39 protein-coding genes and 1 rRNA gene are annotated in these 44,303 nt (G+C 71.1%); 23 read left to right on the forward strand and 17 right to left on the reverse strand.

Translation table 11 applies throughout. The features are described from left to right. A partial coding sequence (locus tag ACFQ7Q_RS24600) for an acyl-CoA dehydrogenase family protein (RefSeq protein WP_132919430.1) occupies positions 1 to 95 on the forward strand: 95 nt, incomplete at its 5' end. A gap of 72 nt (positions 96 to 167) precedes the next feature. Here ACFQ7Q_RS24600 and ACFQ7Q_RS24605 read toward each other — a convergent pair. Beyond that, complete coding sequence (locus tag ACFQ7Q_RS24605; protein ID WP_383558784.1) at positions 168 to 1,433, reverse strand: LCP family protein; 1,266 nt, start codon at positions 1,431 to 1,433, stop codon at positions 168 to 170. Positions 1,434 to 1,551: 118 nt separating this feature from the next. On the opposite strand from ACFQ7Q_RS24605, the gene ACFQ7Q_RS24610 reads away from it, so the two are divergent. Next, complete coding sequence (locus tag ACFQ7Q_RS24610) at positions 1,552 to 2,109, forward strand: acyl-CoA thioesterase (RefSeq protein WP_383558785.1); 558 nt, start codon at positions 1,552 to 1,554, stop codon at positions 2,107 to 2,109. Between the two features lie 55 nt (positions 2,110 to 2,164). Here ACFQ7Q_RS24610 and ACFQ7Q_RS24615 read toward each other — a convergent pair whose 3' ends face one another. Continuing rightward, positions 2,165 to 3,538: an LCP family protein gene (locus tag ACFQ7Q_RS24615; protein ID WP_383558787.1), complete on the reverse strand. Its 1,374-nt coding sequence runs from the start codon at positions 3,536 to 3,538 to the stop codon at positions 2,165 to 2,167. Positions 3,539 to 3,778: 240 nt separating this feature from the next. Here ACFQ7Q_RS24615 and ACFQ7Q_RS24620 point away from each other — a divergent pair, with 240 nt between their 5' ends. Beyond that, the gene (locus ACFQ7Q_RS24620) at positions 3,779 to 4,798 is read left to right on the forward strand and encodes a glycosyltransferase family 2 protein (RefSeq protein WP_383558829.1); all 1,020 of its coding nucleotides are present in this window, start codon (positions 3,779 to 3,781) and stop codon (positions 4,796 to 4,798) included. A gap of 63 nt (positions 4,799 to 4,861) precedes the next feature. Here ACFQ7Q_RS24620 and ACFQ7Q_RS24625 read toward each other — a convergent pair whose 3' ends face one another. From ACFQ7Q_RS24625 to ACFQ7Q_RS24645, 5 genes are all read right to left on the reverse strand, one after another. Next, positions 4,862 to 5,308 carry a hypothetical protein gene (locus ACFQ7Q_RS24625; RefSeq protein WP_383558788.1) on the reverse strand — a complete coding sequence of 149 codons (447 nt, stop codon included), beginning with the start codon at positions 5,306 to 5,308 and terminating at the stop codon, positions 4,862 to 4,864. Between the two features lie 62 nt (positions 5,309 to 5,370). Continuing rightward, complete coding sequence (locus ACFQ7Q_RS24630) at positions 5,371 to 6,342, reverse strand: hypothetical protein (RefSeq protein WP_383558790.1); 972 nt, start codon at positions 6,340 to 6,342, stop codon at positions 5,371 to 5,373. After that, entirely contained in the window at positions 6,339 to 6,752 is a 414-nt protein-coding gene (locus ACFQ7Q_RS24635) for a peptidase inhibitor family I36 protein (RefSeq protein ID WP_383558791.1), read from the reverse strand. The genes ACFQ7Q_RS24630 and ACFQ7Q_RS24635 overlap by 4 nt, the downstream gene beginning before the upstream one ends. 21 nt (positions 6,753 to 6,773) lie before the next feature. Then, the gene (locus ACFQ7Q_RS24640) at positions 6,774 to 7,196 is read right to left on the reverse strand and encodes a peptidase inhibitor family I36 protein (RefSeq protein ID WP_383558792.1); all 423 of its coding nucleotides are present in this window, start codon (positions 7,194 to 7,196) and stop codon (positions 6,774 to 6,776) included. Between the two features lie 17 nt (positions 7,197 to 7,213). Further along, entirely contained in the window at positions 7,214 to 7,615 is a 402-nt protein-coding gene (locus ACFQ7Q_RS24645; RefSeq protein ID WP_383558793.1) for a peptidase inhibitor family I36 protein, read from the reverse strand. A gap of 248 nt (positions 7,616 to 7,863) precedes the next feature. Here ACFQ7Q_RS24645 and ACFQ7Q_RS24650 point away from each other — a divergent pair, with 248 nt between their 5' ends. The 3 genes from ACFQ7Q_RS24650 to ACFQ7Q_RS24660 are packed head-to-tail and all read left to right on the forward strand — an operon-like array spanning position 7,864 to position 11,227. Continuing rightward, entirely contained in the window at positions 7,864 to 9,243 is a 1,380-nt protein-coding gene (locus ACFQ7Q_RS24650; protein WP_383558795.1) for a peptidoglycan-binding protein, read from the forward strand. Next, the gene (locus tag ACFQ7Q_RS24655; protein ID WP_383558797.1) at positions 9,240 to 9,971 is read left to right on the forward strand and encodes an ABC transporter ATP-binding protein; all 732 of its coding nucleotides are present in this window, start codon (positions 9,240 to 9,242) and stop codon (positions 9,969 to 9,971) included. The genes ACFQ7Q_RS24650 and ACFQ7Q_RS24655 overlap by 4 nt, the downstream gene beginning before the upstream one ends. Further along, positions 9,968 to 11,227, forward strand: a complete 1,260-nt coding sequence (locus ACFQ7Q_RS24660; RefSeq protein ID WP_383558799.1) for an ABC transporter permease — start codon at positions 9,968 to 9,970, stop codon at positions 11,225 to 11,227. Before ACFQ7Q_RS24655 ends, ACFQ7Q_RS24660 begins: the two co-directional genes overlap by 4 nt. Before the next feature lie 74 nt (positions 11,228 to 11,301). Here the strand turns inward: ACFQ7Q_RS24660 and ACFQ7Q_RS24665 are convergent, their stop codons facing one another. Further along, positions 11,302 to 11,730, reverse strand: coding sequence for a hypothetical protein (locus ACFQ7Q_RS24665; protein ID WP_383558800.1), 429 nt, complete (start codon positions 11,728 to 11,730; stop codon positions 11,302 to 11,304). 303 nt (positions 11,731 to 12,033) lie between these two features. Between ACFQ7Q_RS24665 and ACFQ7Q_RS24670 the strand changes: the two genes are divergently transcribed. Further along, positions 12,034 to 12,489, forward strand: coding sequence for a hypothetical protein (locus tag ACFQ7Q_RS24670; RefSeq protein WP_383558801.1), 456 nt, complete (start codon positions 12,034 to 12,036; stop codon positions 12,487 to 12,489). Between the two features lie 69 nt (positions 12,490 to 12,558). Here ACFQ7Q_RS24670 and ACFQ7Q_RS24675 read toward each other — a convergent pair whose 3' ends face one another. The 4 genes from ACFQ7Q_RS24675 to ACFQ7Q_RS24690 all read right to left on the reverse strand — a co-directional run bounded on the left by ACFQ7Q_RS24675 (position 12,559) and on the right by ACFQ7Q_RS24690 (position 18,579). Further along, positions 12,559 to 14,304: an LCP family protein gene (locus tag ACFQ7Q_RS24675; protein WP_383558803.1), complete on the reverse strand. Its 1,746-nt coding sequence runs from the start codon at positions 14,302 to 14,304 to the stop codon at positions 12,559 to 12,561. Positions 14,305 to 14,355: 51 nt separating this feature from the next. Beyond that, a complete protein-coding gene (locus ACFQ7Q_RS24680; RefSeq protein WP_383558804.1) occupies positions 14,356 to 16,152 on the reverse strand; it encodes an LCP family protein in 1,797 nt (598 codons plus the stop codon). A gap of 249 nt (positions 16,153 to 16,401) precedes the next feature. Then, on the reverse strand, positions 16,402 to 17,643 hold the full coding sequence (locus ACFQ7Q_RS24685; protein WP_383558805.1) for an LCP family protein: 1,242 nt from the start codon (positions 17,641 to 17,643) through the stop codon (positions 16,402 to 16,404). A 183-nt stretch (positions 17,644 to 17,826) separates the two neighbouring features. Further along, positions 17,827 to 18,579: a TIGR03089 family protein gene (locus tag ACFQ7Q_RS24690; RefSeq protein ID WP_383558807.1), complete on the reverse strand. Its 753-nt coding sequence runs from the start codon at positions 18,577 to 18,579 to the stop codon at positions 17,827 to 17,829. Positions 18,580 to 18,716: 137 nt separating this feature from the next. Here ACFQ7Q_RS24690 and ACFQ7Q_RS24695 point away from each other — a divergent pair, with 137 nt between their 5' ends. The 3 genes from ACFQ7Q_RS24695 (at position 18,717) to ACFQ7Q_RS24705 (ending at position 22,572) form a co-directional block, all read left to right on the forward strand. Then, positions 18,717 to 20,120 (forward strand): peptidoglycan recognition protein, encoded by a 1,404-nt coding sequence (locus ACFQ7Q_RS24695; protein WP_383558808.1) that lies wholly within the window; start codon positions 18,717 to 18,719, stop codon positions 20,118 to 20,120. Positions 20,121 to 20,254: 134 nt separating this feature from the next. Then, on the forward strand, positions 20,255 to 21,337 hold the full coding sequence (locus ACFQ7Q_RS24700) for a sugar phosphate nucleotidyltransferase (RefSeq protein ID WP_383558809.1): 1,083 nt from the start codon (positions 20,255 to 20,257) through the stop codon (positions 21,335 to 21,337). 242 nt (positions 21,338 to 21,579) lie between these two features. Next, complete coding sequence (locus ACFQ7Q_RS24705) at positions 21,580 to 22,572, forward strand: DNA-3-methyladenine glycosylase family protein (protein WP_383558810.1); 993 nt, start codon at positions 21,580 to 21,582, stop codon at positions 22,570 to 22,572. A 27-nt stretch (positions 22,573 to 22,599) separates the two neighbouring features. Here ACFQ7Q_RS24705 and ACFQ7Q_RS24710 read toward each other — a convergent pair whose 3' ends face one another. The 3 genes from ACFQ7Q_RS24710 to ACFQ7Q_RS24720 all read right to left on the reverse strand — a co-directional run bounded on the left by ACFQ7Q_RS24710 (position 22,600) and on the right by ACFQ7Q_RS24720 (position 25,582). Further along, entirely contained in the window at positions 22,600 to 24,054 is a 1,455-nt protein-coding gene (locus ACFQ7Q_RS24710) for a coenzyme F420-0:L-glutamate ligase (RefSeq protein WP_383558811.1), read from the reverse strand. Continuing rightward, positions 24,051 to 25,007 carry a 2-phospho-L-lactate transferase gene (cofD, locus tag ACFQ7Q_RS24715; RefSeq protein ID WP_383558813.1) on the reverse strand — a complete coding sequence of 319 codons (957 nt, stop codon included), beginning with the start codon at positions 25,005 to 25,007 and terminating at the stop codon, positions 24,051 to 24,053. Before cofD ends, ACFQ7Q_RS24710 begins: the two co-directional genes overlap by 4 nt. 65 nt (positions 25,008 to 25,072) lie before the next feature. Then, entirely contained in the window at positions 25,073 to 25,582 is a 510-nt protein-coding gene (locus tag ACFQ7Q_RS24720) for a cysteine dioxygenase family protein (protein WP_329119888.1), read from the reverse strand. A 655-nt stretch (positions 25,583 to 26,237) separates the two neighbouring features. On the opposite strand from ACFQ7Q_RS24720, the gene ACFQ7Q_RS24725 reads away from it, so the two are divergent. From ACFQ7Q_RS24725 to ACFQ7Q_RS24735, 3 genes are all read left to right on the forward strand, one after another. Beyond that, positions 26,238 to 26,501 carry a WhiB family transcriptional regulator gene (locus tag ACFQ7Q_RS24725; RefSeq protein WP_015033978.1) on the forward strand — a complete coding sequence of 88 codons (264 nt, stop codon included), beginning with the start codon at positions 26,238 to 26,240 and terminating at the stop codon, positions 26,499 to 26,501. Positions 26,502 to 26,684: 183 nt separating this feature from the next. Further along, a complete protein-coding gene (locus ACFQ7Q_RS24730) occupies positions 26,685 to 30,329 on the forward strand; it encodes a glycosyltransferase family 2 protein (protein ID WP_383558814.1) in 3,645 nt (1,214 codons plus the stop codon). After that, positions 30,326 to 31,852 (forward strand): DUF5719 family protein, encoded by a 1,527-nt coding sequence (locus tag ACFQ7Q_RS24735; protein WP_383558816.1) that lies wholly within the window; start codon positions 30,326 to 30,328, stop codon positions 31,850 to 31,852. Before ACFQ7Q_RS24730 ends, ACFQ7Q_RS24735 begins: the two co-directional genes overlap by 4 nt. Before the next feature lie 139 nt (positions 31,853 to 31,991). Here ACFQ7Q_RS24735 and ACFQ7Q_RS24740 read toward each other — a convergent pair whose 3' ends face one another. Then, positions 31,992 to 32,471 (reverse strand): metallopeptidase family protein, encoded by a 480-nt coding sequence (locus ACFQ7Q_RS24740; RefSeq protein WP_383558831.1) that lies wholly within the window; start codon positions 32,469 to 32,471, stop codon positions 31,992 to 31,994. 290 nt (positions 32,472 to 32,761) lie between these two features. Here ACFQ7Q_RS24740 and ACFQ7Q_RS24745 point away from each other — a divergent pair, with 290 nt between their 5' ends. The 8 genes from ACFQ7Q_RS24745 to ACFQ7Q_RS24780 all read left to right on the forward strand — a co-directional run bounded on the left by ACFQ7Q_RS24745 (position 32,762) and on the right by ACFQ7Q_RS24780 (position 41,562). Next, positions 32,762 to 33,190, forward strand: coding sequence for a DUF3499 domain-containing protein (locus ACFQ7Q_RS24745; RefSeq protein ID WP_383558817.1), 429 nt, complete (start codon positions 32,762 to 32,764; stop codon positions 33,188 to 33,190). A gap of 183 nt (positions 33,191 to 33,373) precedes the next feature. Further along, positions 33,374 to 34,741 (forward strand): phosphomannomutase/phosphoglucomutase, encoded by a 1,368-nt coding sequence (locus tag ACFQ7Q_RS24750; protein ID WP_383558818.1) that lies wholly within the window; start codon positions 33,374 to 33,376, stop codon positions 34,739 to 34,741. A gap of 288 nt (positions 34,742 to 35,029) precedes the next feature. Next, positions 35,030 to 35,212 carry a Trm112 family protein gene (locus tag ACFQ7Q_RS24755; RefSeq protein ID WP_189550595.1) on the forward strand — a complete coding sequence of 61 codons (183 nt, stop codon included), beginning with the start codon at positions 35,030 to 35,032 and terminating at the stop codon, positions 35,210 to 35,212. Between the two features lie 120 nt (positions 35,213 to 35,332). Further along, entirely contained in the window at positions 35,333 to 36,490 is a 1,158-nt protein-coding gene (locus tag ACFQ7Q_RS24760) for an SIS domain-containing protein (protein ID WP_383558820.1), read from the forward strand. A gap of 242 nt (positions 36,491 to 36,732) precedes the next feature. Then, positions 36,733 to 37,884 (forward strand): mannose-6-phosphate isomerase, class I, encoded by a 1,152-nt coding sequence (gene manA, locus ACFQ7Q_RS24765; protein ID WP_383558821.1) that lies wholly within the window; start codon positions 36,733 to 36,735, stop codon positions 37,882 to 37,884. Between the two features lie 66 nt (positions 37,885 to 37,950). Next, positions 37,951 to 38,916: a cation diffusion facilitator family transporter gene (locus ACFQ7Q_RS24770; protein ID WP_383558823.1), complete on the forward strand. Its 966-nt coding sequence runs from the start codon at positions 37,951 to 37,953 to the stop codon at positions 38,914 to 38,916. A 442-nt stretch (positions 38,917 to 39,358) separates the two neighbouring features. Beyond that, the gene (ahcY, locus tag ACFQ7Q_RS24775; RefSeq protein WP_383558825.1) at positions 39,359 to 40,816 is read left to right on the forward strand and encodes an adenosylhomocysteinase; all 1,458 of its coding nucleotides are present in this window, start codon (positions 39,359 to 39,361) and stop codon (positions 40,814 to 40,816) included. Between the two features lie 131 nt (positions 40,817 to 40,947). After that, on the forward strand, positions 40,948 to 41,562 hold the full coding sequence (locus ACFQ7Q_RS24780; protein WP_376446530.1) for a hypothetical protein: 615 nt from the start codon (positions 40,948 to 40,950) through the stop codon (positions 41,560 to 41,562). On the opposite strand, the gene ACFQ7Q_RS24785 is transcribed toward ACFQ7Q_RS24780, so the two are convergent. Beyond that, entirely contained in the window at positions 41,559 to 42,491 is a 933-nt protein-coding gene (locus ACFQ7Q_RS24785) for an RDD family protein (RefSeq protein ID WP_383558832.1), read from the reverse strand. The two genes, ACFQ7Q_RS24780 and ACFQ7Q_RS24785, sit on opposite strands and share 4 nt — an antisense overlap. A gap of 119 nt (positions 42,492 to 42,610) precedes the next feature. Between ACFQ7Q_RS24785 and ACFQ7Q_RS24790 the strand changes: the two genes are divergently transcribed. Beyond that, the gene (locus ACFQ7Q_RS24790; RefSeq protein WP_383558828.1) at positions 42,611 to 43,618 is read left to right on the forward strand and encodes a stage II sporulation protein M; all 1,008 of its coding nucleotides are present in this window, start codon (positions 42,611 to 42,613) and stop codon (positions 43,616 to 43,618) included. A gap of 598 nt (positions 43,619 to 44,216) precedes the next feature. Then, positions 44,217 to 44,303 (forward strand): 16S ribosomal RNA (locus ACFQ7Q_RS24795); the annotation flags it as partial.

The raw sequence follows: 44,303 nt of genomic DNA on the forward strand, positions 1-44,303 counted from the left end.
CCGTCGAGCGCATGATGCGCGACGCCAAGATCACCCAGATCTACGAAGGCACCAACCAGGTCCAGCGCATCGTCATGGCCCGCAACCTCCCGTAACTCCGGGAATCGGAAAGGGGCACCCCGTGACGGGGTGCCCCTTTCCGCTGTCCTGCGCCGGCGGTTCCTACGTCAGCGGTTCGACGTGACCGTGACCGGCTCGTCGTTCTGGATCTGCTGCACCAGCTGCTTCACCTTCGGCATGTCCCACTTCAGCGAGCCCTGCGGCGCGCTCCCCGAGATCGGGATGTTCATCGACTTGCCGTCGCCGCCGCTGATGCCCTTCATCGCGAAGAACATCTTGCCGAGGTCGTACAGCGACATGTCCTTGTCGACGATCAGCGTGTCCAGGCCGGCACCCAGCGTCGGGTACAGCCTGAACGGGTTGAGGATCGTGCCCGGCGTCGCCGCCTGGTTGGCCAGGGCGGAGAGGAACTTCTGCTGGTTCTTCGTCCGCGCCAGGTCCGACTCGGCGAACGCGTACCGGGTGCGGACGAACGCGAGGGCCTGCTCGCCGTTGAGAGTCTGCTCACCCGCCTGGAAGTCGGCGCCGGACTTGTCGTCCTTGAAGCCCTTCTCGATGTTCAGGTCGACACCGCCGAGCGCGTCCACGATGTTCGCGAAGCCGGCGAAGCCGATCTCCGCGTAGTGGTCGATGCGCAGCCCGGTGTTGAACTCGACCGTGCGGACCAGGAGCTCCGGGCCGTCCATCGCGTACGCCGCGTTCAGCTTGGAGCCACCGCGCGCCCCGTACTTCTTCCCGGACTCCGAGCCCACGAACGAGGGGATCGTCACCCACGAGTCACGGGGCAGCGAGACCATCGTGTTCCCGCTGGAACAGGCGGCGAGGATCATCATCGAGTCGGTCCGCTTGCCCTGCGCGGAGCCGGTGTGCAGCTTCTTCTTCTCCTCGGCCGACATGCCCTCACGGCTGTCGGAGCCGACGATCAGATACGTCGTGCAGTCGCCCTCGGCCGGCCGCTCGATGACCTTGGCCAGATCGACCTCGTTGCGCATCTGGCTGCTGGCCCAGGCGTACGTACCGATGCCCCAGGCCAGCACGGCGACGACCAGGACGATCGAGCCGACCTTGATCCGGCGGCGCCAGTCCGGGGCCGGACGGCCCGGGGCGCCCGGGTACCCCTGGCCCGGCTGCGGCGGAGCGACGGGGGGCTGCTGCCCGCCGCCGTAGTTCCGCTGCCCGTACACCTGCCCGGTGTTGTAGCCGTTGTCGTACTCCGAGCCCTGCCGCGGTTGACCCTGGCCGTAACCGGGGTCGTACTGCGGCGGCTGCTGGGGCACCTGCGGGCGCTGCACATGGCGCATCCGGCGGGCTCCCTCGGGCTGAGAGCTCGAGCTGCCGCGGCCGTATCCGCCGTCATCGGGCCAGTCATTCATGCGGACAGTGTGCAGGCCCCCTCCCGAGCGCCGACAGGGCGGGTGGGGAATCGGGGCGGCGCTGTTGCCAAGCTGATGCAATGAGGACGAGCCCGGGACCCGGCATAAGGTGGAGGGCATGACAGATCAGGCCCAGCGCACGGACCGCCCGCAGGGCGACATTCCGGGCAAGCCCACCTCCGCGTCCCGCACCACGCTCAGCCACATCATGACCAGCCACGACACGAACCTCCTGGGTACGGTGCACGGCGGCGTGATCATGAAGCTGGTGGACGACGCGGCGGGCGCCGTCGCGGGGCGGCACTCGGGCGGTCCGGCCGTGACCGCCTCCATGGACGAGATGGCGTTCCTGGAGCCGGTACGGGTCGGGGACCTGCTGCATGTGAAGGCCCAGGTGAACTGGACCGGCCGCTCCTCGATGGAGGTCGGCGTCCGCGTCATGGCCGAGCGCTGGAACGAGTCCACCCCCGCCCAGCAGGTCGCCTCGGCCTATCTGGTCTTCGCGGCGGTCGACGGCGACGGCAAGCCGCGCCCGGTCCCGCCGGTGCTCCCGGAGACCGAGCGGGACAAGCGCCGCTACCAGGAGGCCCAGATCCGTCGCACCCACCGACTGGCCCGCCGCCGCGCGATCATGGAGCTGCGGGAGCGCCGCGCGGCGGAGGGCTACGAGGACTGACGCCCGGGGCGGTGCCGGCGGAGCCGGCGGGCTCCGCCGCCGTGGCGCGACCGCGCTACGGGCACACCACCTCGTCCCCCTTCACCGCCACGAAGGGACCCTTCGTCGGCTCCTCCGGCCGCACCGGAGTGACCCCCTTGTAGTCCGCGCCCACGAAGACCCGCAGCGTCGCGCCCCTCCCCTTGACCGCCTTCAGCTCCACCCCCGGCAGCGCCGCCGCCAGGGACTTCGCCGAGCGGTCCCAGCGCGGGTCGTACTCCACCACCGTGCGCGGGCGAGGGGCGCCGCCCCCGGTCCGCGGCGCGCGCGTCGTGTTGAAGCCCGTCGCCCGCAGCGCGTCGTCGGCCTTCTTGCCCTGACCTGCCGTCCGCGTCGCGTTGTAGACCTGCACCCGGATCGTCTTCGGTGCCACATCCACCACCGTCGCCTTCGGCCCGGCCTTCGCCACCGCCTTGTGCGCGGCGAGGGGCCGGTCGTCGCGGAGCGCCTGGAACAGCTTCTGCGCCTTGGGCGCGTCCCACTTCACCGTCGAGCCGATGCCCTTCACCCGGAAGCTCACGTCCCCGATCGGCACCGAGACGAACTCCGAGGACGCCGGGGTGAAGCCCCGCATCGCCTTCGAGAGCGCCAGGATCTGCTCCGTACCGAATCCGGCGTCCGCCCGCACCGAGTTCAGCATCGTCGTGGCGACCTCGCGGAACCGCACGGGGTTGAGCAGCACCCCGCCACTGGTCATCCGCTCGACCAGCGCCGCCAGGAACCGCTGCTGGCGCTGCATCCGGCTGATGTCGGCCGCCCCGTCGACATGGCGGGCACGTACGTACTGCAGCGCCTGCCCACCGGTCATCTCGTGCGGTCCGGCCGGCAGGTCCAGCCCGGTGTACGAGTCCTTCAACGGCCGCGCCGTGCAGATCCTCACCCCGCCGACCGCGTCCACCGTCTTCATGAAGCTGGTGAAATCGACCTCCAGATAGTGGTCGATCTTGACGCCCGTCATCCTCTCGACGGTCCGCACCGTCAGCCCGGGCCCGCCCTCGGCGTACGCGGCGTTCAGCTTCACCGGGTGTGCCTGGTGGCGCCGGCCGGTGGTTTCGTCGATGTGCTCGGGCATCTCGGCGTACGAGTCGCGGGGCAGGCTCACCACGCTCGCCCGCTCCCGGTCCTCGGAGATGTGGACGAGCATCACGGTGTCGGTGCAGCGACAGGGCTTGCCGCCGAGGCGGTACTCCTTGCGCTCCTTGTCCGTGATCCTGTCCCGGCCGTCCGTACCCACGACCAGCACGTTCATGCCGTGGCCGGCCTGGGGGCGGTTCTTCATGTCCTTGAAGGGGTCGACCCGGGTGATCCCGGTGTCCAGACCGGTCACCATCGCGTGGCCGATGCCGCCCGCGCCGAGGACGAGCACGGAGAGCGTCGTCGCGATCCTCATCCCCCACCGTGGCCGCCGCACCCGTCGGACCCGTCTGCCACGGCGGGCCGGCACGGAACGGGCGGCGGCCGGTCGAGGACGGGGCGTGCGGGGCGGTGGGGGCACCGGGGGACACCTCCGCGGGTGGGACGAGGGGACCGTGAGCACGGTAGGCCCATACGATCAGCGACCTCGCGCACCCGCCCCGTGACGCGCTTCGTGTCCCCCGTTCGCGGTAACGTGGCGGGCAATATGAACGCCATGCCCGCCGCCCTGCCCCCCGTCTCCGTGATCATGCCGGTCCTCAACGAGGAGCGGCACCTGCGCAACTCGGTCCGTCACATCCTCGAGCAGGAGTACGACGGCGAGATGGAGGTGGTGATCGCGCTCGGCCCGTCCACGGACCGTACGGACGAGATCGCCGCCGAGCTCGTACGGGAGGACCCCCGGGTCCACACCGTGCCGAACCCCACGGGCCGGACGCCCGCCGCCCTCAACGCGGCGATCAAGGCATCCCGTCACCCGATCGTGGTCCGTGTCGACGGCCACGGGATGCTGTCGCCGAACTACATCGCCACCGCGGTGCGTCTCCTGGAGGAGACCGGCGCGCAGAACGTCGGCGGCATCATGCACGCCGAGGGCGAGAACGACTGGGAGCACGCGGTCGCCGCCGCGATGACCTCGAAGATCGGCGTCGGCAACGCGGCCTTCCACACCGGTGGCCAGGCGGGCCCGGCCGAGACCGTGTATCTGGGTGTCTTCCGCCGCGAGGCCCTGGAGCAGCAGGACGGCTACAACGTGGAGTTCATCCGCGCCCAGGACTGGGAGCTGAACTTCCGTATCCGTGAGGCGGGCGGGCTGATCTGGTTCTCGCCCGAGCTGCGCGTCCAGTACCGGCCCCGCCCGAGCGTCCGCGCCCTGGCGAAGCAGTACAAGGACTACGGCCGGTGGCGCCACGTCGTGGCCCGCTACCACCAGGGCTCCATCAACCTGCGCTACCTCGCCCCGCCGACCGCCGTCTGCGCGATCGCGGCCGGCCTGGTCGTGGGCGTGGCGCTCACCCCCCTCGGCTTCGTGATCCCGGTCGGCTACCTCGCCGCGATCACCGCGGGCTCGATCCCCGCGGGCAAGGGCCTCTCGCCGAAGGCCCGTCTGCAGATCCCGGTGGCCCTCGCGACGATGCACATGTCCTGGGGCTACGGCTTCCTGACCAGCCCGCGCGCACTGGCGCGCAAGGTCATCGCGAGCCGCCGCCCGGCGGTGAAGGCCGCGAAGGTCTGACCCGGACACACGGCGAGACCGACCGATGCCGTCGCACCGGTCGGTCTCGCCGTTCGAGCGGGGTCAGCCGCAGGAGTGCGGCCCGATCTGACCGCTGTACGCCAGGGTCCCACCCGGCGTGTACACGTCGAGCGGCTCGACGACGCACGTGCCGGGTGCCTTGATACGGACGGGGCCGGCGTACGTGGTGAAGTCGCCGTCATCCGAGTCGAACGTGCCGTCGTTCGGCTCCCGGTAGATGTACAGCACCAGGAAGCTGGGCGTCCCGGACCAGGCGTACTTGACGAAGACGGAACAGTTGTACGTGCCGTCGTAGTAGTCGTACAGCGTCCCCATCTTGCCCGTGTAGCCGTTGCGGTTGCCGTAGACGACCTTCGAGTAGGACAGGTTCCCGGCGCAGCCGTAGGCCCCGGCCGCCGCGGGAGTCGCCGTGGCGACGGGTGCCACGACGCCGATCCCGGCCAGCACGGCGGCGGTCGCCAGCAGGCGACCCGCCTTCTGCAGAATCACGATGTTCTTCCTTCGGTTCGATGCAGGGGATTCGCGGATGCCGGTCGGTGACCGACGCACCGTCAACCCCTGTTCGTCAGCAGCTCGTTCGCCTTCGCGAGCGCCGACTTCCAGGTGTCACGCGCCGCCGACAGGGCCGTGACGTTCTTCTCGATGAGCTTGTTCTGGTGCTCCGCCTCGATGGACGAGTGGACGCGGACGTAGTCGACCTTCTGCTTGCACTTCACGTCCGTGGAGGCGACCGTGATCTCCCGCGGCTTCGGCGTGCCCGCGGCGTCGCTGTCCTTGCTCCCGTCGCCGCCCTCGCCGGCCGACCACGCCGGATCGCCGGCGGCCGCCAGCGGGTCGGTGTAGTGGTAGCCCGACTCCTTCATGCAGGCGGACCAGCGCTGGTCGAGCGTGCTGACGCGGGGGTCGTTGCCCGCCTGCTTCGACGCCTGGAGGTTCACCTTGTTGAAGGTGGCGTCGAGGCCGGCGACATCGCCGAGGCCCACCTTGCGGCGCGTCTCACCGAGACAGCCGCCCTCGGGGACGCTCTTGCCGTTCACCGACGAAGGACCGTCGCCCTTGTAGAGCGTCATCGCCGCGGGCGAGACGTTCGCGTAGTGCGCACGCTGCTTCACGGTGGCCTGCTCGGCCTGGCGGGCCGTCATCCCCTTGGGGAGCGGCGGGTGATAGCCGAAGGCGGCGACCGATTCGAGGTCGGTCACCCCGTAGAGACGGGCGTTGGAGTTCAGGTTCCGAGGGGTCGGCGGCAGCGGCGCCGGCCAGTCGAAGCCGTACTTCTTCATGCAGTCGCCCGCGAGCGTGGCGACGGCCTGGCTGAGCGCCTCCCGCTCCTGCGCGGTGACGGTGTACGAGTCCACCGGCAGACTGATGGCGACGCCACCCCAGGTCTTGGACGCCTGCGGCTTGTACGGCTGCACGGCGGCTGCGGGATCCTGCGGCTTCTCGTCGGACGAGCACCCCACGGCCGTCCCGGCGAGAGCGGCGACGAGCAGCAGCCCGCCGGTTCTGTTGCGTGTGTTCATCATCCGGGGCAGTAGGCGTTGTTCTCGAAGCAGTGGGAGGAGATCTCGTTGTCGTCGTCCCAGACCGCCATGTCCCAGAGTGTCAGGCCGGGGTCGGCGTGCGTCCGGGTGCCGGTGTAGTTCTGGCCGGTGTAGACGTCGATCGCGTTGACCGAGTCCCGGTTTCTGACCGAGGAGATCGTGTTGTCTATCAGCGTCGAGGTGCCGTAGTACGTGGAGCCGTTGTAGTTGGTCTTGCTGTAGATCGTGTCGTACAGCCCGCCGGCGAAGTCGGCGAGGCGGTACAGACAGATCTCGCCGCCGGCGCTTTCGCAGGAGCCGTTGTAGCTGGCGGCATCGGCGGTGCCGGTGGCGCCGGCGACCAGCGCGCCCGCGGCGGCGAGGGCCAGCGCGGCCTTCTTGATGTTCTTCATGGTGGGGGATCCTCGGGCTGATCAGGAGGGGCAGTAGGCGTTGCTGCTGAAGCAGTGGGACGAGATCGCGTCGTCGGTCTGGCCGTCCCAGAAGACCGCCATGTCCCAGAGGTTCAGGCCGGGGTCGGCGTGGACGCGCAGGCCGGTGTAGTTCTGGCCGGTCCAGACCTCGATGGAGTTGACGCCGTCACGGTTCTTGACCGAGGAGACGGTGTTGTCGATCAGCACGGAGGTGCCGTAGTAGGTGGAGCCGTTGTAGTTGGTCTTGCTGTAGATCGTGTCGTACAGCCCGCCCGTGTAGTTCGCGTAGCGGTAGAGACAGATCTCGCCGCCGGCGCTCTCGCAGGAGCCGTTGTAGCTGGCGGCATCGGCGGTGCCGGTGGCACCGGCGACCAGCGCGCCCGCGGCGGCCAGGGCCGCGGCGGCCTTCTTGAACTTCGCCATGGTGGACGCTCCTCCGGTCAGATGGGGCAGTACGCGTTGCTGCTGAAGCAGTGCGAGGAGGCGACGTCGTCGCCGTAGCGGAGCCACAGACCGGCCGGGAGGTACTCCAGGGTTCCGGTGTAGTTCTTGCCGCTGTAGAACCCGACGTTGTTGACCATGTCCATGTTCTTGGCGGAGGACAGGGTGTTGTCGATCAGCGTCTGGGTGCCGTAGTACGTCGAGCCGTCGTAGTTGGTCTTGCTGTACAGCGTGTCGTACAGCCCGCCGGCGAACTCGTAGTTGCGGTACAGGCAGATCTCGCCGCCGCCGCTGCTCTCACAGGAGCCGTTGTAGCTGCCGGCACTGGCCGTGCCCGCGCTGCCGGCGAGCAGTGCTCCCACGGCCGCGGCGGCCAGGGCGGCACTCCGCATCTTTGACATGAACTCATCCTCTCGATAGTCGGCGGTCGAGTAGATCAGTCGACAAACGAGCAACTCAAGGGCCTCTTTGAGTCAAGGTGGCGAGAAATGAAGGCGGTTGACGATCTCCGGCGAGCAGTGATCCACTGACGGGTGCTCATGCCGCCCATCGGTGGCCAACTACGGTTCAACTGCGGGGAGTCGGCGTGTCGGACGAAGGTCGGCGGGGCGGTATCGCACGTCGGCGCAGGGCGGTTACCGTGCTGGCCGTGGGCGCGTTCGCGCTCTCCGGAGCGGGCCTGTGGGGCGCCTCCCTCGTGCAGTCGCCGGCGCAGGCCGCCGCGGACGCCCGGCCGCCGAAGCCCGACGTCCTGACGGCGACCGTGGAGCGCCGCGTCCTTTCGGACACCGTGGTGACCCGGGGAACGGTCTCCGCCTCGCAGACCCTCGACATCGCCCCCGCCGCCTCCGCGGCCGAGGGCGGCAAGCCGGTCGTCACCAAGGTTCTCGTCCAGGCCGGCAAGACCTTCAAGGCCGGCCGGGTCCTCATGGAGATATCCGGGCGACCGGTGTTCGTGCTGACCGGCACCCTGCCGGTGTACCGGGACCTCAAGCCCGGTGCCCACGGGGAGGACGTACGACAGCTGCAGAAGGCCCTGGCCGGCCTTGGGCATGGCACCGGCGGCGACAGGACGGGGGTGTACGGCCCCGGGACGAAGGCCGCCGTCGCCGCCTTCTACACCTCCATCGGTTACGACCCCGTCCTCGTCGGAGGCGAGAGCGGCGGGGAGGGCGGCGACCCGGTCGAGGCGGCCCGCGGCCAGGTGAAGGCCGCCGAGCGCGCGCTCGCCGGGCTGACGTCCCGCACGGCGGGCGCGGATGCCGACGCCGACGCGGCGCCCTCGGGCGACGAGTTGAGGTACGCCCGCGAGGACCTCGCCGATGCGCGGCGGAAGCTGGCCGACGCGGAAGCCGTGTCGGGCCCCATGGTCCCCGCGTCCGAGGTCGCCTATCTGTCCGGCTTCCCGGCCCGGGTCGACGTGGTCAACGCCAAGGTCGGCGGCGACGTCGGCGAGAAGCCCATGACCGTCTCGGCGGGCCGGCTCGTGGTCAAGGGCTCGCTGGCCGCCCACGAGAAGGGTCTGGTGCGGCCCGGGCAGAAGGTACGGATCCTCTCCGAGGCCACCGGCGAAGAGGCCACCGGCGTCGTCGCCTCGGTCTCCGAGGCGCCCGTGACGGCCACGCCCGAGGGCGGATCCGCCGGCGAGGCGGCGCCGGGGCAGGGCTTCGCCCTCGAAGTGCGTCCCGACAAGGAACTGCCGGCGACCCTCGCGGGCCAGGACGTACGGCTCACCGTCGAAGCGGCGACCTCGGCCGGCAAGGTGCTCGTCGTCCCCGTCTCCGCCGTCTCGGCCGGCGCCGACTCCCGTACCACCGTCACCGTCCTCCAGGGCGACGGCACCCGCCGCCGCGTCGAGGTCCGCCCGGGCACCTCGGGCGACGGCTACGTCCAGGTCACACCCGTGGGCGGGACGCTCTCGGAGCGGGAGCGGGTGATCGTCGGCATCGGCATGGGGGTCGGAGCCGGGGCCGGTGACGGCGGTCTCGGGGCCGGCGGCGTTCCGGAGGCCCCAGGGGCCCAGGGATGACCGAGAGCATCCCGCAGGACGCCACGGACGAGGGGGCGGCCGCCGCCGAGGTCCCCGTCATCGACTTCGAAGGCATGACCCTCACCTACCCCGGAACGCCTCCGGTCGAGGCGCTGCGCCCTTTCGACCTCACGATCCACCGCGGTGACTATCTGACGGTCGTCGGCCCCTCGGGCTCCGGCAAGTCGACGTTCCTCAACATCGCGGGACTCCTCGACAGGCCGACCGGGGGCACGTACCGGCTCGACGGCATCGACACCGCCGCCCTCAGGGACAGCGAGCGCGCCGGACTGCGCGGCAGCCGCATCGGCTTCGTCTTCCAGAGCTTCCATCTGCTGCCCCACCGCTCCTCGTTGGAGAACGTCATGCTCTCCATGACGTACAACGGCATCGCGCGGGCCGAGCGGGTCACCCGGGCGCGCGAGGCGCTCGTCCGCGTCGGTCTGGGGCATCGTGTCGACGCCGTCCCCACCCGGATGTCCGGCGGTGAGCGCCAACGCGTCGCCATCGCACGGGCGTTGGTGAGCCGGCCGTCGCTGCTGCTGTGCGACGAGCCCACCGGGAACCTCGACACGACCACCGCGCAGCAGATCCTCGGACTGCTCGACGAACTCCACGAGGACGGCATCACCCTGATCGTCATCACCCACGATCCCGAGGTGGCCGCCCGTGGCAGGCGCACGGTGACCATCCGGGACGGCCTGCTGCGCGAGCGGGTACCGGCATGAGGCGCCCCGGCCGACTCCCGCTCCGGGGACGCCGGAGCAGTACGGTCCGGGTCTCGCGGCTCTCTCCGCGCGATCTGCTGGCCGAGGCGACCGCGGGGATGCTCCAGCGCCCCGGCCGCTCGGCCCTGACCGCGCTCGGCACCGTCCTGGGCGTGGGAACCTTCGTCGCCGTGCTGGGCCTGACCTCCACCACGTCCCAGCAGATCGACGAGCGTTTCAACGCGCTGACCGCGACCGAGGTGACGATCGAGGACACCGGCGGTGACCAGCCGGAGTACGTACGGAACGCCTTCCCGGCCGACGCCGACGCGCGGATCGAGCGGCTGAACGGGGTGCGCGACGCGGGCGTCTACTGGTCGGTGCGGCTGCCGGAGGGGCAGGGCGTACGGTCCGCGCCCGTCGGCGAGGCGGCCGAGGAGGCCCAGAGCCAGATCGTCGCGGCCTCACCGGGCGTCCTGGCCGCCGCGGGTCCGCACCTCCAGCAGGGCAGGATCTTCGACGCGTACCACGACCGGCAGGCGCAGCAGGTCGCCGTGGTCGGCTCCGGCATGGCGGCCCGGCTGGGGATCACCACCCTGGAGACGGCCCCAGCGATCTTCATCGACGGAGACGCCTTCACGGTGATCGGCATCGTCGAGGAGGTCGACCGGAAGTCTGACGTGCTGCTCTCCGTCGTCGTCCCGCGCACCACGGCGGAACGGGTCTGGGGCGGCCCGCGGGGCGACCGCGCCAAGATGCTGATCTCCACCGAGCTCGGCGCCGCGGGGCAGATCGCCGGGGAAGCGGCCCTCGCCCTCGATCCGGCCCACCCCGAGTACTTCCAGGCCGTTCCGCCACCCGACCCGAGGTCGCTGAGAACGGCGGTCACGTCGGACCTCGACCAGCTGTTCCTGCTCCTCGCGGGCATCTGTCTGCTGATCGGCGCGGTGGGCATCGCCAACACCACGCTGGTGGCCGTGCTCGAACGCACGGGAGAGATCGGCCTGCGCCGTGCGCTCGGCGCCCGCAGCCGCCACATCACGCTCCAGTTCCTGGCGGAGTCGGGCGCGCTCGGCACCCTCGGCGGACTGGTCGGCACCAGCCTCGGCACCTTCGCCGTCATCGGCACCGCGATGGCGCGCGAATGGACCCCGGTCATCCACCCCGTCACGGTCGTGGCGGCCCCCGCCATCGGCCTGGTGACCGGCGTCGTCGCCGGCCTCTATCCGGCCTGGCGCGCGAGCCGCATCCAGCCGGTGGAGGCACTGCGGCGCTAGGCGGCGTAGCCACGGACGGGAGCCCCGACGTGTCCCGTCGGGGCTCCCGGAGTGTGACGCATGCGGTGCTGTCGTCAGCAGACCTTGGAGGTCGAGCCGCCGGTCGAGTTCAGGTAGCCCGTGGCGTGCGTGCAGAAGGCCGCGGTGTCGGCGGCCGGGCCCCAGAGCTCGGACCGGGTGGTGTTGTTGAGCTCCGCGTCGCCGTAGTCGGTGCCGGAGTCCGAGTGGTTGACGATGTGGACGTAGAGGTCCCAGTTCGTGTGGGTGTTCCGGTACTGCTGCCACACGTAGATGTACGCGTAGTTGTAACCACAGCCGTAGTACTGCTTCACCGACGCCGCGTCGATTCCGCCGACCTGGATGACCCGGGTCGTGCCGACCTGGGAGACGCTCGAGCAGCCGGAGGGGGTGCTGGCGGCGGCGGAGGGGGCGTTGACGAGGGAGAGACCGGCTATCGCGCCGAGGGCGCCGAGGGTCGACGCGACCTTCTTGCCAAGGTTCATGACGTGAGCTCCAAGTGAACGGCGGACAAGGCCAGCTGAAGCTATAGCCAGTGATCGATCGAAGTAAATGATCAAGAAGGTGATGCGCGTCACTCTGATGGAGGGTCAGATCGTGTTGGTTCAGGGCGAGTTGGAGGAAACCGACGTGACAAACCCCTGTGACTGGAGTTGACGTGTGTGGCTATTGTGACGGCCGGGATCATCTGGTGGTCCTCGTCCACGGCGGTGAAGGACGCGGACGGCGGTCCCATCGAGCCACCGCCGGCTCCTCGCCCTGGGCGTCGACGAGCGAAAGAAGGCGTCATGCATCGCAAGGCAACGGCGATACTCGGTTCACTGGGTATGGCGGCGGCATTCCTGGTCATCGGCGCCCCCACGGCCTCGGCCGGCGGCTACGGCTGCGCGGGAAGCCAGATCGCCACGTACCCCGTCAAGTACGGCTCGACGACGTACGGCAACATCCACGTCTACTACGACGCTTCGACCGGCAACAACTGTGCGGTCAACGTCGCCACCACCGCGGGTGGGTACGGCAAGGACAAGTACATGCAGGTGGACATCTCACGCTGTTCCGAGACGTCCCCTTCCGCCACCTGCCACGTGGAGGACCAGGACTACGAGGGCTACTACCCCTTCAAGTACTACGCCGGCCCCGTGGTGATCTACGCGAACAACAAGTGCATCAACGTCTCCGCCGAGATCAAGTACAACGGCAACACGGCGACCGGCACCAACTACGGGGCCGACCACTGCGGTTGATCCCCACCGAACAGCAGTGACGGCCGGACCCGTGGGGTCCGGCCGTCACCGTTCGTTCCGTGGGGGGCGTCAGCTCTTGCTCTTGCCGTCCCACTTGTAGACGGAGTAGACCTCCATGCAGTTCGTCTTGGAGTTCGCACCGTCCGGCAGGTCGCCCGCCTGCTCCTGCGGCTTCTTGTACGTGGCGCCCTCGCGCCAGTCGCCGCCGATGACGAGGGTGATGTTCTCTGCGTTCCCGTCGGCCCGGACCGCCGAGTCCGGCAGGCCGAGGGCCTTGGCCACGGACAGGGCGTCCGCCTTGCCCTGGTCGCCGGCCGCCTTCGGGTACTTGACCACCGTGTCCTTGCGCGGCTCGGCGCTCTGCGAGGCCTTCGCCTCGGTGAAGCCCTTGCCCTTCAGGGTCGTCGCCATGCCGCTCGCCCGGCCGTCGACGGAAGCCTGACCGTCGAAGCCCGTGCCGTTGACGACCGTCACGGCGAGCGTGCCGGGCGCGGCCGCGTCAGGACCCTTGGGCTTCGCGGAGGCGGAGGCGGACGGCTTGGCACCGGCCGGGTCGCCGTTCTTGTCGAAGGCCACGTCGTCGCGGAGCATCGACCACATCTTGTCGGCGGACTTCGGCACCAGCTGAAGCCACTGGTCCGGCATCGGCGGATAGGCGACCGTCGGGACCGTGGTCGTCGTCAGACGGTCGAGCTTCACGTTCTTGAGCTGCATGGACAGATCGAAGAGCTTCTTCACCGTGTCGAGACCGTCGGAGACCTGCAGGGCCTTCGTCGCGGTCTCGGCCAGCCCCATCAGCCGCCCGGTGTCGGTCCAGGCGTTCTGGCCCTGGAGCTTCTTCATCATGCCGTTCATGTACATGTGCTGGGCCTTCGCACGGTTCTGGTCGTTGCCGAACGCGTGCCGGGTGCGCAGCCACTGGAGCGCCTGCTCGCCCTTGACCTCCGTGGTGCCCTCGGGCAGCTGCAGCCCCGAGCCGCCCTTCTGCAGCCTCGTGGACTTGTCCCACACACCGGTGTTCACGCAGACCGGGACGCCGCCGACCTCGTCCGCCATCGCGACCACACCCGCGAAGTCGACCATCATCCAGTGGTCGATGTAGACCCCGGTGAGGCTTTCCCAGGTGGTCAGGGTGCAACCCGGACCGCCGCGGCTCAGCGTCTCGTTGATCGGCCGGTTGGTCGTGGCGGCGTAGGGCGTACCGTCCTCGCCCGTGCACTTCGGGATCGGGACGACCGTGTCCCGCGGGATGGAGATGATGTTGGCGTTCTTACGGTCCGCCGAGATGTGCAGAAGCATCTGCACGTCCGCGAGCGGCTTCCGGTCCCGCTCGTTCTTGCCCCCGCCGAGTGCCACGTTCTTGGCGTCCGCCCGGCTGTCCGAACCGATCAGCAGGATGTTGAGCGGGGTGTCGCCGAGTGCGTTAGGCGCGGCTTTCTTGACGCCGCTCTCGCCGCCCGCACGGCCCCCGCTGCGGATGTTGCTGTTGAGGTGCTGGTAGTACAGGTATCCGGCGCCGGCCGTCGCGAGTATCAGCAATGACAGGGTCGCGGCGACCCAGCGGAATATCTTGCGTTTACCGCTCTTCTTGGCGCGCCTGCGCGGGCCCTTGCGCCGGTGACTCGTGCGACCTTCGCTGCCGCCCCCACCGCCGCTCCCTTTGCCGCCGCCGTCGTCCGCACCGCCGCCGGGAGCGCGGGTGCCCTCCCCGGCAGCCTCGCCCCCGTCCCCGTAGAGACTCTCGTCCCAGCCCAAATCGCGGGCGTGCGGAACGCGTCCCCGCGTCCCCTCCTTGCGCACGCTGCTCTGTCCCACCCCTGGTCCCCCTCGTTGATCAGGTGTGTGCCGTGACCCGGTGTTTCCGGGTCACTGAGCGCACACCTTCTTGTCTGCTTCGACCTGACCCACGTCCGGCGCCTTCACCGGAGCGGTGATGGGCGTCCCCGCGCCCTTGAAGTCGGCACCGAGGACGAGCGTCATGGGCTCACGCTCCCCGGCGTCCGTGGTGCCAGGCTTGAGTGCCGTGGCGGGCAAGCCCATCAGGTCCGCGAGCTTGCGGGCCTGATCGGCCTGGTTCGGTGCGTACGTGAGCGTGGTCTTCGCCGCCTTCTCGGGGGCGTTGGCCTTGTTCGTGGACCGTGTCACGCCCTGATCGTTCTGCAGCCAGTCGATCGTCTTCTGCGCCGCGCCCTGGATGCCGCTGCCGTTGTAGACGTCGACGCGTACGGCGGCGGCCTTGGCGCGCGTTCCCTGGAGCAGCTTCGCCTCGGCCTGCGCCTGGGCGTTCTTGGCGTCCTTCTCCTTCTTCTTCACCTCGGTGAAGGAGACGTCGTTCTGCACCATGCTGAAGACCTGCGGAGCCTTCTCCGGGTGGAGGACGACGGTCGCCCTCCTGTTCGGCGGCTCGTCCGGGTTGTCGATCACGGGAACGGTCATGAAGCTGATGTTCTTCAGATCGACCTTGCCGAGCTCCTTGGCAAGGGTGGTCAGCTTGATGGCGGTGCCTATTCCCTTGTCCACGGTGAGCGCCTTGGTCGCCGCGTCCGCCACCGAGTACAGCTTCGTCGGACTGTCGAGCGTGTCCTCCTTCAGCTGCCGGATCATGGATGCCAGGAACTGCTGCTGCATCTTGATCCGGTCCAGGTCGCTCTCGTTGCCGAGACCGTGGCGGTTGCGCAGGAACGCGAGCGCCTGCTCGCCCTGGACCCTGTGCTCCCCCTCCGGGAGGTTGAGCTTGGAGTAGTCCTTGTCGTGGATCGGCTTGCTCAGGCAGACCTTCACACCGCCGACCGCGGCCGACAGCGTCTTGACGGCGTTGAAGTCCACCATCATGAAGTGGTTGATCTCGATGCCGCCCGTGAGCGCCTTGACGGTGCGCATCGTGCAGCCGGGATCCCGGCCGTTCACGCCGAAGGACTCGTTGAACTTCGTCTTCGTGCCGGAGCCGGCGATGACCTTGGTCGAACCGTCGGCCTGCTTCGTCGGGCAGTCCGGGATCTCGGTCTTGAGGTCCCGGGGGATGCTGATGGCCGTCGCGTTGGTGCGGTCCTCCGAGACGTGGAAGAGGAACGTCGTGTCGGCGTGGCCGGTGACGTTGTCCTTGTTCCCGTAGCTCGTGTTGCCCTCACCGGTGCGGACGTCGTTGCCGATGATCAGGATGTTCAGCGGCCCCTCCATCGACTCGCCGCCGGAGGCGGCGTCACCGACGTCGACGGTGTTGAGGTTGCCGTTGAACTTGTTGTAGAGCGCGTACGCGCCCGCCGCGCCGGCCACCAGCACGACGGCCATCGTCCCGCCGGTCCAGAGCAGGACCTTCTTCTTACGGGACTTCTGCGGCTTGCGCTTGCGGCGACCGGCGGACGGCGGCCCGCCGGCGGGGCCCTCGGGGGCACGGCGGCGGCGCTGGCCGGGAACGGGCGCCTCGGTCGAGGTCCGCGAACGCTCGCCTGTCCGGGAGCCCTCACCGGTCCGTGAACGCTCGGCGGACCGTGAACCCTCGCCGGTTCTCGGGGCCGGGGCGGTGGCGCCGCGGGGGCGGGACTGCGGTACCGACTGCCCAGCGGAGTGGTTCAGTCGCAGTTCGTAATTGCCCGTCTGCGGGTTGAGTACCCACTGGTCGGCGGGGTCGATCTCGTCCGCCTGTCCACGGCTGTGCGCGTCCACGGTTACTTGAATCCTCCGTCGGTGCCACGCGAGGCGCCCACCCCGTAGGGCGCTCGGTCGTTCGATCCGTCTGAGTGCGCGACCACGTGGTCGAGAGCACCGGATCGCGTCACACTATCCGCCCAGTTCAGCGCGGAGCGACGTCCGTGACAAATTCCACGCCCCTTACAACTGGGCAATTTGCTCAAACCTCATCCACCCCATCCCTCCCCTTGGACTCCCCTTTACTCACCCTCCTTCAGACCTCCCCTAGGGGCACGCTCCTTCCGCCGCGCTGCGCCCCGAGTACGTCGGCGTCGGCACCGGACTCGGCGAGCCCGCGTCGTCCGGATTCCTGTTGGCGTCCGCGCCTTCGACGGTGCTCTCCGACGCCGACGGCGTCACCGTCACGGGCCGGTCCTCGCGGAGCCGCTTGAAGAGTTGACTCGCCTCGGGTTGTACGAGTTCGTCCCGATTCGCGTTCTGGGTGTACGGCCGCCGCGGCACCGTGAGGAACTGCACCTTCTCCGTCGGGATGGCCCGCATCGAGCGCGCCAGGTCGAACAGATCGCGGAGCGAGTCGAGCCCCGGGTCGGTCGTGATGGACTTCGTCGCCGCGTCCAGAACCGGGTACAGGCGGGTCGGATTCAGCAGGACGCCGTTGCTCTGCACCTTGTTGATCAGGGCCCCCAGGAACTGCTGCTGGCGGTCCATGCGTTCCGTGTCGCTCCCGTTGCCCAGCGACTTGCGGGCCCGTACGAACCCGAGCGCCTGCTCGCCGTGGAGCGTCTGGCGCCCGGCCGGCAGCTTCAGCTTGGCGTCGGAGTCGTCGATCGGCTCCTTGAGGCAGACCTCCACCCCGTCCACGGCGTCGACCATCTTCTTGAAGCCACGGAAGTCGATCACCATGTGGTGGTCGATCCTGATCCCGGTCAGCCGCTCGACGGTACGGATCGTGCAGGCCGTGCCGCCGATCTCGAAGGCCGAGTTGAACTGGGCGAATTGTTCAGGTGTGCGCGTTCCGCCCGATGTGCGGCACGTGGGCATCCTCACCATCAGATCGCGCGGGATGGAGACGGCCGTCGCGCTCTCCTTCTCCGCCGCGAGGTGCAGCAGGATCGTCGTGTCCGAGCGCTGCGTCCCCTTGTCCCGCCCGTACTGGGAGTTGCCGGCGCCGGTCCGGGTGTCGGAACCGATCAGCAGGATGTTCCGCGCGGAGGAGACGACCGCGCTCGGGCGCTCCTTCTCGTACTCGCGCAGTTCGGCGGCGGCCGTGGTGTCGGTGGTGATGTTGTTGTCGAGCTTGCGGTAGAACCACCAGCCGGCACCCGCCGCGGCGAGGACGACGACCGAACAGCCGAGCGCCGTCCAGCGCAGCCAGTGCCGCTTGCGCGGGGCGTCGCCCTCCGTGGGACCCGCCCCGTCCTCCGCACCGGCCTCTCCGTCGGTGCGGGGCGTCTCGCCCCCGGCCGGGGGGTCCGGTTCGGCGGGCGTGCCGGCACTGTCCGTCACGTCTGAGTCCATCCTTCATGGCGTCGGCGGCGCGCCGGGCCGCCGGTCGCTGAGATAGACGGCCGAACCTGACGCTTGGTTGTGCCGGGGAGGGTGCGTACCCGCCGATCATGTACCGGAGTTGAGGCGCAGACCCGGGGACTCGGCGAGTCGGTGCGCCATACGGGTGGATCCGCCGGGTGGTCACACCGCGGTCGCCGTGACCCGCTCGCTCTCGACCCGCTTCTCGAGCGCCTCGGGCGCCAGTTGGTCCAGGTTCCGGCACAGGACGACCGAGCCCCCCGCCGCCAGCGGCGCGTACAGCCCGGCGGCGAGCCCGTCCCAGCTGTCGTACGCCCGGCCGGAGAGCAGCCGGGCCCCGGGCGCGAGACCGAGGGCCTCGGCGTCCGCGCGAGCCCGCGTCACGAGCTGGGTGCCCGTCAGTTCCACGCCGTCGACCACCAGTGCGGGCGCGTCGGCGTCGACCGGGACGAAGGGGGCGAACCGGTCACCCTGGCTCGGTACCTCCACCGCGTAGTCCGCGTAACCGGCGGGCGGGGCCGGGAAACGGCGGCCCAGCGGGGCGAGCGAGAGCGCGATGCGCTCTCCCGAGCAGGCGAGCCCCGCGTCGAGGGTGTCAGGCCCCGCGACGACGTGATCGGCGTCCGCCGGGTCCCCGCCGATCTCGGCGGTCACGCCGACCGACGCGCACGCCAGCAGCCAGACGGCGGTCTGCCAGTGCGCGGGAAGCAGCAGCGCGAGCCGGTCGCCGGGGGAGGCGGAGAGCTCGCCCTGGAGCAGATTGGCGGTCTTGGCCACCCAATTGGCGAAGGTGGCGACGGACAATTCGACGCGCTCACCGGTGGCGTCGTCGTAGAAGGTGACCAAGGGGCGGGCGGGGTCCGCGGCGAGCGCGGATCGCAGCAGGTCGGCGGGGGTGCGGTCGCTGGCGTTCACGCGGGCAAGGGTACGCGGGGAGGTTCGCGGGGAGCCGCCGTACCGGTGACGGCGTCCACCGGTCGGCCCGATGGTCCGTCAGTTTCCGGGTGGAATCCCGCCGTGCGGAACGGCCCGAGGCTGCCGACGATCGCCACATGCGTGCCAACCTTGCCTCCTCGGTCGCCGTGACATGCGCGGCGGCTCTCGCCCTACCGTTGTCCCTCGCGACCCCTGCGGCGGCGCTGCAGCCGGGTGCGCCCACCCTGTCGACGGCGGTGCCGACCGTCGTCGAACCCGCCGCGCCACCCGTCGTGGATCCCGCCGAACGGGAAGCGTCGCCGGCCGCAGCCGCCTCGGAGGCGGACGTCGCCGGATCCACCCGGTCCCTGCCGCTCGAGCCGCTCGGGAACGGCCGACGGGCCATCGGCTCCGCCGCGGGGGCGGCGCAGGGCCTCGCCCGACGGGACGTCAGACCCTTCTCCCTCGTGGGTGTCGTCTGGGACGACGTCCAGGCGCACCTCCACGGCACCGTCCAGGTCCGCACCCGGTCGACCGGAAGCACGGACTGGTCCGCCTGGCAGAACGTGGAGATCCACAACGACGACCACGGGGCCGACCCCGACACCGCCGAGGCCGCGGGCGCGGTCCGCGGAGCCACCGCGCCGCTGTGGGTCGGCGACTCGGACGGCTTCGAGGTCCGCGTACAGCCGGATCGGACCGAGGAGCTCGCGGCCGAGGCGGGCGAGCCCCTCCCCGCCGGCCTCCGCATCGAGCTGGTCGACCCCGGACCGGAGCCCGCCGCCGACTCCGGTCCCCAGACGCGTGTGGCGTACGCGGCGCCCACGGCGCACCGCGCGCCGACCGTCGAGGAGGCGGCCGCCGCCTCCGTCAACGCCCACCTCGCCCCGGTCGGTACGGCCGCGATCCCGGCCGCCGCCGCTGCCGCGAAGCCGTACATCGGACCCCGCCCGAAGATCATCACCCGGAAGGGCTGGGGCGCGAACGAGAAGCTGCGCAAGGGAGGGTTCGTCTACACCAAGGCGGTCAAGGCGGCCTTTGTCCATCACAGCGCGACCGGCAACAACTACACCTGCAAGCAGGCGCCCTCCGTCCTCCGCAGTATCTACCGCTACCACACGCAGAGCAGCGGCTGGCGTGACTTCGGCTACAACTTCGCCGTCGACAAGTGCGGAAACATCTACGAAGGACGCGCCGGGGGCGTGGCCAAGCCGGTCCGCGGTGCTCACACGCTCGGTTTCAACACCAACAGCATGGGCATCGCCGTCCTCGGCACCTACAGTTCGACGACTCCGCCGGCCGCGGCGGTCAACGCCGTCGCGAAGCTGACGGCGTGGAAGCTGGGGCTGCACGGGGTGAATCCGAAGGGGAAGACGACGCTGGTATCGGCCGGCGGAAAGTACAAGAAGGGCAAGAAGGTCACGTTCAACAGCATCGCGGGACACCGTGACGGCTTCGCCACGGCCTGCCCGGGAGCGCGCCTCTACGGGAAGCTCGGCACCGCGAGGACCACGTCGGCGAAGTACCAGGGACGGCCGTGATGGGGGCACCGGCCGGAGGGTCTGCATAAACTGACCGGTCATATCGCACGGACGAGCGGACAAGCCGAAAAGCGGACGAGCCGACAGGTGGACGTGCGACGAGACCGGACCCGGACAGGAAGCAGAGACGACAGGTGACAGAAGCGATCCTCCTGGTCGGTGGCAAGGGCACGCGGTTGCGGCCCCTGACGGTCAACACGCCGAAGCCGATGGTTCCGGCGGCCGGCGTTCCCTTCCTGACGCACCAGCTGGCGCGGGCCAGGGCGGCGGGCGTCACGCATGTGGTGCTCGCCACGTCGTACCTGGCCGAGGTCTTCGAGCCGCACTTCGGGGACGGCTCGGCGCTGGGGCTCAGCCTGGAGTACGTCACCGAGGAGGAGCCGCTCGGTACGGGAGGCGCGATCAGGAACGTCGCGTCGCGCCTCCACTCGGGCGCCGACGACCCGGTCCTCGTCTTCAACGGCGACATCCTCACGGGCCTGGACATCCGGGCCCTGGTCGCCACGCACGCCGACTCCGGGGCGGACGTCTCCCTGCACCTCACCCGGGTCGACGACCCGAGGGCGTTCGGCCTGGTCCCGACGGACCCGACCGGCCGGGTCACGGCCTTCCTGGAGAAGCCGCAGACTCCGGAGGAGATCGTCACCGACCAGATCAACGCGGGGGCCTACGTCTTCCGCCGCTCCGTCATCGACACGATCCCGGCCGGCCGGCCCGTCTCGGTCGAGCGGGAGACCTTCCCCGAGCTGCTGGCCTCCGGCGCGCATCTCCAGGGCCTGGTCGACTCCACGTACTGGCTCGACCTCGGCACCCCGCAGGCGTTCGTCCGCGGCTCCGCCGACCTGGTCCTCGGCCGCGCCCCGTCCCCGGCGGTGCCGGGTCGCTGCGGTGACCGTCTGGTCCTGCCGACGGCCCGTGTCGCCCACGACGCCAAGCTCACGGGCGGCACCGTGGTCGGCGACGGCGCGGTGGTCGGCGCGGGCGCCCGGATCACGGGCTCGACGGTCCACGCGGACGCGGTGGTCGAACCGGGTGCGGTGATCACGGACTCGCTGATCGGCGCGGGCGCCAGGATCGGCGCGCGTACGGTCCTCACGGGCGCGGTCATCGGCGACGGCGCCCACGTGGGCCCGGACAACGAACTCCGCGACGGCATCCGCATCTGGTGCAACGCGGTCCTCCCGGCCGGCACGGTCCGCTTCTCGTCGGACCAGTAGGGGCCCGCGAGGGCGACTGCCCCGTGGGGGCGGTCGCCTCGCACGCGCCTTCGCGGCTTCGCGCCGTCGCGGCCTTGCGCCTTCGCGGCGTCGCGGTTTCGCGGCTTCGCGCCGTCGCGGCTTCGCGGCCTTGCGCCGTCGCGGCTTCGCGGCCTCGCGCCCTCACGCCCCCGCGCCTCGCGCCCGCGGGGGCGGTGTCGTGTCAGGCCCGCCCGCCGCGGGGGCCGGATACGCTCGTACACATGGCAGGCCGCTTCCCACCCCGTACCCCCACAACGCGCACCACCGTGCGCGGCGGCCACGTCCCCGTACCCGGCCCCGCCCCCGAGGCCCCCTCCTCGGAGGCGCCCGCCTCCGACGCCGTCGACCTCGGCCTCACCCTCGGCCCCCTCCGCCGCGGCCCCGCCGACCCCACCTTCCGTACGACCCCCGACGGTTCCGTCTGGCGGGCCAGCCGCACCCCCGACGGCCCCGGCACGCTCCGCGTCGCCGTCCGCGCCGGAATCGTCGAGGCCGAGGCATGGGGTCCGGGCGGCGACTGGCTCATGGAGGGCCTGCCCCGACTCCTCGGCGCCGACGACGACCCCGCCGCCTTCGTCCCCCGCCACCGTCTTCTCGCCGCGACCCACCGCCGCCGCCCCGGCCTCCGCCTGACCCGCACGGGCCTGGTCATGGAGTCGCTGATCCCGTCGATCCTGGAGCAGAAGGTCACGACCGACGAGGCGTACCGCGCGTGGCGTCTGCTCGTACGGAAGTACGGCGAGCCCGCCCCCGGCCCCGCCCCGGACGGGATGCACGTCATGCCCGACGCCCCCACCTGGGTCCGCATCCCGTCCTGGGAGTGGCATCGCGCCGGTGTCGACGACAAGCGCGCCGCCACGATCCTGCGCGCGGCAAGGGTCGCCCGCCGGATGGAGGAGGCCGCCGGGATGGAGCCCGAACAGGCCCAGCAGCGGCTGGAGTTGATCCCCGGGATCGGCCCTTGGACCTCCGCCGAGACGATCCAGCGCAGCAACGGCGCCCCGGACGCGGTCACCGTCGGCGACCTCCACCTGCCCGGCATCGTCGGCTACGCGCTCGCGGGCGACCGCACGACCGACGACGCGGCCATGCTCGAACTGCTCGCCCCCTACGCCGGCCAGCGCCACCGCGCGGCCCGCCTGATCCTCCTCAGCGGCCGCGTCCCCCCGCGCCGCGCGCCCCGGATGACCCCAGGGAACATCGGGGCCCTCTGACACTCGGAGCGGTCGCCGGGGAAGACCTCAGCGCACCTCGATGAACTGCCCCGCCTGCCGCGCCGGCCGGTCCTTCGGCGGCGCCGCGGGATGTCCGACCGCCACCGCTCCCATCGGGTCCCAGCCCTCCGGCAGCCCGAGCACCTCGCGTACGACATCACGGCAGAACATCGTCGAGGACACCCACGCCGAGCCGAGCCGCTCGCCCGCCAGCGCCACCAGGAAGTTCTGTACGCCCGCGCCCGCCGCGACCACGAACATCTCCCGCTCGGCGGCGTCCCTGCGCGGGTCGCCGTAGTGGTGCGAGCCCTCCATGACCAGGCACGGCACCACCAGATACGGGGCGTTGCGCAGCACATCGCCGCGGCGCACGCGCTTGGCGATGGACTCCTCCGGCTTGCCGTCACGCCGCAGGTCCGCGATCCACGCGTCCCGCATCGCGTCGAGGAGCCGCAGCCGCGACTCGGGCGATTCCAGGAGCACGAACCGCCACGGCGTGGTGTGGTGCGGCGCCGGAGCCGTGACGGCCGCGGCGACGGCACGCCGTACCGCGCCCGGGTCCACCGGCTCGTCGGTGAACTCCCGGACGGTACGCCGCAGGGTCACCGCCTCCCGCACGGCCTCCGAGGTCCCGAGCCGGAACATGTCGTCGGCGGCGCCGCGCACCAGAGCCCGGGCACCCCCGTCGACGGAACCGTCCACCACATGCGGCAGACCCCGGACGACGGCGACCGGCAGTCCGTTCGCCTTGCCCTTCACCAGGTCGCCCGCGGCGGCGAGTTCGTCGGCGGTGGCGACGACGGTCGCGCTGAGCGGATTGCCGTGCGCGTCCGTGCCGCCGCGCAGGTCGTCGAGGACGCGCACGCCGGCCGCGCCGATGGCCACGTCGGTCAGACCGCTGCGCCAGGGCCGCCCGAAGGTGTCCGTGACGACGACACCGACGTCGACGCCGAGCGCGTCCCGCAGCCCCTCGCGGATGGCGCCGGCCGAGGCGTCCGGGTCGACGGGCAGCAGCAGCACCGTTCCGGCGGGGGTGTTGGAGGCGTCGACCCCGGCCGCGGCCATGACCAGGCCCTGCCGGTTCTCGACGATCCGCAGGGTGCCGCGGCGCGCCACCACCCGTACCGTCTCGGCGTCGATCGCCTCCTCCCGGTCGTCGGCGGCGATCACCCGCCCCTCCGCCTTGCTCACGATCTTGGACGTGACGATCAGGACGTCGCCGTCCTCGAGACCGGGGGAGGCGGACGCGATCAGCTTGGCGAGATCGTCCCCGGCCTTCACCTCGGGCAGCCCGGGCAGCGCCCACACTTCGTAGCGCGCCTCGGCGCGAGCCGCGCCGTCGGCTCCGTCGTGGACAGCCGCTCCGCCAGGACCAAGAGTCCCGCCGGACGGTGACTGGGGAAGGGCGGGCGCGACGCCGTCGGCGCGGGGCCCGCTCCCGGTCCTGGCTCCCGGAGCGCCCGCGCCCGACCCGCCCGTCATCCGCGGAGCTCTTCCGCCAGGGTCAGCGCCTCGCGCGCCATCGCGGCCGTCGCGTCCAGGTCCGTCATCATCAGCGGCACCGCCCGGCAGCGGATGCCGGCCGCCTCGACGTTCTCGACCGTGCCCGCGTCGACGGTGTCGACCAGCCAGCCGTCGAGGAGCCCCGAGCCGTAGTGCTCGGCCACCGCCGAGGCCGTGGACTCGACGCCCACCGCCGCGAGGACCTTGTCGGCCATGCCCCGCACGGGAGCGTCGCCGACGATGGGGGAGAGGCCGACCACCGGCACGTCCGCCTCGGCGATCGCCTCGCGGATGCCCGGTACGGCCAGGATCGTGCCGACCGACACGACCGGGTTGGACGGCGGGAAGAGGATGACGTCCGCCTCCGCGATGGCCTCCAGGACGCCGGGGGCCGGCTTCGCGGCCTCCGCGCCGACCGCGACGACGGCCTGCGCGTCCACGGACGCCCGGAGCTTCACCCAGTACTCCTGGAAGTGCACCGCCCGGGATTCGCCTTCGACCTCGATGGCGACATGGGTCTCGACGCGGTCGTCGGACATCGGGAGCAGGCGTACGCCCGGCTGCCAGCGGGCGCACAGCGCCTCGGTGACGGCACTGAGCGGGTATCCGGCGCCCAGCATCTGTGTGCGGACGATGTGGGTCGCGAAGTCCCGGTCGCCGAGGCCGAACCACTCCGGGCCGACGCCGTACGCCGCGAGCTCCTCCTTGACCGTGAAGGACTCGTCCTCGCGTCCCCAGCCCTGCTCCTCGTTGATGCCACCGCCGAGGGTGTACATCACCGTGTCGAGGTCAGGGCAGACCTTCAGTCCGAAGAGATGGATGTCGTCACCCGTGTTGCCGACGACCGTGATCTCCGCGTCGGGCGCGGCCTGCTTGAGGCCGCGAAGGAAGCGGGCACCACCGATGCCACCGGCCAGAACCACAATGCGCATGCAGACAGTCTGTCAGGCGCGGCCTGATCCTTTGAGGGGTGGTGCCCGGGCGACGGGGGGTCGTCTCAGGCGGTCACGACGCCGTGGGTCGCCGGGGCGCACTGCGCCTGGAGCGATTCGTGCATCGGCATGTCGGTGAGACCGGGGTAGTAGACGTGCAGGCTGACCGCCGGCTCGAGGGAGTCGTTGACGACCTCGTGGACGTACCCCGGCGCGAACACGCGCTGCGCGCCTCCCGTGAGCGTCCGTACGCCCCGGTCCGTGCGCTCCGTCAACTCCCCTTCGAGGACGGTCAGTACGCCGGAGGAGCGGCCGTGGTCGTGGAGTCCGCTGCCCTGGCCGGGCACCCAGGAGAGCAGCCAGACCTCGTAGCCGGGGCCGGTGCGCAGCCGGTGGTACCAGCGGGTGGTGGCGTCGTACTCGACGTAGGGGGCCCACTGCGCGCGGTCGGCGGCGATGGAGCGGGCGAGGCCGGCGAACTCGGCCACGGTGGCGGGGTGCTCGCGGGCGGGCTGCAGGAGGTGCGGGACCTCAAGGAGGTCGCCGGCGATCTGAAGGTCGCTGTCGCTGTTCATGGGTGCGGTGGTCCTCGGCAGAAACAGAAGTCAGTGCTGGGGGTCCCCCCGGACGGAGCCCGGAGAGGGTGTCGCAAGGAGAGAGAAAAGAAGACGCTGGAGCTCTGGGGCATCAACAGCTGAAACAGCAACAGCGCGCCTGGACAGCGCGGCGGTACCCACGGGCGTGGGTCGCGGCGGGCGCTGAGGTTGCTGGCATGGCATCAAAGGTGACGGGCGAGCCACCCGACTGTCAACCCAATGCCCGTTTTGGGGGTAATGTTTCACCTCATCCGGTTACAGCGCCCGGAGAAAGGTTTGTTCAGTCGCTGAGCGGGAGACATGGCGCAACATCCGTGCCCGCAAACGCGGCTGTGATCCCGTGATCAGACTGTGATCCGGATCGCTTCCGTGGCTGGATCGCAACAAGATCCATGTCTGGGGCGTCTCCCTTCATGAAAGGGGGAGCGGTGCGGGCAGGCCGGTGGCATGTGTCTCGTTTTTGGTGATTTGAACACTTTCCGCATAGCCTTGGTTCCGCAGAGTGAATACCGGGCCCAATAGCAGATTCCGGCTTGACTCGCACAGAGCACGAACTTGTAATTTCACTCGTGTCGTTCGGCCGGAATCGGTAACGGCAACATCACGGGGACGCAAAGACGGACGAGGGGCGCACATGACCGAGTTGTTCCAGGAACTGCTGGTCGAGGACGCGGACGAGGAACTCGGCTGGCAGGAGCGCGCACTGTGCGCCCAGACCGATCCCGAGTCCTTCTTCCCCGAGAAGGGCGGCTCGACCCGCGAGGCCAAGAAGGTCTGCCTCGCCTGTGAGGTCCGCTCCGAATGCCTCGAATACGCCCTGCAGAACGACGAACGATTCGGCATCTGGGGCGGCCTGTCCGAGCGTGAACGCCGCCGCCTGAAGAAGGCCGCGGTCTGACCGGCGCCGAGACCCGCGCCCACGCGTCAAACCGCTCACACCTGTACACAACGAACGGTCCGTCCCCTGTGCTCTGTCCACAGGCGGCGGACCGTCCTCTTTGACAGCCGTTAGTGTGGGGCCCCGTCCGAGACGTACCCACGCCCCTTGCGGGCGACCCCCGGCCGGAGGGCCCGTACCTCGATGTCCTCAACTCCTGAGTTCCCGCGACACGTCGTCACCGCCGTGCTCGTCGCCCACGACGGCGCCCGCTGGCTGCCGGACGCCCTCGCCGGGCTGCTCGCCCAGGAACGCCCCGTGCAGAACGTCGTCGCCGCCGACACCGGCAGCGCCGACGACTCCGCACAGCTGCTGACCGACGCGATCGGCGCCGACCGCGTCCTGCACCTCGCCCGCCGCACCGGATTCGGTGCCGCCGTCGAGGAGGCCGCCCGCACCGCTCCCGTGCTCGGACCCGAGGAGCTCACCTACCTGAAGCGCCCCAGCGGCTGGGACCCGGTCAGCAGGACATGGAGCGACGACGCCTACGACCTGCCCGAACTCCCGCACGGCGAGCCCGTCCAGTGGCTCTGGCTGCTCCACGACGACTGCGCCCCCGAGCCCGACGCGCTCACCGAACTGCTGCGCGTCGCCGACTCGGACGCGTACGCCGCCGTCATCGGCCCCAAGCTGCGCGGCTGGTACGACCGCAAGCAGCTCCTCGAAGCCGGTGTCTCCATCGCCCGCAGCGGCCGCCGCTGGACCGGACTCGACCGCCGCGAGCAGGACCAGGGCCAGCACGACCAGGTCCGCTCCGTCCTCTCCGTCTCCAGCGCCGGAATGCTCGTCCGTCGCGACGTCTTCGAGGAGCTCGGCGGCTTCGACCGTCGGCTGCCCCTGATGCGCGACGACGTCGACCTGTGCTGGCGCGCCCACTCCGCCGGCCACCGCGTCCTCGTCGCCCCCGACGCCGTCCTGCGTCACGCGGAGGCCTCCGCCCGCGAACGCCGCACCGTCGACTGCGCCGGCCGCTCGGTCGCCAACCCGCACCGCGTCGACAAGGCCGGCGCCGTCTACACGCTGCTCGCCAACACCCGCGGCGCCGCCCTGCCCTACGTACTGATCCGGCTGATCCTCGGCACCCTGCTGCGTACCCTCGCCTACCTCGTCGGCAAGGTGCCCGGCCAGGCCGTCGACGAGGTCATGGGCCTCTTCGCCACCCTGCTGCGCCCCGAGCGGATCCTCGCCGCCCGCAAGCGCCGCAAGAACCCCGCCGTCGCCGCGAGCGAGCTGCGCCCGCTCTTCCCGCCGCCCGGCGCCACCGTCCGCGCCACCGCCGAACAGATCGTCGCGAACTTCGGCGGCTCCGACGCCGATTCCGGTGGCTCCCGCCACGGAGTCGTCGAATCGGGGCCCGGTGGCGACGACGCCGACTTCCTGGAGATCGAGCAGTTCGCCCGGCTGAAGAAGATCGCCCGCAAGCCCGGACCGGTCCTCTTCGCACTGCTCCTGCTCGTCTCCGTGGTGGCCTGCCGCGGCCTGTTCGGCGGTGGCTCGCTCGCCGGCGGCGCCCTGCTCCCGGCCCCCGACTCCGTCTCCGAGCTGTGGGGACGGTACGCGGACAGCTGGCACGCCCTCGGCACCGGCGGCACCCAGACCGCGCCGCCGTACCTCGCCGTCCTGGCCGCGCTCTCCGCTCTCTTCCTCGGCTCCACCTCCTTCGCGCTCACCGTGCTGCTCGTCTGCTCGGTCCCGCTCGCCGGCTTCACCGCCTACTTCGCCGCGCGCCCGATCGTCGAGTCCCGGCTGCTGCGCGCCTGGGGCGCCATCGCCTACGCCTTCCTGCCCGCCGCCACCGGAGCGCTCGCCGCCGGCCGTCTCGGCACCGCCGTCCTCGCGATCCTGCTCCCGCTCATCGCCCGCGCCGCCGTAGCCGCCCACGGACTGACCGGTCAGAGCCGCGGCAGCTGGCGCGCCACCTGGGCGTACACCTTCCTGCTGACCTTCGCGACGGCGTTCACCCCGATCGTCTGGCCGCTCGCCGTCGTCCTCGGCCTCGGCGTCCTCGCCCTGCGCCGCTCCGACATCACGGCGTACGGGCTGCGCTTCCTCGCCGCCGTCGGCACCCCGGTCCTCGTCCTGGCCCCCTGGTCGCTCTCCCTCCTGACCAGCCCCTCCGCCTTCCTGCGTGAGGCCGGCCTCGACATCCGTACGGGCACGGCCTCCGCGCTCGACCTGCTCGCGATCAGCCCCGGCGGCCCCGGCACCACCGGCGGCCTCCTCCTCATCGGCATCGTGCTCGCCGCCCTGGCCGCGCTGCTGCGCGAGGAGCGCCAGTTCGCCGTCCGCGTCGCCTGGGCCGCCGCCCTCGCCGGACTCCTCTTCGCCGTGATCTCCAACGGCGCCGGGGACACCGGCTGGGCCGGACCCGCCACCCTCGTTTACGGCGCCGCACTGCTCGCCGCCGGCATGATCGGCGCCGAGGGCGGACGGACCCGCGTCGCCGCCCACGGCTTCGGCTGGCGCCAGCCCGTCGCCGCGCTCATCGCCTTCGCCGCCGCGCTCGGCCCCGTCGTGGCCGCCGCCGGCTGGATGATCGGCGGAGCCGACGGCCCGCTGACCCGGCGCGACCCCGTCCAGGTCCCGGCGTTCGTCGCCGAGGAGAGCAACAACCCCGACCAGCCCCGCACCCTCGTCCTCGGCGGCACCTCGCCCGACGAGGTCGCGTACACCCTGGTCCGCGGCTCCGGCGGCCGACTCGGCGACGCCGAACTGACCGTCGCGGCCGACGACGACCCGCGCCTGGACAAGGTCGTCGCGCACCTGGTGGCCGGCTCCGGAGCCGACCAGACCCAGGAGCTCAGCGGCTTCGCGATCCGCTACGTCCTCGTACGCGACGGGGCGCCGCGCCAGATGAGCCGCGTCCTCGACGCCACCCCCGGCCTCAGCCGGCTCAGCCAGCTCGACGGCAGCGCGCTCTGGAGCGTCGACCGCGAGCGCGTGGTCGCCCGCGCCACCATCGTCCCCGCGGCGAAGACCGCCGACCCGGCAAAGGCCACCGACGAGGCGGCCAAGCCGATCGCGATCGCCGCCGGCCCCGTCGAGGCGCACACGAAGATCCCGTCCGGCCCCGCCGGCCGCGTTCTGCGCATCGCCGACCATGCCGACGAGGGCTGGACCGCCACCCTCGACGGCAAGGACCTGAAGAAGACCACCGTCGACGGCTGGGCCCAGGGCTTCGAACTCCCCGCCGAGGGCGGCAAGCTCGACCTCACCTACGACCAGCCGCTCACCCACACCCTGTGGATCTGGGCCCAGGTCGGCCTCGCCGTCGTCCTGCTCGTCCTCGCCCTGCCCGGGCGCCGCCGCGAGATCGACGACGACCTGCCCGAGGAGGAGGTCGCCATCCCCGCCCAGGCGATGGAGGGCGACGGTCGCCGGGCCCGTCGACTGCGCGCCGCGGCCGAGGCGGAGGCCGCCGCCACGGCGGCCGAGGAGGCGGCTCCCGAGCAGGAGCCCGTGCCGGTTCCCCAGGAACAGACGTACGCCGCCGACTGGGACGGCCAGTACGACCCGGCCTACGCCCAGCAGGAACAACAGCAGCAACAGCAACAGGAACAGTACGCCCAGCAGGGTTACTACACGGAGTACGCCGCCGACCCGTACCAGCAGCAGTATCCGCAGCAGTACGACCAGTCGTACGACCAGCAGCAGTACGACCCGTACCAGCAGCAGGGGTACGAACAGCAGCCGCAGCAGCAGCAGCCGTACGAGGAACAGCAGCAGTACGACCCGTACAACTACGGCTACGAGACCGAGCAGCGTCCCGACGGGAGCAGCAACCAGTGAAGCGCACCACCCTCTCCCTGATCGCGGTCGCCACCACCCTCGCCGCCGTCACCGGTTTCGCCGCCCTGACCGCGCCCGACGGAACCGTCGACGTCCCGCCGATCGCCACGGGACCAGTGCCGGTCGAACGCTCCAGCCTGCTGTGCCCCGCGCCCAGCACCTCGGAGGTCGCCGAGACCGACTACACCTCGTACACCCCGGCCGGAAAAGCCGCCGGCGGCGCGGCCGCCAAGGGCGACAACGCGGCCAAGGCCGAGCTGAAGCCCGCCCCGCTCGCCGCCACTCCCGGCGGCACGCCGGCGAAGAAGCCCACCGCAGCCAAGGCCCCGGGAACCGTCACCCAGCCGGGCAAGCCCGTCGGCGCCGAGGCCAACGGCGGCGCCGCACCCGCCCTGACCGGCGCGGCGACCGGAGCCCTCGCCCCCGGCTGGACGGTCCAGCAGACCACCGTGGTCCCGGCCGGCGGCTCACGCGGACTGCTCGGCGTCGCCTGCTCCGCCCCCGACACGGACTTCTGGTTCCCGGCGGCCTCCACGGCCAAGGAACGCCAGGACTACGTCCACCTCACCAACCCCGACGACACCGCCGCCGTCGCCGACATCGAGCTGTACGGCCCCGAGGGCGCGCTCAAGTCACAGCTGACCGAGGGCATCCCCGTCCCGGCCCACTCCAGCGTCCCCGTCCTGCTCTCCACCCTCACCGGTGAGGGTGCGAAGACGGACGTGACCGTTCATGTGACGACCCGCAGCGGGCGCGTCGGCGCGGTCGTCGGATCCGCCGACGACAAGCTCGGCAGCGACTGGCTGCCCGCCTCGGCCGACCCGGCCGGCACCGCCGTCCTGCCCGGCATCCCGGGCGACGCGACCTCGGTCCGTCTGGTGGCGTACGCGCCGGGCGACGACGACGCGGAGCTGAAGATCCAGCTGGTCGGCGAGAACGGCACGATCGTCCCGGCGAGCGCGCAGTCCCTGCACGTGAAGTCGGGCATGACCGCGTCCGTCGACCTTCCCGACCTGACCCGGGGCGAGACGGGGGCCCTGCTGCTCACCCCCTCGGACCCGAAGAAGGCCACCCCGTTCGTGGCCGCGCTGCGCGTCGTGCGCGGCAAGGGCGACAAGCAGGAGGTCGCCTTCATCCCCGCGACCGCGGCGATCACCGCCCGCGCCACCGTCGCCGACAACCGCGCGGCCGGCTCGACCCTCATGCTCACGGCACCCGGCGCCACGGCCCAGGTCAAGGTGACGGCTTCGGCGGGTACGGAGGGCGGTACGACGGTCTCCAAGACCGTCACGGTCAAGGCGGGCACGACGACGAAGGTGACCGACGTCGTCCCGGCCGGCCTGAAGGGCTCCTACGCCCTAACGGTCGAACCCGTCGCCGGCGGAGGGCCCGTCCACGCCGCCCGCGCCCTGGCACTTCCGCAGGACGGCATCCCGATGTTCACGATCCAGACCCTGGCGGACGACCGCGGCGCGGTGCACGTCCCGAGGGCGAAGCAGGACCTCTCGGTCCTGGACGACTGACCCGAACGCCCGACGCCCGGGGTCCCCGACGGCCGGACGACCGACGCAGAGGCGACCGTCGCCGACCCGACCGACGGCCGGGCGACCGGCAAGGGGCGCCGGCGTTCCCCCGAAGGTGGTCGGCGTTCCCTCGAAGGGGTCAGTCCTGCCCGTATCGGGGGTCGACCGACTCGGGGGAGAGCCCCAGCAGCTCGGCCACCTGCTCCACCACGACCTCGTGGACGAGCAGCGCCCGTTCGTCACGGCTCTTCGAGCGGATCTCGACCGGTCGCCGGTAGACGACGATGCGGGCGGGCCCGCCCTTCTCCGCGGGCACGGCCCCGCCCAGCGGCACCGACTCGCCCGGCACGGAGGGCGGCACGTCGAGGACCATGAACTCGACGTCCGCCAGCTGCGGCCAGCGCCGTTCCAGGCGCTCCACCGAGTCCAGGACGAGATCGCGGAACGTGTCGGCCCTGGTCGCGGACAACGGCACCTGCGGCGGAGCGACCGGCCCGCGCATACCGCGGCCGTGCCGGTCGCGCCGACGCGTCCGCGGCTCCACCGGAACCGGACGGGACTCCGCCGCATCGGGCTCGGGCGGACGGGACGAGGGGTTCGGCGGCACAGGACTGTCCATCACTGACGCAGCGTAGCTCTCCTCGGTGCCCGTCGACCGTGGCGCACACGGACCGCCTCGCCGCGCGCCGGACCGGGGCTGTCGTTAGTTGAACGTTCCGGCCAGGCACGGGCCCGATTCCAGGGGCTCCGGCGATCGGCCATCTGGCCGTGGTTGACCGGATTCCTGTCGACCGTTGTCCGGATCGACGACCGTCCCCACCCCCGTTCCCCTCCTTACGCGCAGGTCAGGACGGCCGCCCGAAGCGGGCACGTGTCCGACGTCACACCGCGACACGGTGGAGTGACCTGGTGGAGAGTCGTCGCGGCCCGCTCAAGAGTGCGGTACCGTCCAACGTCGTGAGCCCTGTACGTCGCTGTTCGCGCACCGCGTGCGGCCGCCCTGCCGTCGCGACACTGACGTACGTCTATGCCGACTCGACTGCGGTCCTCGGCCCGCTCGCCACCTACGCCGAGCCCCACTGCTACGACCTGTGTGCCGAACACAGCGAGCGCCTCACCGCGCCGCGCGGCTGGGAGGTCGTGCGGCTCACCGACGGCTCCGCCCCGGCCCGCCCCAGCGGCGACGACCTCGAAGCCCTCGCCAACGCGGTGCGGGAAGCGGCGCGCCCCCAGCAGCGCACGGCCGAGGCCGGCGGCAAGGGCGGCGGCCGAGGCGGAGACCCGATGGAGGTCGGCCGCCGTGGCCACCTCCGCGTCCTCCGCTCCCCGGACTCCTGACTCGGCACCTCTCCCGAGCCCGACAGCCCGCGCCGGACACCCCCGGCGCGGCTCCCGTCCGGCAAGGCGCTCTGCCCTCCCCTCGGCGGGCCCCGGTAGGTTGGGCATCCGCACACGCTGTACACGCGTGGCACACGCGCCGCACACGCGTGCCGAGGTTCGAGGATTCAGGAGGGTTGTTCCGTGGCTGCTGATCTGTCGCAGATCGTGAAGGCGTACGACGTCCGCGGGGTGGTGCCGGATCAGTGGGACGAGACGCTCGCCGAGCTGTTCGGCGCCGCGTTCGTCCGGGTGACCGGCGCGGACGCGATCGTCGTCGGCCACGACATGCGGCCCTCGTCGCCGGGCCTCTCGGGTGCCTTCGCCCGTGGCGCGGCCCGCCTCGGCGCCGATGTCACCCTGATCGGGCTCTGCTCCACGGACCAGCTGTACTTCGCCTCCGGCAGCCTCGACCTGCCGGGCGCGATGTTCACGGCCTCGCACAACCCGGCGCAGTACAACGGCATCAAGATGTGCCGCGCGGGCGCCGCGCCCGTCGGGCAGGACACCGGCCTCTCCGAGATCCGCATCATGGTGGAGCGCTGGTCGGAGGAGGGCGCCCCGGCGGCCGCCCCCACCACCGGCACCATCACCGAGCGGGACACGCTGAAGGACTACGCGGCCCACCTCAAGGCCCTGGTCGACCTCACCGCGATCCGTCCCCTCAAGGTCGTCGTGGACGCCGGCAACGGCATGGGCGGCCACACCGTCCCCACCGTCTTCGCGGGCCTCCCGCTGGATCTCGTACCGATGTACTTCGAGCTGGACGGCACCTTCCCGAACCACGAGGCCAACCCCCTCGACCCGGCGAACATCGTCGACCTCCAGGCCCGCGTCCGGGCCGAGGGCGCCGACCTCGGCCTCGCCTTCGACGGCGACGCCGACCGCTGCTTCGTCATCGACGAGCGCGGCGAGGCGGTCTCGCCGTCCGCGATCACGGCCCTGGTCGCCGCGCGCGAGCTGGCGAAGACCCCCGGCGGCACGGTCATCCACAACCTGATCACCTCGTGGTCCGTCCCCGAGGTCGTGCGTGAGAACGGCGGCTCGCCGGTCCGTACCCGTGTCGGCCACTCCTTCATCAAGGAGGAGATGGCGAAGACGGGCGCGATCTTCGGTGGCGAGCACTCGGCGCACTACTACTTCAAGGACTTCTGGAACGCCGATACGGGGATGCTCGCCGCGCTGCACGTGCTCGCCGCCCTCGGTGGCCAGGACGGCACGCTGTCGGAGCTGGTCGCGTCGTACGACCGCTACGCGGGCTCCGGCGAGATCAACTCCACGGTCGCCGACCAGGCAGGCCGCACCGCCGCGGTCAAGGCGACGTACGCGGACCAGGACGGCGTCACCCTCGACGAGCTGGACGGCCTGACGGTCTCGGCGGACGACTGGTGGTTCAACCTGCGCCCCTCCAACACCGAGCCGCTGCTCCGCCTGAACGTCGAGGCCCGCGACGAGGCCACCATGGCCAAGGTCCGCGACGAGGTCCTCGCCCTGATCCGCGCGACGGACTGACCCACCCTCACGCCGGGGACGGCTGCCGCCAACTCTCGGACGAGGGGGGCGCCGGACTCTCCACCACCGCGCGACGAAGCGCCCCTCCCGCCGGGGTACCGGCTGACGCCTGTCTCCGACGGGAGGGACGAACCGACCTCTCCCCTCCCCTCCCCTCCACGAGACGGGCGGGGCGGCCTCCCCACCGGGCGACGGGCCGGGTGGCCGAGCCGCGCGCCCCGTTTCCCGGCGGTAGGCTGACCTGGCCCAAAGGGCAGCACCACCACCGTTTGTTCGAAGGGAAACCTCATGCCGCTCGAAGCCGGCCTCCTGGAGATCCTGGCCTGCCCGGCGTGCCACGCGCCGCTGAACGACCGCACGGCGGCCGAGACCCCCGAGCTGATCTGCACGGGTGACGACTGCGGCCTGGCGTACCCGGTCCGCGACGGCATCCCCGTCCTCCTGGTCGACGAGGCCCGCCGCCCGGCGTAAGGCCGGCGCCGCCCCACCCTCGGGAAGATCCGAACCCCGGTGGGGCGGGTAGGGAACCAGAACCCGGCCGACGGCCGGGCGCACATCACCGGCCGCACCCGCCCCGCCCCCGGAGGCCCCATGCTGGACGAGACCCTCCTCGACGCACCGGACGCCCTCGCCCTCGCCGACCGCCGCGGCCTGCTCCGCGGCGCGGCCGAGGCAGGCGCGCGGGTACGGACCGCCGCCCGGCATGCCGCCGAGGCCGGCATCGACGACCTCAGCCCCGAGGGGCGGCCCCGTACCGTCCTCGTCGCGGGCCCCGGAACCGCGGCCGCCGGCGTCGCCGACCTGGTAGGCGCCCTCGCCGGCGCCTCCGCACCGGTCATCCGCCTCCAGCCCACCGGCGTCGCCCCCGCCGCGGGCGCCCTGCGCTGGGCCCTCCCCGGCTGGGCCGGCTCCGTGGATCTGCTCCTGATCCCGACGACCGACGGCTCCGAACCCGGACTCGCCCTCCTCGTCGAGCAGGCGTACCGCCGTGGCATCACGGTCGTCGCCGTCGCCCCCAGGAACACCCCCCTCGCCGAGGCCGTCAGCGGCCCCCGCGGGCTGCTCGTGCCCATGGCGATGGCCCCGCACGAGAGCCCCGAGGAGTACGAGGAGAGGCTGGCCGCCGGACCCGGCTCCCTGTGGGCCCTGTTCACCCCGCTCCTCGCGCTCCTCGACCGGGTCGGCCTCGTCGAAGCGCCGTCCGAGACGCTTGAGAAGGTCGCCGACCGCCTGGACCGTACGGCCGAACGCTGCGGGCCGGCCATCGCCACGTACAGCAACCCGGCCAAGACGCTCGCCGCCGAACTCGCCGACTCGCTGCCGCTGATCTGGACCGAGGGCGACGCCGCGGGCCCCGTCGGCCGCCGGTTCGCCGCCGTCCTCGCCGAGCTGGCCGGACTGCCCGCGCTCGCCGCCGAACTGCCCGAGGCGCTGCCCGCCCACGGCGTGCTGCTCGCCGGCGACTACGCGGCAGGCGCCGACCCCGACGACTTCTTCCGCGACCGTGTCGACGAGGCCCAGGCCCTGCGCGCCAGGGTCGTCCTGCTGCGCGACCGCCCGGCCGACGCCGGTGGGCTGACCGCCGCGCCGGCCGCCCGCGAACTGGCGCTCAGTCACGGCACGGCCATCAGCGAACTGGAGCCGGAGGAGGGCGGAGACCTGGAGACCCTCGCGGAACTGCTCGCCGTCACCGACTTCGCCGCCGTCTACCTCGCCCTGGCCTCGGCCGGCATCACCCCGCAGCACTGACCCGAAGCACTGCCCCCCAGCACCAGCCGACAGCACTGACCCGCAGAACCGGCCGACAGCACCGACCCGCAGAACCAGCCGACAGCACCGGCCGACAGCACCGACCCGCAGCGCCTGGTCCCGCCGAATCCCGCCGTACGCGGCCGTATCCCGGAAGACCTCGCCGAGACACCCCACGGACACCACCCGCTGAGACACTCCGCCGACCCACCTCCCGCACCGAGGAAAGCTGGAATCGTTCGATGGACCGCCTCGTCAACACCGTCCGCCCCTATGCCTGGGGCTCCACGACCGCCATCCCGGAACTGCTCGGCACCACCCCCAGCGGTGAGCCCCAGGCCGAGATGTGGATGGGCGCCCACCCCGGCGCCCCGTCCCGCACGGAGCGCGGACCGCTCAACGAGGTCATCGACGCCGATCCCGTACGCGAACTGGGCGCTGCGGCCGTCGGGAAGTTCGGCCCGCACCTGCCCTTCCTCTTCAAGGTGCTCGCCGCCGGAGCCCCGCTCTCCCTCCAGGTCCACCCCGACCTCGCCCAGGCGCAGGCAGGATTCGCCGCCGAGCAGGAGGCCGGCGTCCCGATCGACGCGCCGCACCGCAACTACAAGGACCCGAACCACAAGCCCGAACTGATCTGCGCCCTCACGCCGTTCAACGGGCTGTGCGGCTTCCGCGACCCGATCGAGGCCGCCGAGACCATCGACGCACTAGGCGTCGACTCCCTCAAGCCGTACGCCGACCTGCTGCACGCCCACCCCGAAGAGGCGGCGCTGCGCGAGGTCATGACCGCCCTGCTCACCGCCGACCACGACGAGATGGCGCACACCGTCGCCGCGGCCGCGGCCGCCGCCACCCGCCTGGGCGGCGCCCACGCCCCGTACGCCACCCTCGCCCACCACTTCCCGGGCGACGCCGGCGTCATCGCTGCCATGCTGCTCAACCCGATCCAACTCCAGCCCGGCGAAGCCCTCTTCCTCGGCGCCGGCGTGCCGCACGCCTACCTCGACGGCCTCGGCGTCGAGATCATGGCCAACTCCGACAACGTGCTGCGCTGCGGACTCACCCCCAAGCACGTCGACGTCCCGGAGCTGCTGCGGGTCGTCCGCTTCGAGCCGAACGACCCCGCCGTCCTGCGCCCCGAGGCGTCCCCGACGGGCGAAGAGGTCTACGACACCCCGATCGACGAGTTCCGCCTGTCCCGTTTCGTACGGGCCGAGGGTGCGGCGCCCACCGACATCACCGTCGGCACCCCGCAGGTCCTGCTCGCCGTCGCGGGCCGGCCCAAGGCGGGCGAAGTGACCCTCGCGCCCGGCGAGTCGGTATTCGTACCGGCGGGCGAAACGACCGAACTGTCCGGTACGGGAACGGTGTTTCGCGCCACCGTCGTCGCCTGATGCAACAATGACCGGCCGAATGGCGGCGACAGAGCCGGAGCACCGACGAAGGGAACACGTACACCCATGAGCGCGTCAGGCGGAACCAAGGCGATCGTGGCGGCACTCGCCGCGAATCTCGCGATCGCGGTAGCCAAGTTCGTGGCGTACCTCTTCAGTGGTTCGTCCTCGATGCTGGCCGAGAGCGTCCACTCGCTCGCCGACTCCGGCAACCAGGGGCTCCTGCTTCTCGGCGGCAAGAAGGCCCAGCGGGAGGCGACCCCGCAGCACCCCTTCGGCTACGGCCGCGAGCGGTACATCTACGCCTTCCTCGTCTCCATCGTGCTCTTCTCGGTCGGTGGCATGTTCGCCGTCTACGAGGGCTACGAGAAGATCAAGCACCCGCACGAGATCGAGGCCTGGTACTGGCCGGTCGGCGTCCTCGTCTTCGCGATCATCGCCGAGACGTTCTCGTTCCGTACGGCCATCAAGGAGTCGAACGCCATCCGCGGCAATCTGTCGTGGAAGGAGTTCGTCCGCCGGGCGAAGGCCCCCGAGCTTCCGGTCGTCCTGCTGGAGGACCTCGGCGCGCTCGTCGGTCTGTTCCTCGCCCTCGGCGGCGTCGGCCTCGCCCTCCTGACCGGCAACGGCGTCTGGGACGGCATCGGCACCCTCTGCATCGGCATCCTGCTCATCCTGATCGCGATCGTCCTCGCCGCCGAGACCAAGTCGCTGCTCCTCGGCGAGTCCGCCGGCGTCGAGGACGTGAAGAAGATCGAGGCCGCGGTCGTCGACGGCGAGACCGTCACCCGCCTCATCCACATGCGCACGCTCCACCTCGGCCCCGAGGAGCTCCTCGTCGCCGCCAAGGTCGCCGTCCGTACCGACGAGACGGCCTCCCAGGTCGCGGCGGCCATCAACGCGGCGGAGGAGCGCATCCGCACGGCCGTCCCCATCGCCCGGGTCATCTACCTGGAGCCGGACATCTACGACGAGTCGGCCGCGGCGGCCGGCATCAACCCGGCCAAGTCCCCGGGCGGCCCGAGCCACTGACGCACGACTGAAGGCACCTTTCGCGTCCACGACGAGCGGCGCCGATACCCGGTGCCGCATCACAGGGGCCCGAGGTCACCACGACCCCGGGCCCCTTCGCGCGCTCCGGGCCCGAGCCCCGCGCCGGGGCGCGCTCGGAGACGGCCCACGCTCATGACGTCGCCGATGCCGGGGGCTCCCGGCCCCGTGTCGAGGCCGAATCCGGCCGATCGCGGAGGCAGGCGGACTGTGGGTCGCCGCACTGATCGGTGTAGATTCGTGACCAGCCAGACGTCGCTGCTGATGGCGGTCGGGCGGTCCGCAGGGACCGGCCGAGGGAGAGAGGGCCTCCGACGACTGCACCGCGGGAGTACCCGGGCATTCGTATGCCCGCGCACGCCACATCGCGGTGTCAGGCGCCCCGACCGACCCTCGAACTCGATCCACGAGGAGCAGCCCAGTCATGACGACTGCCGCCACCCAGCAGGACTTCAAGGTCGCCGACCTGTCCCTTGCCGTCTTCGGCCGCAAGGAGATCACCCTCGCCGAGCACGAGATGCCCGGCCTGATGTCGATCCGCCGCGAGTACGCCGACCAGCAGCCCCTCGCCGGCGCCCGCATCACCGGCTCCCTGCACATGACCGTGCAGACCGCCGTCCTCATCGAGACCCTGGTCGCCCTCGGCGCCGAGGTCCGCTGGGCGTCCTGCAACATCTTCTCCACCCAGGACCACGCAGCCGCGGCCATCGCCGTCGGCCCGAACGGCACCCCCGAGGCCCCCGCCGGCGTGCCGGTCTTCGCCTGGAAGGGCGAGACCCTGGAGGAGTACTGGTGGTGCACGGAGCAGGCCCTGACCTGGCCGAACACGCCCACCGGCGGCCCGAACATGATCCTGGACGACGGCGGTGACGCCACCCTCCTCGTCCACAAGGGCGTCGAGTTCGAGAAGGCCGGCTCCGCCCCGGACCCGTCCACCGCGGACAGCGAGGAGTACGGCCACATCCTCCGTCTCCTCAACCGCACCCTCGGCGAGAACCCGCAGAAGTGGACCCAGCTGGCGTCCGAGATCCGCGGCGTGACCGAGGAGACCACGACCGGCGTCCACCGCCTGTACGAGATGCACCAGGCCGGCACCCTCCTCTTCCCGGCGATCAACGTGAACGACGCCGTGACGAAGTCGAAGTTCGACAACAAGTACGGCTGCCGCCACTCCCTGATCGACGGCATCAACCGCGCCACCGACGTCCTCATCGGCGGCAAGACCGCGGTCGTCTTCGGCTACGGCGACGTCGGCAAGGGCTGCGCCGAGTCCCTCCGCGGCCAGGGCGCCCGCGTCATCGTCACCGAGATCGACCCGATCTGCGCGCTCCAGGCGGCGATGGACGGCTACCAGGTCGCGACCCTGGACGACGTCGTCGAGACGGCCGACATCTTCATCACCACGACCGGCAACAAGGACATCATCATGGCCTCCGACATGGCCAAGATGAAGCACCAGGCCATCGTCGGGAACATCGGCCACTTCGACAACGAGATCGACATGGCCGGCCTCGCCAAGATCGAGGGCATCGTCAAGGACGAGGTCAAGCCGCAGGTCCACACCTGGAAGTTCCCCGACGGCAAGGTCCTGATCGTCCTCTCCGAGGGCCGTCTGCTGAACCTCGGCAACGCGACCGGTCACCCGTCCTTCGTCATGTCGAACTCCTTCGCGGACCAGACCCTGGCCCAGATCGAGCTCTTCACCAAGCCGCAGGAGTACCCGACCGACGTCTACGTGCTCCCCAAGCACCTGGACGAGAAGGTCGCCCGCCTCCACCTCGCGGCCCTGGGCGTGAAGCTCACGACCCTGCGCCCCGAGCAGGCCGCCTACATCGGCGTCGAGGTCGAGGGCCCGTACAAGCCGGACCACTACCGCTACTGATGCCGGGACCGACGGCGCCCGTGCACTGACACGCGCCCGACCCGGTCACCCGTAGAGGAAAAGGCAGGCCCCCGCACCCCCGTGCCGGGGGCCTGCCTCGTCTATCGCCCCAGCAAGCACCCCGAGGACCCATGCCCCGCGGCCGCTATTCGCTCCATGATCCGCACGATCACACCCCCCTCGGTGAAGAGCACTTCAACTGCGCGCCCGGCCCCTCCGGCTGGCGCTACGTCTCACAGACCACCACCCCCTCCGGCGAACACGCCGGCTCCGTCGACCTGGCCATCGACGAACTCGGCCGCCCCATCCGCCTCGAACTCCACGCCGCGAGCTGGCAGGTCCGCGGCGCGGCCCTCGACGGCGTCACCTGGGTCCGTACCGACCCCACCGGCACCCATGCCACGGAAGGCAATGTGCGCGCCCATGCCTTCACCGGCACCTCACCGGCGTTCCTCGTCGCGATCACGCGACTCCTGCGTCTCACCCCCGCTTCCCCCGCGACCCGCGTCCGGCTCGTCGCCTTCACGGATCCCGTGCTCGCCCCCCTCACCATCGACCAGTCCTGGGCCCTGGTGAACAGTGAAACGCACGCCACTGACAACGGCCGTCTGATCGTGGACGAGTACCAGGTCAACGCCCTGGACACGGGGGAGCAGCACACGCTCCACATCGCCGGCGACGTCGTGCTCTCCGCCCCCGGCATCGAACTCGAAGCCCTCGAGACCCCGCCGTCCGTCTGGCCCTAGGCCGGCGGCGCGAACCCGGTCGACGAGCCCGAATCACGTACCTCCGACGCCACGACGGGCGGCGCCACGGGGCCAGGGGCGGGAGCGACGGGAAGATCCACACGCGCAGCCGAAGCCGGGCTCACCGGCGGCACCACGGGAGCCGCGAACCCGGGAACCTGCCCACCCACGCCCGGCGCCGCCGGTGCGAACGCCCGGCGAGCCTCCCGAGCCTGCCGCTCGGCGACCACCCCGGCCAGATACGCCGCCGCGGGCACCCCCGGCGGGGGAGGCGTCCCGGTCCGCGCCACCAGCTCATCGGCCAGCCGCTCCGCCAGCCGCTGCCCCACGCCCGGATCCAACTGCCGCATCCGTGTCAGGTACTGCCGTATCTCCAGCCACAGTGCGTCCGGCACCGCCGACAGATCCAGCTCGGCGAAACGACCCACGAGCCACGGCGGAGGAGGGGGAACGACCGCGCTCCGAGCCGCCGGCACCCGCTCACGTACGACCAGCGTCCCCGCGAACACATCGCCGATCCGCCGCCCCCGCTCCGACACCAGCGACGCGATGCAGGCGACGACCCCGAAGGTCATCAGGATCTCCACGACCCCCATCGCCCCGCGCACCAGGGCATGCCGGAACCGGATCGGCCCGCCGTCGTCCCGCACCACCCGGAGCCCGCAGGCAAGCTTCCCCAGCGACCGCCCGTGCGACAGCGTCTCCACCGCGATCGGCGCCCCCACCAACACCAGCAGGAACGACGCGATCGAGATCGCCGTCTGCGCGGCCTCGTCCAGTGATGCGGTGGCCATCGCCAGCCCCACCGTGATCAGCAGGTAGACCGCCCACACCGCCACAAGATCGAGGACCAGCGCCAGAGCCCGGCTCGGCAGCCGCGCCGGTTGCAAACCCAGTACGACGGCATCCCCCGTCACAACCCCGCTCACGGCGCCCACCCTTCTCAGACCTTCCCGACCCCTCGGTACGACAGTCTGCCAAGCTGACCCGCAGCGCGCCGCAGTAGTACGGACCCGTACGCACCCAGTGCCTGGAGCAGCAGCCGATCATGGACCTCGACGTCTACGTCACCGCCCACCGAGCAGAGTGGGACCGCCTCGACCACCTCCTGCGCCGAGGCGGAAAGCTCAGCGGCGCCGAGGCGGACGAGCTCGTCTCCCTCTATCAGCGGACGGCCACCCATCTCTCGCTGATCCAGTCGGCCGCCCCGGACCCCATGCTCACGGCCCGGCTCACCCAGCTCGTCGCCCGCGCCCGCGCCACGGTCACCGGCACCCGTCGCTCCTCATGGCGCGACGTCACCGACTTCTTCACGGCCGGCTTCCCGGCCGCGGTCTACCGCTCCCGCCACTGGTGGGTTCCGACGGCCGTCCTCTCCCTGCTCCTCGCGGCGGTCATGGGCTGGTGGATCGGTACGCACCCCGAGGTCCAGGCCGCGGTCGGCGCGCCGGCCGATCTTCGCGAGATGACCCGTCCGGGCGGTCAGTACGAGACGTATTACTCCAGCCACCCGGCGGCCTCCTTCGCGGCTCAGGTCTGGACGAACAATGCCCAGGCCGCCGCCATGTGCCTGGTCCTGGGCGCGTTCCTCTGTGTCCCGGTGCTCTGGATCCTCTTCCTCAACATGCTGAACCTCGGGGTGGCCATCGGCCTGATGTCCTCCGCGGGCCGCCTCGACATCATGCTGGGCCTGCTCATCCCGCACGGCCTCCTCGAGCTGACGGCGGTCTTCGTCGCCGCCGGCACCGGACTGCGCCTCGGATGGACCCTCATCGACCCCGGCCCCATGACCCGCCGTTCCGCCCTCGCCCAGCAGGGCCGCGCGGCCGTGGGAATGGCGATCGGCCTGGCCCTGGTCCTCTTTCTCTCGGGCCTCATCGAAGGCTTCGTCACCCCGTCGGGCCTTCCCACCTGGGCGCGCATCGCCATCGGTGTCGCCGCTGAACTGGCATTTCTCGTCTACGTCTATGTGCTGGGCGGCCGTGCGGCCCGAGCGGGTGACACGGGCGATGTCGAGGAGGCGGACCGCAGTGCGGCCCTGCCGACGGCTGCCTGATGTGCGGACGACCCCGCTGACCTGCTAGTCTCCTCCTCGCCCACAAAAACCGTTGACACGGTCCGCGTGGGGAGGTAGATTCAAACGGTTGCCTCGGACTGGACAAGTTCGAAGGTCAGCAGCTAGAGTCTCTCTTGCTCCGGTCGGGAAGTTGATTTCCACGGAGCCACCCCGATTCCTTATTCGAATCACGAAGCCACCGATTAGGTAGGCCGAAATGAATCTGATAAAGTCGGAATCGCCGGAAAGGGAAACGCGAAAGCGAAGAACAGCCCGGCAGCCCGCTCCAGCGGGTAGCAGAAACGGAAATCGGATCTGCTAAGCTGGAAACACGAAAGACCGAAGGGAAAAGCCCGGAGGAAAGCCCGAGAGGGTGAGTACAAAGGAAGCGTCCGTTCCTTGAGAACTCAACAGCGTGCCAAAAATCAACGCCAGATTAGTTGATACCCCGTCCATCTTCGGATGGCGAGGTTCCTTTGAAAGTCCTGCCGGCCCTTGTGGCGGGTAGGCAACAACACAGCGAGGACGCTGTGAACGACTGGTCCTATTCCGACCGGTCGTTCCGCTCTCGTGGTGTGCACCGGATAACCGGTAAACATTCACGGAGAGTTTGATCCTGGCTCAGGACGAACGCTGGCGGCGTGCTTAACACATGCAAGTCGAACGATGAAGCCCTTCGGGGTGG

It is taken from the genome of Streptomyces sp. NPDC056527 (assembly GCF_042794475.1).
Lineage (GTDB): Bacteria > Actinomycetota > Actinomycetes > Streptomycetales > Streptomycetaceae > Streptomyces.

Coding starts and splice junctions, on each gene's coding strand:
- ACFQ7Q_RS24605 (WP_383558784.1), bottom strand. CDS start 1,433: ATGAATGACTGGCCCGATGACGGCGGATACGGCCGCGGCAGCTCGAGC.
- ACFQ7Q_RS24610 (WP_383558785.1), top strand. CDS start 1,552: ATGACAGATCAGGCCCAGCGCACGGACCGCCCGCAGGGCGACATTCCG.
- ACFQ7Q_RS24615 (WP_383558787.1), bottom strand. CDS start 3,538: ATGAGGATCGCGACGACGCTCTCCGTGCTCGTCCTCGGCGCGGGCGGC.
- ACFQ7Q_RS24620 (WP_383558829.1), top strand. CDS start 3,779: ATGCCCGCCGCCCTGCCCCCCGTCTCCGTGATCATGCCGGTCCTCAAC.
- ACFQ7Q_RS24630 (WP_383558790.1), bottom strand. CDS start 6,342: ATGATGAACACACGCAACAGAACCGGCGGGCTGCTGCTCGTCGCCGCT.
- ACFQ7Q_RS24635 (WP_383558791.1), bottom strand. CDS start 6,752: ATGAAGAACATCAAGAAGGCCGCGCTGGCCCTCGCCGCCGCGGGCGCG.
- ACFQ7Q_RS24640 (WP_383558792.1), bottom strand. CDS start 7,196: ATGGCGAAGTTCAAGAAGGCCGCCGCGGCCCTGGCCGCCGCGGGCGCG.
- ACFQ7Q_RS24645 (WP_383558793.1), bottom strand. CDS start 7,615: ATGTCAAAGATGCGGAGTGCCGCCCTGGCCGCCGCGGCCGTGGGAGCA.
- ACFQ7Q_RS24655 (WP_383558797.1), top strand. CDS start 9,240: ATGACCGAGAGCATCCCGCAGGACGCCACGGACGAGGGGGCGGCCGCC.
- ACFQ7Q_RS24660 (WP_383558799.1), top strand. CDS start 9,968: ATGAGGCGCCCCGGCCGACTCCCGCTCCGGGGACGCCGGAGCAGTACG.
- ACFQ7Q_RS24665 (WP_383558800.1), bottom strand. CDS start 11,730: ATGAACCTTGGCAAGAAGGTCGCGTCGACCCTCGGCGCCCTCGGCGCG.
- ACFQ7Q_RS24670 (WP_383558801.1), top strand. CDS start 12,034: ATGCATCGCAAGGCAACGGCGATACTCGGTTCACTGGGTATGGCGGCG.
- ACFQ7Q_RS24695 (WP_383558808.1), top strand. CDS start 18,717: ATGCGTGCCAACCTTGCCTCCTCGGTCGCCGTGACATGCGCGGCGGCT.
- ACFQ7Q_RS24705 (WP_383558810.1), top strand. CDS start 21,580: ATGGCAGGCCGCTTCCCACCCCGTACCCCCACAACGCGCACCACCGTG.
- ACFQ7Q_RS24710 (WP_383558811.1), bottom strand. CDS start 24,054: ATGACGGGCGGGTCGGGCGCGGGCGCTCCGGGAGCCAGGACCGGGAGC.
- cofD (WP_383558813.1), bottom strand. CDS start 25,007: ATGCGCATTGTGGTTCTGGCCGGTGGCATCGGTGGTGCCCGCTTCCTT.
- ACFQ7Q_RS24720 (WP_329119888.1), bottom strand. CDS start 25,582: ATGAACAGCGACAGCGACCTTCAGATCGCCGGCGACCTCCTTGAGGTC.
- ACFQ7Q_RS24725 (WP_015033978.1), top strand. CDS start 26,238: ATGACCGAGTTGTTCCAGGAACTGCTGGTCGAGGACGCGGACGAGGAA.
- ACFQ7Q_RS24730 (WP_383558814.1), top strand. CDS start 26,685: ATGTCCTCAACTCCTGAGTTCCCGCGACACGTCGTCACCGCCGTGCTC.
- ACFQ7Q_RS24740 (WP_383558831.1), bottom strand. CDS start 32,471: ATGGACAGTCCTGTGCCGCCGAACCCCTCGTCCCGTCCGCCCGAGCCC.
- ACFQ7Q_RS24755 (WP_189550595.1), top strand. CDS start 35,030: ATGCCGCTCGAAGCCGGCCTCCTGGAGATCCTGGCCTGCCCGGCGTGC.
- ACFQ7Q_RS24760 (WP_383558820.1), top strand. CDS start 35,333: ATGCTGGACGAGACCCTCCTCGACGCACCGGACGCCCTCGCCCTCGCC.
- manA (WP_383558821.1), top strand. CDS start 36,733: ATGGACCGCCTCGTCAACACCGTCCGCCCCTATGCCTGGGGCTCCACG.
- ACFQ7Q_RS24770 (WP_383558823.1), top strand. CDS start 37,951: ATGAGCGCGTCAGGCGGAACCAAGGCGATCGTGGCGGCACTCGCCGCG.
- ahcY (WP_383558825.1), top strand. CDS start 39,359: ATGACGACTGCCGCCACCCAGCAGGACTTCAAGGTCGCCGACCTGTCC.
- ACFQ7Q_RS24780 (WP_376446530.1), top strand. CDS start 40,948: ATGCCCCGCGGCCGCTATTCGCTCCATGATCCGCACGATCACACCCCC.
- ACFQ7Q_RS24790 (WP_383558828.1), top strand. CDS start 42,611: ATGGACCTCGACGTCTACGTCACCGCCCACCGAGCAGAGTGGGACCGC.